A 56,476-nucleotide genomic window follows, 5' to 3' on the forward strand; every position below is an offset into this window, starting at 1 on the left:
TATCCCAAAGCCTGGGGCAGGTTACTCACGTGTTACTCACCCGTTCGCCGCTCGAGTACCCCGAAGGGCCTTTCCGCTCGACTTGCATGTGTTAAGCACGCCGCCAGCGTTCGTCCTGAGCCAGGATCAAACTCTCCAACAAAAACTTGAAGAAAATCCCAGCAACAAACCAAAATTTGCTGCCAAATTCAAGCCCAAGCCAACCCACCAAACAGCAGGCCAACCCAGACCAAAACGGCACTGGCTTTCCAAACACCCTGTTGAGTTCTCAAAGAACAACCACACACCATCAGAACCCCACACCAGGGCCCCTCCAGAGGCAACCGCTCTAAACTACCCGGACTATTCCGTGATCGTCAACCTGAACATTCAGGCGACAAACCCGTCTTAGCCGGCCCACAATCACGCACGCCAGCTCGGCGGTCGCTACTGTTGTGAGAATCGACAGACCGGCCGACATCCGCTTCGCGGCTATCCGCCCGGCTCCTGCCGGCTTCAGTACTCTACCCGGTCGGCTTCGTGATTGCAACTCCGTCTCCGGAAGTGCCTCACACCGCCCGCGCCCCAGCCCCGCTCGGCGGTATCGCCACGGTCCTGGTGCCCGCTCTCTGCCGGTTTGCCCGGCTTCCCGCGTGCAAAGAGAAAGTTACGCGGTCGTCCCGCAGAAGGCAAATCAAGATCCATCACTGGCGCCACCAGGCGGGGCAACCTCCGGCAGCCACCCACTCAACCGCGTGCGGAAGACCGGAACCGCTCATCCGTGGGAGAGTGTCTGCATGGCCCAGCTGACAGCGACCCCGGTGCTGGCCAAGGACACGCTACTCGGACTACTCCTGCCGTTCTGGCAACTCGTCATCGGCGCCGTCGTTCTCGTCGTCCTGATCCTGTCGATCGGCCGGCTGGCTCGTCGGGGACCGTCCCGAATGACGACGGCGCTCCTGGTCACGGCCGCCGCCATCGTCGGCCTCGCAACCATCGGTGTGCTGCTTCAGGGCTGAGGACGCCCCGCAACGGACGGTGGCCGCGACGACGAGCCGTTCACCGCCTACAGATGCAGATCCGCCGGCAACACCGCCGCTCAGCGCACTCGGTCGGGCTCAGGAAAGCTGGAGACGACGGTTGGCCAGGCTCGGCAATTCGGCCCGAACCGTCCGTAGCCGTTCCAGGTCGAGGTCGACAATCGCGAGCCCGGAGCCATCCGGTACCTGGGCGAGCACCGTCCCCCAGGGATCTATCACCATGCTGCGCCCGAAGCAGGTACGGCTCGGCTCGTGATCCCCCGTCTGGGCGGCAGCCGCAACGAAGCACTGGTTCTCGATCGCCCGGGCACGCAACAGCACCTCCCAGTGGTCCCGCCCCGTGTGCAGCATGAAAGCTGCCGGGACAAGGAGTAGGTCTGCCTCGCCGTCCGTGACGAGCTGGCGATAGAGCTCGGGGAAGCGAAGGTCGTAGCAGATCGACAGCCCGACCCGAATGCCCTCCACGTCAACCACGACCGGCTGCGAGCCAGCGGCGACCGTGGCTGACTCCAGATACGACACCCGGCCGGGGATCTCCACGTCGTACAGGTGGATCTTGCGGTAGGTGGCCGCGAGCGCCCCGGAATGATCGAACACCAGGCAGGTGTTGTACGAATGCTCCGGATCCGGGCCCCGCTCGTGAATCGAGCCGACGACAACCCAGAGGCCGAGCCGCTGCGCGGCGTCGGCGAAGAACCGCCCGACCTCCCCGTCCACCGGCTCCGCGACCGGCTGCCCGGCAACCGGACCGAGATAGTCGACGTACTCGGGGAGGATCGCGAGATCAGCACCACCGGCTGCCGCCCGCTCAAGCAGGGCCTCGGCGGCTGCCAGATTCGTCTCTCGGTCATCTCGAGCGTTCAACTGGCAGACCGCGACTCGCATGGACCCAGGTTACGGGCAGCGGGGTCAGCGGAACAGAAGCAGGACCACGGGCACGTCAGAATGGGCAACAGCAGAGCGCCTTGGGGCATCGAGGGCGTGGGTAGCTCCCCAGGGGCGAGTCAGCCCGATCAGGCGGACTTCTCCTCGCGCTCCCGCCGCGTCCGGCGGCTGGTGAACTCACGCGGAACGATCGTCGGGTTGACGTTCTCCAGCACCACTTCACGATTGATCAAAACGCGGGCCGCGTCGGGGTTACTGGGCACCTCGTACATCACGGAGAGCAGAACCTCCTCCATGATCGCGCGGAGGCCGCGGGCGCCGGTGCCACGGAGCATCGCCTGGTCGGCGATCGCCTCCAGGGCCGACTGCTCGAACTCCAGCTCGACGCCGTCCAACTCGAAGAGGCGCTGGTACTGCCGGACGAGCGCATTACGCGGCTCGGTGAGGATCTGCACCAGGGCCTCACGGTCGAGGCTGCGAACGTTGGTGATCACCGGGAGCCGACCGATGAACTCGGGGATCAGGCCGAACTTCAGCATGTCCTCCGGCATCACCTGGCTGAAGGTGTCATCGGTCGAACGCTCCGAGACCGCCCGCAGCCGGGCACCGAAACCCGTGCCACCGTGACCCGTACGCGCCTCAATGATCTGGTCGAGGCCCGCGAAGGCACCGCCGCAGATGAAGAGCACGTTGGTGGTGTCGATCTGGATGAACTCCTGATGCGGATGCTTGCGGCCGCCCTGGGGCGGAACGTTCGCGACCGTCCCCTCCAGCATCTTGAGCAGCGCCTGCTGCACACCCTCACCGGACACGTCGCGAGTAATCGACGGATTCTCTGACTTGCGCGCGATCTTGTCGACCTCGTCGATATAGATGATCCCGGTCTCGGCGCGCTTGATGTCGTAGTCAGCGGCCTGGATCAGCTTCAGGAGGATGTTCTCGACGTCCTCCCCGACGTATCCGGCCTCGGTCAGGGCTGTAGCGTCCGCGATGGCGAACGGCACGTTGAGCATCCGGGCCAGGGTCTGCGCCAGGTGGGTCTTGCCGCACCCGGTGGGGCCAAGCAGCAGAATGTTGGACTTGGCCAACTCGACGCTGTCCGCGCTGGGCGCGCCGGCCGCCTCGGCCTGAATTCGCTTGTAGTGGTTGTAGACCGCGACGGCGAGAGCCTTCTTGGCCTGAGCCTGACCCACGACGTAATTATCGAGGAACTGACAGATCTCCATCGGCTTGGGAAGCTCTTCCCACTTCACTTCGCCCGACTCGGCCAGCTCTTCCTCGATGATCTCGTTACAGAGATCGATACACTCGTCGCAGATGTAGACGCCAGGACCAGCGATAAGCTTCTTGACCTGCTTCTGCGATTTCCCACAGAAGGAGCACTTCAGTAGGTCGCCGCCGTCACCGATCCGTGCCACCTACAGTCTCCCTGCGCTCGTCGGCCAGCGATCCGGCCATGGCCCCCGGACACCGCGCGCCGCCCATCTCAGCTACCCACCGGCTCGACCGGCGAAGCGGTACAGACCCGACGTTACCCGCTGACGCGAGTTTCTCCGACCCCTAAAACGGGTGTGTCAGAGGTCGGTCGAGGCTCCCCTCGGCCGACCTCTGACCTGATCCGGCTCAGTTGGCGGCGTTGGCGGCCAGCAAGCCCTTCTTACGGCTGGTGAGGATAGTGTCGACCAACCCGTACTCGCGGGACTCCTCGGCCGTCATAATCTTGTCCCGGTCGATATCCTTACGGACCTTCTCCACCGGCTGGTTGCAGTGCCGCGAGAGCATCTCTTCCAGCTGGGTACGCATCCGCAGAATCTCCCGGGCCTGGATCTCGATATCCGAGCCCTGCCCGTAGCCCCCCTCCGTGGCAGGCTGGTGGATGATGATCCGCGAATTCGGCAGCGCCATCCGCTTACCGGGCGTGCCGGCCGAGAGCAGCACCGCCGCTGCACTGGCCGCCTGCCCCAGGCAGACCGTCTGAATATCCGGCCGGACGTACTGCATGGTGTCGTAGATCGCCGTCATGGCCGTGAACGAGCCACCCGGCGAGTTGATGTACATGATGATGTCGCGGTCCGGGTCCGTGCCCTCCAGCGTGAGCAGCTGGGCCATCACATCGTTGGCCGACGCGTCATCCACCTGGACCCCGAGGAAGATGATCCGATCCTCGAAGAGCTTGTTGTACGGGTTGGACTCCTTCACCCCGTACGACGTGCGCTCGACGAATGACGGCAGGACATAGCGGTTGTGTGCGGCCGCGAACTGCGGCGGCAGGCTCAGGTCGGTCATCGTCAGCTCCTCGCTCAGCTCAGGGTCCCGGCGCCTTCCGGAACCTGAGCGGCCCCGGTGATCACCTTGTCGATGAAGCCGTACTCCATGGCCTCCTGGGCGGTGAACCAACGGTCACGGTCCGAGTCCGCCTCGATCTGCGCCTGGCTCTGGCCGGTGTGGAAGGCGACCCGCTCCTGGAACATCCGCTTGGTGTAGAGCATCTGCTCCGCCTGGATAGCGATGTCCGAGGCGGTGCCGCCCATGCCACCCGACGGCTGGTGCATCATGATCCGGGCGTGCGGCAGGGCGTACCGCTTGCCCTTGGTGCCCGCGCAGAGCAGCAGCTGACCCATTGAGGCCGCCATACCCATCGCCACGGTGGACACGTCGTTGTCGATGAACTGCATCGTGTCGTAGATCGCCATGCCCGAGTAGACCGAGCCGCCCGGCGAGTTGATCCAGAGGTTGATGTCGCGGTCCGGGTCCTCCGCGGCGAGCAGCAGCAGCTGCGCGCAGATGCGGTTGGCGACCTGGTCGGTCACCTCGCTGCCCAGAAAGATGATTCGTTCCTTGAGCAACCGGTTGTAGACCGAGTCGTCGAGGTTGCCAATGTTGTCGCCACCGCGGGCGTCGATCGCCCGGGGCGGCGTCGGCGGGATGTGCATGTCGGTCATGGCAGCCCTTCGCTCTCCGTACCGTCCTACCCGACACTAACGGCTCGACCGAATGGCAGAACCCCGGTCGGGACACTGTTCGCTCTCAGCGCAGCCCCGGTCGGGCGTACCCGAAAACGGGTTTCGGCCGTCGCCCCCGCCAACGGCAGGGACGGCGGCCGAAACCTACGATCATTCCGCGTGGGCGTGCGCGGCCTCGTTCTCGGCGCGCAGGGCGTCGAGGCTGACCGCCTCGCCGGCAGCATCCTTGATCGTGATGCGATCCATGATCGAGGCCAGGGCCTTGCCCCGCCGGACATCACCGTAGACCGCGCCGGCGGCACCAGAGCGGACCAGCTGGTCGTAGAACTGCTGCGGGGCCACCCCGGCGCGCTGCGCCCGGTGCACGATCTCGTGGCCGAACTCGTCGTCGGAGACCTGAATCTCCTCTGCGTCGGCGACGGTGTCCAGCAGAAGCTGGATCTTCACGCCCTGGGTGGCCGCCTCGGTCAGCTCGGTGTTGATCTGCTCCTCGGTCTTCTCCTCGGACGCGAGGTACTCCTCCATCGAGGCGCCGATCCGCTCGAGCTGATCCACCATCGCCGCCTTGCGGCTCTCGACCTCCTCGCGGACAACGCCCTCCGGCGCCGGCACCTCGGCCGTCTCGACAATCTGCTCGAGGGCCTTGTCCCGGGCGGCGTAGATCTGCTCGACCTGCTTGCTCCGGGTCACCCGCTCGCGTACGTCGTCGCGAAGCTCCGCGATGGTGTCGAACTCGCTCGCCAGCTCGGCGAACTCGTCGTCCAGCTCCGGCAGCTCCTTCTCCTTGACCGTACGGACGGTCACCGAGACCTCGGCGTCGCGGCCGGCGTAGTCCCCGCCGACAAGCTGCGTGGTGAAGGTGGTGCTCGCGTCGGCGGCCAGGCCGACGACGGCCTCGTCCAGGCCCGGCAGGAGCTGCTTGCTGCCGACCTCGTGCGAGAGGTTGGTCGCCGAGCCGCCCGGGACCTCCTCGCCGTCAACGGTCGCGTTCAGGTCGATCTGCACGAAGTCACCCTCGGCGGCAGCCCGCTCGACGGTCTTCAGCGTCGCGAACCGCTCCCGCAGGCTCTGCACCTGCTCATCGATCTCGCTGTCATCGATCTTCAGCTCATCAACGGTCACCTCGACCGTCGACAGGTCGGGGAGGTTGAGCTCCGGCCGGATGTCCACCTCGGCGGTGAAGTTGAGCGAGTCGCCGTCCGCGAACTCGGTGATCTCGACCTCGGGACGGCCAAGCGTCTTCAGGTCGTGCTCACGCACCGCCGAGAGGATGTTCTGCGGGATGGCCTCCTGGACCGCCTCGTTGAGCACGGTGCCCCGGCCGACCCGCTGATCGATCACGGCGGCCGGAACCTTCCCCCGACGGAAGCCGGGAACCTGGACCTGCTGGCCGATCTCCCGGTACGCCTTCTTGAGGCTCGGCTCGAGCTCGACGAACGGCACCTCGATGGCGAGCCGCACGCGCGTCGGGCTCAGAGTCTCGACGGTGCTCTTCACAGGCGTACTCCTTGACGGATCTTGGTGGTCTGGGCGCTGTCTACAGCCCATCGAGTGTAGGCGAGCCGGTACGGCCTGCAGGCAGGGCCCGGGAACCACACGTAGAACGGCGGCGCCCGGGTCAACCCGGCCGCGATCGACAGTCGGGGTGGCGGGATTTGAACCCACGGCCCCTCGCTCCCAAAGCGAGTGCGCTACCAAGCTGCGCCACACCCCGTGGCGGGAAGCAGTCTATGCCGTCCACACCCACGCACAGTTCCCCGGGGCCATATCTGACCGCGTGTCCCGCCGTCGAGTCGACCGGCGGAGCCCACCGACCGGCTCGGGATAGCCGCCGTGGCGATCCGCCGAGTCGCGCCACACCGCCCGGGAGCAGCGCTGCTCCGAGCACGCCCTCGCCCGCGCCCGAGGTCCGTTCCCGACCACAGCCCTGGGCGGGCTGCGCGGAGATCGGCGGCATTGGGTACGCTGTCGGCGCGCCTCCACACGGGGGCCGTCGCGGGCGTAGCTCAATGGCAGAGCTTCAGTCTTCCAAACTGACGGTGCGGGTTCGATTCCCGTCGCCCGCTCCACCGCTTCCGGCCCAGGTCAACGGCGTCATCGCCGAACCTTGGCCGTTCTCGTTCTAGCCCGTCGCCGTGCTCCCACAGCTGGCCTCGGCATCAGGGCCACTACCGTCCATCGCGGTCGAGAGGGCTTGCGCCGCGAGTCGGCAGTCGTGACAACGACAGTAACCGGCCCGGACGAAGGTGCCCATCGGCAGCCGGGCATGGCCAAACGGCCGACGTCACGAACGCGGATAGACGATGCCGGACGACTTACCACTGCCGAATCACTCTCAAGAGAATCAAGGGTGAGCGCTGAGCACAGCCCCTCCGGTAGGTATCAATCTGCCGTCATGGGGTGGGATCGGTTAGCCAGTTCGTCAACCGCACAAGCTGATCACGCAGTTCAAAAGGCCCACTGACCTGGACATGGTCAACACGGCTATCTCCGCGCATCAGCCTTACGTATCCGGTCGGCCAGATTTCGGCCACGCCGGACGTCTCACCCAGCCGGAGCGTCACGCTCGCCAGAGGATCCACCGGGGTCAGCAGATCGTCCTGATCTGCGCCCCACGCCTGTTGCTCGACTCCGCGCAAGTCCCAGCCTCGCTTGAGGGATCTACACACATCGACAATGGCAGGCAGGTCGAGAGGGTCCATGCTTGCACCGTACGGCGAGCGTCCGCGCGAGCCTGAGACGTCTGACGAGCGGTCCGTGACGATCGCGGGGGGGGGTCGGGGGGCGGGCGCCGTCGAGGTCGGGGCGATCGGCTGCCGCGCCGCAGTTTGCCACCGGGTATGTGGGTCCGACCGGCTGCTGACCACCAGCATCAGTCGTCGCCGTTCGAGCGCGGCCGGCCGGAGCGGTGAAGCTACGAGACGTCGAACAGGCGCAACATCGTACTCGGCGAAGTCGGCGTAGTCCTTGCCGTTGAAGGTCGCCAGCGGCAGCCGGTCGACCAGGCAGCAGGCCGCGATCCAGGAGTCGTTCGTCGGACGGTCCACTTGGTCAACCCTGCGAGCGTGACGAACGTCACGCTCAGGTAGTTCGGGCCTACCAATCGCCGGGATGGCCGCTGGCGCGTTCCCGTACCCCGCCGGCGCTACCTCCCAAGAAGTCAAGAGGTAGGAAGCGCTGTGGTTCGCGCTGGCGGTGTGGGCGACGGCCATGCCACTCGCCGTCGCCCACACCGCCGGCGCGCCGTCGTGGATTGCCGGGCTCGGTTGGGGACTGCTCGCCGTCCTGTTCGGCTCCCTCGTGCCGTACGGCATCATCTATTTCGGGGTGCGCCGCGGCACACTCACCGATCACCACATCGGCGTACGCGAGCAGCGCCACAAGCCACTGGGCTATGGGCTGCTCTCGGTACTCACCGTGTCGCGGGTCCGGCTCCGCGACCACACCACCAGCCAGGTCGTCGCCGGAGCCGTCGTGGGTGCACTGGTCGCGGTCCCCACGTCCTCGTGCCCTCGTAATCCGGCCCGGACGTAATTCAGCCGGGCCGGACTACAGTGCGACCTCGAACGAGGGGCGAACCGGCCGGTCAAACGGTGATGATGACCTTTCCCCGGGCGTGGCCTTCCTCCAGGTAGCTAATCGCCTCGGGCACCTCACTCAGGGGGAAGGTCCGATCGAGGACCGGGGTGACCTTTCCCGATTCGAAGAGATCGCAGAGCGCTGCCAGGTCGTCCCGTTTGGGACTCGCCACGAAGAACACCAGGCGCTGCCGTACGAACAGTGACAGGGCGAGCCCACGAAGTACGCGAGCCAGCGGGCCGAGCAGCCCGTCGCCCGAACCACTGTTCAAGATGAGCGTTCCCCGTGGGGTGAGCATGCGTCTGCAGGCAAGGAGCGAGTGGTTACCGACGTTGTCGAGGAGCACGTCGTAGCGTCGTCCACTGCGGGTGAACTCCGCTTTGGTGTAGTCGATGACGTGGTCGGCACCCAGATCGCGGACCAGCTCGACGTTCCGGCTGCTGCAGACCCCGGTCACTTCGGCTCCCAGCGCCTTGCCGATCTGCACGGCGAAGGTGCCCACGCCGCCCGCCGCGCCGTTAACCAGGAGCCGCTGACCGGGCTGCAGCCGCCCGTGGTGGCGTAGCGCCTGATAGGCGGTGAGGGCGGCCACCGGCACCGAAGCAGCCTGTTCCAGGGTCAGGCTGGTCGGCTTTTTCAGCACTCCAGCGTCGTGGCGCATCGTGACGTACTCGGCGAGCGCCCCTTGCTTCAGGGCGAACACCTCGTCTCCTACCTGGAACGTGGTGACGTTGCTACCCACCGCTTCGACCTGCCCGGCCAGGTCGTGCCCGAGTGTGTTCGCCTTGGGGCGGGTCAGCCCACCCTGCGCCCGGGTGATGTACGGGCTGCCGCGCATCATGTGCCAGTCCACCGGGTTGACCGAGGCTGCCCGTACCCGGACCAGCACCTCGTCGTCACCGACGGTGGGCATCTCGAGCTCCTCAAGGGTGAGGACCTCGGACGAGCCGTACGCGTAGAAACGGATTCCTTTCATCGGTTCCCTCTCATTCCACGCTGCGTAGTATGTGTTCGATCGATGCCGTACGGGTTCGTAGTTCGGCGAGGTCAACGGCGCTTCGTTGCTGGGCGTCGAGAGTGTTCTCGGCGAGCTTCTCGAACCGGTGTACGAGCTGACGCAGGTCGTCTGCTCGGGCGGCCGCCCGCTTCTCTTTTCGGCCCTCGAAGAGCCCGACGATGACCAGGGCGACCAGGAAGGCCGCCACGATGACCACGACCAGCAGGAAGACAGTCGTTGGCCAGGACATTTCCCCTCCAAGCGGGTCCATTACGTTGACTCCTTGGGTGCGGGACCCTTTCCCGGATCCGGCATGGTGAGGGTCTGGGCCGCCTCGGCTATCGCCGATGCGGTTAGGTGTAGATCGAAGTCGGTGACTTCGTAGTACTTCATGGCTTTGCCATCCTCGGAGAGCTCAAGCCGGCCGGTGATCAGGCCTGCCGCCTCCAGCCGCCGCAGATGCATGTGCAGGAGTGGACGACTCACCCCGAGCTCGCGGGCCAGCTGGCTCACATAGTCACGACGGCCGGCCAAGGTCGCGACGATGCGTAGTCGAATCGGGTTGGCCAGCGCCGCCAGCATCTCGACCAGGTCGTCTCCGGTCGGTCCGCTCACTGCCACAAGATCCCTTCATGTGTCATCTTTTTCTTACACGTGAAACCCTAGCAGTCACCACCCCCGTCGGCAATGCTCAATGCGGTTGAGGACGATCACCACAACTGGTGCCAGATCCGCCGCTCCTCGTCGGTGAGGGGCTGATCTGGGACGAGCCGCTCCGGGTGACCTGGCGGTGGCTGCTCAACGAACGGACCCAGTCCCGGCAGCACAAACCGGCGGCCCCCACCGACCGGGGAATGACTGTCGGCGGGAATGGAACCGCCTTCCGGCCCAGCACTGCCCGCGGGCCCCGCGTCACCCCACCGGGCCCGACCGCCCCGCAGAATCTCCCGGGGATCCATTCCAACGACCGACGCCCCGAACAGGCTCAGGCCGAACGCCACCTCGGAGGCGATTCGCCGGAGCCAGCCCATCAGCTCGCCACACCCGCAGCTGGAGCGGCGCGATCAACACTCTGTTCGGTCGCACCGGTCAACAGCCGACCGCAGTTCCCGTACGCAGGAAGCTGCGCAAGGTCCGCCGCAGCCAGCCCAACCACTGATGCGTACGTCAAGGGGCTCCTCGGGTCCGGCGCCAAGCTGAGCCGACCGATTCTCCCGAGCCACACTCAACGCCGACTCAAGTCAGCAGAAGGAAGGCCCTTCCCGTCAGCTGTTGGTGATCCAGCTCCAGAACGAAACCACCCACTCGGTCTGCTTGAGCCACCCGAAGCCAAGACTGACGAGAAAGACGGCCGTCACCAGGTGCGCGCCGCGGGCACCCCGCCGCACCCGGCCCAGACGCTGCTCCAGCACCACCCGGCCAACCAACCGGGCGAGGGCGAACAATCCGACCGCCACCAGCAGGCTCAACAGAAAGATCAACAATGGCGCGGCGAGGTTGCCGCCACCCGAGATCGCCCAGATCCCCCAACAGACGAACGCGAAGAGCGCTCCGCCGGCACTCCACTCCCGGCCCGGGCGGAGCTGCGCGAGGTGCCAGCTCACCGGTCGACGCGAAGCCCGCGCCTCCGGCCAGCCCGCCCCGACCTCCTCCTGCTCGACCACCGGGAACGGCGTGGTCCGACGGGCACCGGTCTGCCCGACCGAGGCCACCCCCCGCTGGAAGGCATCCGGCTGCGGCGGCACCCCGGCATCCGGCTGCGACGGCACCCCGCCTCCCCACTGCGGCGGCACCCCGACGCCTGGCTGCGGCGGCACCTCGACGGTCCGCTCGGCCCACGGTTGCGTCTGATCGGCCATGTCGTCCCTCCCCTGGACCAGGCGGGGACCGGCGGGCCCCGTCTGGCTATCGAGGGTAGCCAGAACACAAATATGTCTCCGCTACGGACCACCGGGCCTGCCGACCTGGCACAGTGCGCTAGACACGAAGACATGAACTTCGTACCGAACTTCGGTGTCGCCCGTACCGAGGATCTCGAAGAGTTGGGCGAGCTGATCGGCAGCCTCTTCCACAGCAGCTTGGACGCCGAGTCACAGGTTGTCCAGCAGAGCCTCCTGGAGCCCGAACGCACCCTGGTCGTCCGCGACAACACCGAGCTGGTGGCGACCGCCACCGCCTTCACCCGCGAACTGACCGTACCGGGGGCGCACCTGCCCGCAGCGCACGTCAGCATGGTCGCGGTGGCGCCGACACACCGCCGCCGTGGCCTGCTCACCGAGTTGATGCGACGGCAGCTCCGCGACGTCCGCGACGTCGGCACCGAGCCGGTCGCGCTGCTGTGGGCCAGCGAGGGGCGGATCTACCCACGCTTCGGCTACGGCCTGGCCTGCCAGCAGTTGGTGGTGGTGGAGTGCGAGACCACCGAGCTACGCCTGCCCGATCCCACCGCCGCTGAAGGTCAGCTCCGCCTGACCAAACCGGCGCACTGCCGGGCCGAGCTGGCCCGGGTGTACGACCAGGTTCGGCCGGACCGGCCCGGCTGGTCCAACCGCAGCGAGGTGTGGTGGAACTATGTTCTCGCCGATCCGGCCGCCCGCCGGGAGGGGGCCACCGAACGTCGAGCTCTGCTGCACGAGGGCCCCGAGGGCGTCAACGGGTACGCGCTCTTCCGCACCCGCCACGCCTGGGACGCGGTCGGGCCGAAGGCCATCACCATCGTTGACGAGGTGGTGAGCAGCAACCCGGCCGCCAATCTGGCGATGTGGCGTCTGCTGCTCGCCCTCGACCTGACCCGCCGGCTCACGCTACGCGGCGTGCCGTTGGACGACCCGCTGCTACGGCTGCTCAACGAGCCACGCCGGCTCGACGCGCGGCTGACCGACGCCCTCTGGCTGCGGGTGGTGGATCTGCCGGCGGCCCTCTCCGCCCGACGGTACGCGACCTCGGTTGACGTGGTGCTGGAGGTCACCGACGAACTGCTGTCGGAGAACGCTGGCCGGTGGCGGCTGACCGGCGGGCTGGACGGGGCCAGCTGCGTACCCAGCACCGGGGCGGCCGACCTGGCCTGCGACATCCGGGCCCTCGGCGAGCTGTACCTGGGCGGGACCGGACTGGGCGAACTGGCGGCTGCCGGTCGGGTTCGGGAACTGCGACCCGGCGCCCTGGCCGCCGCCGGGCCAGCCTTCGGTTGGCACCGGGCTCCCGCTGCCATGGAGATCTTCTGACGCCGCGGGGTACGGTCGGTTGATGGGTGACGTGGAGCGACGACGGCGACGGCACCGGCAACCCGCTGACCGCGCCGCCGAGAGCCCGAGCCCGGCCCGGACAGCGGTCGGAGGGCAGAGCGGCGGCCGGCCGCGCCGAGGCGGCACCGAGGAGAACGAACGCGGACTGCGGGGCCTGGTCGGCGCTGGCTCGTCGCAGGTGAGCGTGACCGCGGCGATGCGGGCCCGGGACGCCACCCGACCGACGGAGCAAGACCTGGCGGAGGCGGAGGCCCGGGTAGTCCTGGTCCGTCGGAACTGGGTTCCGCGCGAGGACCTCCCCCGTCGGTGAACGGCCCGGCTCAGGGCAGGTCCGGCAGCTTCCGGGTGCGCTCGTAGTCGGCCACCTGGTCGATGCGGCGGACGTGACGTTGCTTTTCGGAGAACGGGGTGGTCAGGAACGCCTCGACGATGGCGGTGGCCTCATCGAGGGTGTGCTGCCGCCCGCCGATCGCGACGATGTTCGCGTTGTTGTGTTCCCGGGCCAGGTGTGCGGTATCGATACTCCAAGCCAGCGCGGCCCGGACACCGTCGATCTTGTTCGCGGCGATCTGCTCGCCGTTGCCGGAGCCCCCGATAACCACGCCGAGGCTCCCCCGGTCGGCAACCACCCGGTCGCCGGTGTGTAGGCAGAACGTCGGGTAGTCGTCGTCCGGGTCGTAGGCGTGGGGGCCGACGTCAACCACGTCGTACCCCTCCTTGGCCAGGTGGTTGGCCAGGTGCGCCTTCAGCTCGAAACCGGCGTGGTCGGATCCCAGGTAGACACGCATACCGGGCAGTCTGACAGGGCTTGTCTCCGACCGACGCTCGCGGGTCGGTCGGAGACAACTTCCGCACAGTCCGGGAGGACCTCAGATTGCCCGGGAAAGCGCCAGGGCGCGCCCGGGAAGACGCCCGGGGGCCCGGGTGGGCGTGTCTACCCTCCGCGCTGTCCGGACAGCAACTCGGCGACGACCAGTCCGCCCCGGGCCTTTGGGGTGAACCAGGTGCTCTTGCGGGGCATCTTCTCCCGCGCCAGGTTCACCGCGACGAAGTCGTCCACGGTCACCGGTGCGACGAGAACGGCCAGCTCGGCACGGCCGGCGTCGACCTCACCGGTGAGCCAGCTCGCCGGGTAGTCGCCGCCGACGTAGGTGATCCGCTTGTCGCCCGGGTCCAGCCCCAGCGCGTCCCGCAGCAGCAGCCGCTCGACCAGGGCATGGTCCAGGTTCTCCAGGCGTCCCGCGCCGACCTGGGGCAGGCGTACGGCGTACGCCGCATCGGGGAGCCGAAGGTGGATGGTGCCGCCGGCGGCCGGGACCTCGACGGGGCCGTCGATCGGCTCGACCTGGGCGCCGGCGGCGCGAAGTCGGTCGATCAGCTCATCCGAGCTGGTGGTGAGCTCGTCAACCAACCGGTTGTACGGGGCAATGGCGACCGAGGCCGGCGTGGTGACCACGGCCAGGAAGCGCGGTAGCCCGCCGGTCTGGGCCGCGAGACTGCGGTGGTTGCCGTCGGCGACGACCAACTCGCCGCCGCCGGCCAGAGCGGTCAGCTCGTCCTGCTGCTCGCCCGGACCGACCAGCCAGATGGCGTGCGTCCGCCCGGCCTGGTCGGTGTCGGTCGCGGCCGGCACCCCGGCCCGGTCAGCCGCCGCCGCGAGGGCGGTGTGTAGCTCGTCACCCCGGCCGGTCTGAAGCAGGAGCACCGGCGACAGCAGATGCCCCAACGCCTCGGCCAGGGCCACCCGCTCGCGAACCTTGGCGATGAAGACATCCTCGTTGCGGATGACCAAACCCGGCTCGGCGGCGCTGGTGGAGATCTGGTCGGTATCAACCATGACGAACAGCCCGTACCCGGGCTCCTCCTGCGGGGCGCTGATCCGATAGAGGACCACCACCTGCTCGGCGGGGGTGTAGCTGCCCGCCGCCTTCGCCTCGGCGAGCCGGGCTACCGCCTCCGGGAGCGCTTCGAGAAAGGCCTTCCCCCGGCTCTCCGGGGCCCGATGCGGCATCTCGATACCGAGGGCGCTGTGCGGATTCACCTCAATGATCGAGGTGATCTCCGCGTCGTCGGCGAACTCGTCGTAGTTCTGCGCACCGGTGCCGCCAGTGGTGATCCAGGCCCGGGCGATGGGATGGGCGACCGTCATGCCCGCTGACGCTACCGGTACCGCTCACCTCTGGTGTCCGGGCCCACCCGCTGCGCATCGAAGCACCGCCGGCACTGGCGGTGCTGCGGGCGCCGGCCATCCACCCGGCGACGCCCGGGGCCCGCCTCACCCTCAGTCGAAGATGGGGCCGAGCTCGCGGGAGCGCTTGAGTTCGAAGAACCCCGGCGTGCCGGCGACCAGCAGAACGCCGTCCCACAGCCGGCCGGCGGCCTCGCCCCGGGGAGCCGGGGTGACGACCGGGCCGAAGAAGGCAACCGGGTTCCCGTCCGGGCCCGGCGCGTGGATGACGGGGGTTCCGACATCGGTGCCGACCGGCCGCATACCCGCCTCGTGGCTGGCACGCAGCGCTCCGTCGTAGTCGGTGCTGTCGGCGGCCTTGGCCAGCTCCGGATCCAGTCCGGCGTCGGTCAGGGCAGCGGTGAACAGCTCCCCGGTGAGCTGCTCGGACTGCAGATGGATCCGGTTACCGAACGCGGTGTACAGGTCCCGCAGCGCCCCGGTGCCGTACCGCTGCTCGGCAGCGACACAGACCCGAACCGGACCCCATCCCGACTTCATCAGCGCCTGGTACTCCGCGGGCAGGTCCCGGCCCTCGTTGAGCACAGACAGGCTCATCACGTGGAAGCGGATGTCCACGGCCCGGACCCGCTCGACCTCCAGCAGCCAACGAGAGGTTATCCACGCCCACGGGCAGATCGGGTCGAACCACAGGTCGACGGTGACACGCTCACTCACAGTGAAGTCCCTTCACGACAGGTGCGCCGGTTTTCGGCGCCTGCACCGATCCTCGCCGCAAGTGCCCAGGTACAACACGGAATGAGACCGTGACCTGGCCCACCCGCCGACCCGGGTGCGTGTAAGACTCGACTCGCGCGACCGCTACGAGCGGTTGCCCGACGACGCCGCGGTTGGTGTGCGGCGAGACAAGAGATGGAGACGAACAGTGCCGGGAGTGCGCAACCTGACGCAGGCGGAGGCCGCCGAGCGAAGCCGGCTACTCGAGGTGACCGGGTATGACATCAACCTGGATCTGTCGAGCGCCGTGCAGGCCGAGGGCCACACGTTCCGGTCCCGGACCGAGGTCCGGTTCCGGTGTAGTGAGCCGGGTGCGAGCACCTTCATCGAGGTCGCCGCGCATTCGGTACGGTCGGCTACCCTGAACGGCACCCCGCTGGAGCTGGGTGACTGGTCGGCGGAGGCCGGGCTCACCCTGCCCGACCTGGCTGCCGAGAACACACTCGTGGTGGACGCGGAGTTCGCGTACTCCAACAGTGGTCAGGGGCTACACCGCACGGTGGATCCGGTCGACGGCGAGACCTACCTGTACAGCCAGTTCGAGACGGCGGACGCGCAACGGGTCTACGCGGCCTTCGACCAGCCCGACCTGAAGAGTGTCTACACCTGGCACGCCACCGTGCCGGAGCACTGGAAGGTCGTCTCCAACATGCCGGTGGAGCGGGAGGAGCCGGCCGGCGAGGGCCGCAAGACGGTCCACTTCGTGGAGTCGGTGCGGATGAGCACCTACATCACCGCGCTCTGCGCCGGGCCCTACCACGAGGTGCGAGACAGCCACGACGGCATCGACCTGGGCGTCTTCGTTCGCGCGTCGATGGCACAGTACCTGGACGCCGACGATCTCTTCCTGATCACGAAGCAGGGCTTCGACTTCTTCCACGCCAAGTTCGACATTCGGTACCCGCTGCCCAAGTACGACCAGCTCTGGGTGCCGGACTTCAACGCGGGCGCGATGGAGAACTTCGGCTGTGTCACGCACGCCGAGTCGGCGTACATCTTCCGGTCCCAGGTCACCGACTTCGAGTACGAGCAGCGCGCCAACACGATCCTGCACGAGCTGGCGCACATGTGGTTCGGCGACCTGGTCACCATGCGTTGGTGGAACGACCTCTGGCTGAACGAGTCGTTCGCCGAGTGGGCCAGCCACTGGTGCAACACCCACGCGACCCGGTTCTCCGAGGCGTGGACCACCTTCCTCTCCGTCCGGAAGAACTGGGGTTACCGACAGGACCAGCTCTCCTCCACCCACCCGGTCTACTGCGAGATGCCGGACCTGGAGGCGGTCGAGGTCAACTTCGACGGGATCACGTACGCCAAGGGCGCGAGCGTGCTCAAGCAGCTCGTCGCGTACGTGGGCGAGGAGCCGTTCGTGGCCGGGCTCCGGTCGTACTTCCGCAAGCACGCCTGGGGTAACGCCACCTTCGACGACCTGCTCTCCGAGCTGGAGGCGGCCTCCGGGCGGGAGCTGCGCAAGTTCGCCGCCCAGTGGCTGGAGACCGCCCAGGTGAACACGCTGCGCCCGGAGGTGACGATCGGCGCCGACGGCAGCTACCAGCGGGTCGTGGTCCGCCAGGAGGCGCCGGCCGACCACCCGACCCTGCGTACCCACCGGATCGGGGTCGGCCTCTACGACCGCACCGATGGCCGGCTGGTCCGCCGCGAGCGGTTGGAGGTCGACGTCGTCGGCGAGACGACGGAGCTGGCCGAGCTGGCCGGGGTTCCCGCCGCGGATGTGCTGCTGCTCAACGACGACGACCTGACCTACACCAAGCTGCGGCTCGACGAGCGGTCGATGGCCACCGTGGTGCAGCACATCACCGGCTTCGAGTCGTCGCTGGCGCGGGCGCTGTGCTGGACTGCCGCGTGGGACATGATCCGGGACGCCGAGCTGGCCGCCCGGGACTATGTGGCGCTGGTGCTCGCCGGCCTCCCCGCCGAGACCGACATCAACCTGGTCACCGCCACCCTGCGGCAGGTCACCACCGCCCTCACCTTCTACGCCGACCCGACGTGGGCACCGAGCGGCTGGGCCGACCTGGCCCGGACCGCGAAGACCGCCCTCGCCGCCGCCGAGCCGGGCAGCGGCTTCCAGCTCGCCTGGGCTCGGGCGTACGCCTCCGCCGGTCGGTCGGCTGAGGACCTGGCGACGTTGCGGGGCTGGCTGGAGAGGAACGGAGTCCCGTCCGGCCTGCGCATGGACACCGAGCTGCGGTGGGCGGTGCTTACCGCGCTGGTGACCAACGGCGCGGCCGGCCCCGACGACATCGAGGCGGAGCTCGCCACCGACCGCACCGCCAGCGGCGAGCGGGAGGCCGCGTACGCACACGCGCTCGTGCCGACGCCGGAGAACAAGGCGGCCGTCTGGGCCCGGTTGACCGGTCCGGAGCCGCTGCCGAACTGGCGGCACCGCGCGCTGTTGCGGGGCTTCGCCCACCCGACGCAGGTCGAGCTGGTCCGCCCCTACCGGGAGCGGTACTTCGCCACCATCGCGCAGGTCTGGGCCAGCCGGGACAGTGAGCCGGCGCAGGAGTTCGCCCTGTTGGCGTACCCGGCGTACCTCGTTGAGGAGGAGACCGTGGCGGCGACCGACGGGTGGCTGGCCGGCGAGGGCCAACCGGCACCGCTACGGCGGCTGGTCGCCGAGGGCCGCGACGGCGTCGTCCGGGCCCTCAAGGCCCGGGCGCGGGACGCCCGAAGCGGCTGACAGGCAACGGCCCGGGGTCGGTGCGGGGCGAACGCTCCGCACCGACCCCGGGCCGAGTGCTTGCCGGGTGTTAGCAGCCCTTACCGGCGTGGCTGGCCAGCTGGTCGAGGCCGGTGACGATGCCGCCGGTCAGGTCGCCGCCCCCGAAGGCCGCCGCCATCGACAGCGCCGCGAGCCGCGCGTACGTGTCCGGGATGCGCTTGCGGGCGTGCTGGCCGGTGACGATCTCCAGCTGCCGCTGGTTCGGCGAGACCGCGATCAGGACCGACCGGTCGGGGTCGGCGAGCTGGCGGTGCAGCCGCTCGGCATCTTCCCGGACCGGCTCGTCGAGGCCACCGACGAAAATCGAGAAGGTCAGCCCGGTGCTCTGGTCGGCCAGGCGCATGGCCTCGTCAACGCGGAGCAGCTGACGGGTCGAGAACGGGCCGTCCAGCTCCGGCGGGGCCGCCGTCTCGGTCGACGACTGCAGCTCACCAACGGTCACTTGCGCCTCCGGTTCCACCGGCCGGCGCCTTCTGGCCGGCCTGCTCCTGCTTACGGCCCGACAGCGCAGGCGCCTGGGCGCCGGCGGCCAGTGCGGTGCCCGCCGAGTCGGCCAGCTCCTCCGGACTACTCAGGAACCAGACCGGAGTGAAGTCGAAAGGCCGGCCGGGCCGGTAGCGCTTGCCACCGCCACCAACGCCGCGGCTGCTGGCGGCGTATGCCACACCAGCGATTACCAGCGCTGCTACCGCCGGGATTCCGACGAAGACCAGCAACGTATCGGTTACAGACAATCCCAACGCCCCCAGGCGAAAGAGAGACCAGGAATCCGGGTCGGGTGGACGGTCATGTGGACGATTCCCCGACTCCGCTTGTGGTATTCACGTTAGCGGAGTCAACCGCCCGCCAGATTGCGGGGTGGCGATCCCACCCCCCACTGAGCTGCTCCAGCTGGGCCGCAGCGGCGAGCAGCCCCGCGTCGTTGCCCTGCCGGCCGCTGAGGAGGACCCCGACCGGCAGCCCGTCGGCGGTGGCACCCACCGGGAGCGACACCGAGGGGTCACCCGTGACATTGAAAATGGCACAAAACGGCGAGAAACGCCGTTGACAGTCGAAATCGTCTGCTGGGTCACGAACATCGGTAAACCAGCCCACTGGTGCCTGCGGTGCGGCGAGGGTGGGGCAGAGCAGCAGATCACAGCCGGCGGTCCGGCGTATCCCGAGCCGGACCTGCGCCTGGAGCTCACCGAGCGCGGCGGTGAGGCTGGCAGCGGAGATCGCCGCCCCGCGGTCCCGCAGCAACCGGGTCAACGGCAGGAGCTGACTCTCTCGCTCGGGCGGCACCGGGGCGAGCGCGAGCACGTACCAGACGGTCTCGAACAGCGGCCACGCCGTCGGCGTCAACGGCGGTGGCACCTCGACCACCTCATGACCAGCGGCGGTGAGCAGGGCAGCGGCCTGGTCCACGGCGGCGACGCAGTCCGGGTGGATCGGCTCGTCGGCGAGCATCGGGGTGGTGAAACGGCCGATCCGCAGCCGGCCCGGGGTGGCGGTCCGGGCCGCCGCGAGCCAACCCCCGGCCGGTGGTGGCGGTGCCAGGTAGGGCTCGCCGGGGACCGGCTGAGCCAACACGTCGAGCAACGCGGCCACGTCGGCCACGGTCCGCCCGATCGGGCCGCTGGTCGGCAGGCCGTACGCACCGAAGCCGATCGGACCGCCGGAGACCACCCCGCGGCTGGGTTTGTAGCCGACCAACCCGCACATCGAGGCCGGGATACGCAGCGAGCCGCCGCCGTCGGAGCCCTGGGCCACCGGAAGGAGACCGGCCGCCACCGCGGCCGCCGCACCACCGCTGGAGCCACCGGCCGTGTAGGCGAGATCCCACGGGTTACGGGCCGGCGGGGCGACCCGCCCTTCGGAGTAGAGCGAGCAGCCCAGCTCGGAGGTGGTGGTCTTGCCGAGGCTGACCAGGCCGGCGGCCCGGATGAATCGGACCACGTCCGCGTCGATCGGCGGTACGAAGTCGGCGAAGGCTGCGGAGCCGAAGGTCGTGCGCACGCCGGCGGTGAGGGTCAGATCCTTGATCGCCGTGGGCACGCCGTGCAACGGCCCTCGCGCCGCGACCGGAACGGCGTCAGCCGCGTCGGCGGCGGCGAGGGCCGCCTCCGGGGTCACGGTGACGAACGCGCCGACGGTGTCACCGAGCGCCGCCACCCGGGTCAGATGGTGTTCGACCAACTCCCGGCTGGTCCGCTCGCCGCTGGCGATCGCGGCTGCCTGCTCCAGTGCGGTCAGATCGTGCGGCTCGGTCATGCCGTTATCCTGCCCGCTGTCCGATCGGGCCGCCGCCCCGACAGGCCGTACGGGTCAGCTGCGGTGGGTTCGCCCGGGCCCCCGGGGGAGAGAAAGCGCAGCGCGTTGCCGCCGAGCAGGCCGGCGCGTTGATCCGGGGTGAGGAAATCAGAGCGGCGCACGACCGCACCGACCGGCCGTTCCCCCAGCGGATACGGATAGTCGCTGCCGAGCAGCACCTGGTCAACGCCGATCGTGTCGACCAACAGCCGCAGCGCCGCCGGTTCAAACACCACCGAGTCGACGAAGAACCGGTCCACGTACGAGCTGGGGGGCTGGGCCGAGGCGCCGCGGACCAGGTTGCCGCGCCGGTGCCAGGCGTTGTCCGCTCGGCCCAGCCAGAACGGGAAGCTGCCACCGCCGTGCGCGAAGCAGATCCGCAACGTCTCCGGCACCCGATCGAAGACCCCGCCGAGGATCATCGCCAGCACCGACAGGTGGGTCTCGGCCGGCATCCCGGTCAGCCACCGCGCCATCCACCGATCCAGCCGTGGCCCGCCGGGCATGTCCCACGGGTGGACGAAGACCGGCGCGCCGACCTCGGCGCAGTGGGCGAGGAACTCGACGATGCCGCTGTCGTCCAGGTCGAGGTCGCCGACGTGGTTGCCGATCTCCACCCCGGCGTGCCCGGCGGCGAGGCAACGGTCCAGCTCGGCGCTGGCGACCTCTGGGTCCTGCAACGGCACCTGGCAGAACGGAGCCAGCCGGCCGTCCCCGGCGGCCGTGATCTCCAGCATGCGGTCGTTGAAGATCCGCGCCACCCTGACCGCCTGGGTGGCGGGGCGGTCGTAGCAGAAGAAGACGGGCGTCGGCGAGACCACCTGCACGTCGACACCGTCGGCGGCCATGTCCGCCAATCGGAGCGCCGGGTCCCAGCACTCCGCGCCGACCGGGCGGAACTCCAGCTCGCCGACCATGATCATCGCAGCGCGCTCGGAGTCGACCCGCAGCCAGGGCCAGCCAGAACCGCCGCAGGCCGCAGCGAGGTCCGGCCAACCCCGCGGTACGGCGTGCGAGTGCACATCAATAACGGGGGTACCCATCAGCCCTTGCCCGGATGCAGCGTGCCGCACTGGTCGCAGGTCCGCGCCGCCTCGTCGGCGTAGAAGGTGGCGAAGACCGGGGGCAGGTCGGCGGCGATGTCCCGGACCTGCAACTCCACCTCGTGCACCTTGTTGGTGCACTCGGGGCAGTACCACTGGAACCGTTCCAGGGTGCCCTCCTCGCGGACCCGCTCGATCACCAAACCGATCGAGCCGGCCTCCGGTCGCTGCGGCGAGTGCGGAACTCCACGCGGCAGCATCCACATCTGCCCCTCGCGGATGTGCACTGTCTGTGGCCCGTCCGGGAGCATCAGGTTGACGTGCATGCCCCCTTTGACCTGGTAGAAAAACTCCTCGTACGGTTCGACGTGATAGTCGGTGCGCTGGTTCGGCCCGCCGACGACCATGACGATGAAGTCAGAGCTGCCGGGGAGCAGTTCCTTGTTGCCCACCGGCGGCTTCAGCAGGTGCTGGTTGTCCACGATCCAACCGGGGAAGCTGAACGGCTCAGCGATCTCGCTCACAACGGGCCTCCTTCGGGGCGCAGGGCGACAGCCTGCATTTCGATCAACAGGTGCGGGTGCGGTAGCTGGTGGACCGCCACGGTGGTCCGGGTCGGCCCGCTCGCGTCGAAGAACTCCGCCCACACCTCGTTGTAGCCACCGAAATCGTTCATGTTGACCAGGTAGCTGGTCACCTGCACCAGGTCGGCCAACCCCGCACCGACCGGGTGGAGCAGATCCCGGATGTTCTCGATCACCGCCCGGGTCTGGGCCCGGATATCGAGGTCGGCGGTGCCGAACTCGTCAACGGCGACACCCGCGAAGGTATTGTCCGGGCGGCGGGAGGAGGTGCCGGAGACGAAGATGAGGCCACCGGCGACCTTGAGGTGCGGGAACGCCCCACGCGGCACGGCCTTCCCGGCCACGACCCGGGCGGCTGCCCGCCCGCCGGGCTCCGACACCGGTGGTGCCCCGCCGGGCCCCGGTGCCGGTGGTGCCCCGCCGATCACGCCGCTGCCCGCAGCGACGCGGTGCCAAGCTTCTCCACCACCGCGCGGACGTGCGCGCCGGGTCGCAGCGCGACGGCGGCCGTCGCGGCGCCGGCCAGGAAGACCCAGCCCGGGTGGAGCCGAACCCCGCGCTGGCCGGTGAGCCGGACCCCCTCGTCGAAGGCGCGGCGCGGGTCGCCGAGGATTGCCGCGGTCGACCCCACCTGGGTGACCTGCCCATCGATCTCCAGCAGCACGCCAAGGTTGTCCAGGCCGTCCGGAACCGGGCACCACGGCCCCACCACGAAGGCCCCCGCCGACGTGTTGTCGGCGATGACGTCCGGCAGGGAGAAGGTGAAGTTCGCGTACCGGGAGTCGATCAGCTCGATGGCCGGGGCGACCGCCCGGACCGCGGTGGCGAACTCCGCGACCGGCTCGCCCGGCTCGGGCTGCCGGTCCAACAGGAAGGCCACCTCTGGCTCCACCCGGGGATGGATGAAGTCTCCGACGGAGACAGTTCCGCCGTCGGCGACCCGCATCCGGTCGGTGAGCCGGCCCCAGATCACCTCGTCCACCCCGACCTGGGCCATCTTCGCCTTACTGGTCAACCCCATCTTGACGCCCACCAGCTGTTCACCCCGGTCCAGCCGGCGCCGCACCAACTCGGCCTGCACCGCGTACGCGGCATCGACGTCGAGCCCGGTCTCGGCGGCGAGTTGGTCGATCGCCGCACCCCGGTCGGCCGCCGCGACCAGTTGGCCGGCGATCCCGGCGATATCTGCTCCGATCACGTCTCCTCCTTGCCGGCCAGGTCCAGCGCCACATCCACGATCATGTCCTCCTGGCCGCCCACCATCTGGCGCCGGCCCAGCTCGACCAGGATCGAGCGGACGTCCACGCCATAGCGTTCGGAAGCCCGCTCGGCGTGCCGCAGGAAGCTGGAGTAGACGCCGGCGTAGCCCAGCGAGAGCGTCTCCCGGTCCACCCGCACCGGTCGGTCCTGCAACGGCCGGACCACGTCCTCGGCCGCGTCCATCAACGCGAAGACATCGCAGCCGTGCTCCCAGCCGTGCAACTCGGCGACCGCGACGAAGACCTCCAGCGGCGCGTTGCCCGCCCCCGCGCCCTGCCCGGCGAGGGAGGCGTCGACCCGAACGGTTCGGCCGGCCGGCGCATCCAGCGGGCCATCCCCAAGGACCCGGCCGTGCTCCACCGCGACCACGCTGTTCGCCACCCCGAGCGAGAGGTTGTGGTGGGCATGGATACCGATCTGCGTCTCCGGTTCGAGCACCTGACGGTAGGCGTCGACTCGCTCGGCCAAGTCGGACATCAGCAGCCGGCCGCCGGAGTCGGTGACGTAGACGCAGTGCGCCCCGTACGACTCCATGAGCTTGGCCTGCTCCGCCAGGGCGGCCGGGTCGTTCATGTGGGCCATCATCAGGAACCCGGAGACGTCCATCCCGTTCTCCCGGGCCCAGCCGATGTGCTGGGCGGAGATGTCGGCCTCGGTGCAGTGGGTGGCGATCCGAACGCTGGTCACGCCGAGGGCCCGCGCCGCCTTCAGGTCGGCGATGGTGCCGATCCCGGGGACCAGCAGCGTGGTCAGCCGCGCCGTGGTCAGCACCTCGGCCGCCGCCGCGATCCACTCCGCGTCGCTCGCCGCACCATGCCCGTAGTTGACACTCGACCCGGCCAGCCCGTCGCCGTGCGCCACCTCGATCGCCGCGATTCCGGCGGCGTCCAGGGCGGCGGCGATCGTCCGCACCTGGTCAACGGTGTAGCGGTGGGCGATGGCGTGCATCCCGTCCCGCAGCGTCACATCCTGGAGGTAGAGCTGGGTCATGCCGGCACCGCCCGCCGGGCGATCAGCCGCTCCGCGGTGCGCAGCGCGGCCGAGGTCATGATGTCCAGGTTGCCCGCGTACGTCGGCAGGTAGTGCCCGGCACCGGAGACCTCCAGGAACGCCGAGACCTGCAGGCCGGTGAGGCGCCGACCGAGCGCCGGTAGGTAGCTGTCCACCCGGTCGAACTGCACATCCTGTTTCAGGCGGTAGCCAGGGACATACTCCTGTACGGCGCGGACCATGTCGGCGATGGCGGTGGCGATCGCGGCTCGGTCCGCGTCGGTGTCCGGGCAGAGGCAGTACACGGTGTCCCGCATCAGCAGCGGCGGATCAGCCGGGTTGAGCACGATGATGGCCTTGCCCAACTCGGCGCCGCCAACCACCTCGATCGCCCGGGCAGTGGTCTCGGTGAACTCGTCGATGTTGGCCCGGGTGCCCGGCCCGGCCGACTTCGCGGCGATTGAGGCGACGATCTCCCCGTACGCGACCGGGGTGACCTGGCCAACAGCGGCGACGATCGGCACGGTCGCCTGCCCGCCACAGGTGACCATGTTTACGTTGGCCTCCTGCAGGTGTTCGTCCAGATTGACCGGCGGCACCACGTACGGCCCGACCGCGGCGGGGGTCAGGTCGACCACGGTCCGACCGTGGGCGCGCAGCACGGCGTCGTGGTGTCGGTGCGCCCCAGCCGAGGTGGCGTCGAAGACCAGCGCCACATCGGCGAACTCGGGCAGCGCCACGAGCCCCGCCACCCCCTCGGCGGTGGTGGTGACGCCGAGTCGCCGGGCCCGAGCCAGCCCGTCGGAGTCCGGGTCGATGCCCGCCATGGCGACCATTCGCAGGCTGTCGCTAAGCCGCAAAATTTTGATCATCAAGTCGGTCCCGATATTCCCGGAACCGAGCACTGCCACCCCGACGCTCACTCCTCGACCTCCTTCGTGAAGCAGGTACGTACCGATCCGAGGCCGGAAATCCGCGCCTCATATGCGGCGCCGGGCGTCACCGGCACCAACGGGCCAAGCGCCCCGGAGAGCACCACGTCGCCCGCCCGCAGCGGATCATCGGAGCGGGCGAGGGTCCGCGCCAGCCAGGCCAGCGCGTGCAGCGGGTTGCCGAGGCAGGCCGCCGCGGCACCGACCGAGACCGGCTCCCCGGCCTGCTCCAGCACCATGCCGGCGAGGCGCAGGTCCACGTCGGCGAGCCGGCGGGGCGTGGTACCCAGCACGAACAGCCCGCTGGAGGCGTTGTCCGCGATGGTGTCCACGATGGTGATGTCCCAGCCGGCGATCCGGGAGTCGACAATCTCGATCGCCGGTAGCAGGTGATCGACCGCCCGGATCAGGTCGACGGTGGTGATCCGCTCGTCCGGCAGGTCCGCGCCGAGCACGAACGCGATCTCGGCCTCCACCCGGGGCTGGAGCAGCCGGCCAGGCGGCACCTCCGCCCCGTCGGGCACCGCTGTGTCCTCGGTCAGCACCCCGAAGTCCGGCTGGTAGACGCCGAGGCTCTCCTGCACGGCTGCAGAGGTCAGGCCAATCTTGGCGCCAACTCTCCGGCGCCCCTGCCGCCGCCACTGGCGCACCTGCGCCTGTTGCACGAGGTACGCCGAGTCAATGTCCCCCTCGGGGATGAGCCGCCCACGCAGCGGAGGGCAGGGTTTGCCGCTCTCCCGAGCCTCGGTGAGCTCCCGGGCGGCGGTCTCGTAGTCGACGGTCATGTCAGGTCCACACAGACGTTGGTGAGCTCGGAATAGAAACCCAGCGAATGAATGCCGCCCTCCCGGCCGACGCCGGAGGCCTTCACCCCGCCGAACGGGGTACGCAGGTCGCGCAGATACCAGGTGTTGACCCAGACGATCCCCGCGTCCAACCGGGCACCGGCCCGGTGGGCCCGACCCACGTCCCGGGTCCACACCGCCGCCGCCAGGCCGTACTCGGTGCCGTTTGCCAGCGCGTACGCCTCCTCCTCGTCGTCGAAGGGCGCCACGTGCACGACCGGGCCGAAGATCTCCTCCCGGTTGGTCCGCGCATCGGGGCCGAGCCCGGCGAGCACCGTCGGCTGGATGTACGCACCGCCGTCGCGGGCGTCGCCGAAGCGGGGCGTACTCCCGCCAGCGAGGACCTCCGCCCCGTCCGCGCGGGCCAGCTCGTAGTGGCCGAGCACCTTCTCCCGGTGGGCCGACGAGATCAGCGGCATGTTCACCGTGGCCTCGTCGGCGGGCCACCCGTACGGCAACTCGGCGGCCTGCTCGGCCAGCCGGGCGGTGAACTCCGCGAAGACCGGACGCTGCACATAGATGCGTTCGGTGCAGAGGCAGACCTGGCCACCGTTGGTGAAGCTGGACCGCACCGAGCCGGCCACCGCCGCCGACAGATCGGCGTCGGCGAAGACCAGCCCGGCGTTCTTGCCGCCCAGCTCGAAGGAGACCGCCTTCACCCCGTCGGCGGCGGCCCGCATGATGGCCCCGCCGGTGGTCGACTCGCCGGTGAAGGTGATCGCGTCGACATCGGGGTGCCGGGTGAGGAACTCCCCCGCCGAGCCGGGCCCGAAGCCGTGCACGACGTTGAAGACCCCCTCGGGCACGCCGGCGGCGGCCATCACCTCGGCGAGCAGGGTCGCCGAGGCAGGTGTCTCCTCGCTGGGCTTGACCACCACCGCGTTGCCACAGGCCAACGCGGGCGCGACCTTCCAGGTGAGCAGGAGCAGCGGCAGGTTCCACGGGACGATCACAGCGACCACGCCGACCGGCTTGCGCAGCGCGTAGTTCAGCGCCTGGCCACCGGAGGGGGTGCGGGTGCTGAACGACTCGGTCGGTGCGGTCGCGGCAATCTCGGCGAAGGCACGGAAGTTGGCCGCGCCGCGCGGGATGTCCAGCGTCCGGGCCTGCGAAATCGGCTTGCCGGTGTCGGCCACCTCGGCGGTGACCAGGTCATCGAAGCGGCGCTCCAACTCGTCGGCGACCCGGAGCAGCACCTCGGCGCGCTCTCGTTCGCTGAGCCGGCCCCACGGGCCACGCAGCGCCGCGCGGGCGGCGGCCACCGCGTCGTCCACTCCGGCCTGATCCGCCGCAACGACCTCGAAGAGCGGCTCCCCGGTGACCGGACTGTGCTTGGTGAAGCGGCGACCAGCGTCAACAAACTCGCCAGCGATGAAGTTGGGCAGCAGGGCCGGCCCGTCCGGTGCCCGGCCCGTCATCTGGCGCGAATCCCACCGGGTCATCCGCGCCTCCCCCGGCGGAACGCAGCCCCAACCACGCCGGCCAGCAGGGCCGCTGCGCCCCCGGCCGCCACCCCCAGCAGCTGGTGCTGGCGACGGACCCGGCGGCGCACCTGCGCGTACGGGGTGGTCGAGAAGGAGACCAGCTCGTACCGGGAGACGTACCGGCCGGGCAACGCCCGCTCCAGCGTCTGCTCCACCCGTCGGCTGAGCTGGAACAGCGGCGAGGCGACCCGGTCGCGCATCTCGACGAAGTTGGCCAGCGCCATCTGGGCGATCGCCTCGGCGTTGGCCTGCCGGCGGCACTGGAACAGCGGTAGCGCGGCGGACCAGTCGTCGGCGCACTCGTCGAGGCAGCGGTCCAGCTCCACCACGTCTTCGAAGGCGCAGTTGGCGCCCTGACCATAGAACGGCACGATGGCGTGCGCCGCGTCGCCGAGTAACCCGACTCTCCCGTTCACCTGCCAGGGATCACAGCGGACGGTGCCGAGCACTCCGACCGGATTGTGTAGATAGTCGTCCACCAGGTTCGGCGCGAGTGGGAGCAGGTCCGGGTAGTGCTGCGCGAAGTGTCGCTCGATCGCCGCCGGACTGCCCAGTGAGGCGAAGCTCGCGGTGCCGTGGGTGGGCCAGAAGAGCGTACAGGTGAAGGAGCGGTCCGGGTTCGGCAACGCGATCATCATCGAGGTGCCCCGCGGCCAGATGTGCAGTGCCTCCGGGCCGAGCGCGAAGGCCCCACCCAACGGCGGAATGGTCAGCTCCTTGTAGCCGTAGTCGAGAAAGTCCAGGCTCTCCCGCACCAGGCCGTGGCCGAGTAGCTGGCCACGGACCGCCGAACCGGCCCCGTCTGCGCCCAAGACCACCGATGCGGTGGCGACGACCTTCCCCGGCGGGGTTTCGAAGGTCATCTCTCCGGTGATCGGGTCGAGGTCGACCAACCGGTGGTCGAAGGCGACCCGCACGCCCGGCAGCGCGGCAGCCGCGGTCAGCAGGGCGTTGTTCAGCGCCCCCCGACTGATCGAGTTGATCGCCCGGTCCCCGGCCGCGCTGTACCCCTGAAACTGCGGCTCGCCGTCCACCGGATGAATCATCCGGCCCCGCATCGGCAACGCGTCGGCCATCACCCGGGCGTCCAGGCCGATCCGGCGCAACGCGTCCAGCCCTCGTTCGGAGAGCGCCAGGTTGATGGAGCGACCCCGCTCAACCCGGCCGGTCCGGGGGTCGGGACGGCGTTCGTAGAGGGCGACCGGATAGCCCCGCCGGGCCAGGAAGGCGGCGAGCAGGCAGCCGGAGAGTCCGGCACCGACGACGGCGACCTCAGCGTGCTCTGTGCTCATCAGTGCACCTCCACCGTAGCGGCCAACGCGTTGGCCACCCGCCAGCAATCGTGGTACGTCGAGTAAAGCGGCACCGGTGCGAACCGGACAACATCTGGCTCCCGAGCGTCTGCGACAACCCCATGCTCCAACCGCAGCCGCTTCGCCAAGTCAGCGGCGCTCCCGGTGCCGATCCGCACCGACAGCTGTGCACCCCGGCGGGCCGGGTCACGCGGAGTTACCACTGCCAGGGGCCGCCCCGGGGTGACCTGGTCCAGCAGCCACTCCAGGTAGCCGGTGAGCCGGACACTGCGCTCCCGCAACGCCGTCATGCCGACCGAGTCGAAGAGTTCCAACGACGTGCGTACCGGCCCCATCGCGAAGATCGGTGGGTTGGAGACCTGCCAGGCCTCCGCCGTCGCCGGCGGTCGGGCAACCGGCGACATCTCGAACCGGGTGGCCGCCTCGGTGCTCCACCAGCCCTCGAACCGGGGCAGCGTCGGATCGGCGAGGTGGCGCTCGTGGACGAATACCCCGGAGAGCCCGCCCGGCCCGGAGTTCAGGTACTTGTAGGAGCACCACGCCGCGAAGTCGACATCCCAGTCGTGCAGGGCCAGTGGCACGTTTCCCGCGGCGTGCGCCAGATCCCAGCCGACCACCGCGCCGGCCGACCGACCGGCGGCGGTGATCTCCGGGATCTCCATCAGCTCGCCGGTCAGGTAGTTGACGCCGCCGAGCAGCACCAACGCGATCGTGTCCCCCTCCGCCGCAAGCAGGTCACGCACGTCGGCCGTACGCAGCGTGTCCTCGCCGGGACGGGGGGCCAGGCGCAGCACCGTGGTATCCGGGTCGAGGCCGTGGAACCGGGCCTGGCTACGGACGGCGTAACTGTCCGAGGGAAAGGCGCTGTCCTCGATGACGATCCGGGTACGGGTGCCAGTCGGCCGGTAGAAGCTCACCATCAGCAGGTGCAGGTTGACGGTGAGGGAGTTCATCACCACCACCTCTGCCGGCCGGGCACCGACCAGCCGGGCGGTCGGTGCGGTCAGCAACTCGTGGTAGGGCAGCCACGGTCGGTCGGCCGCCAGATGTCCCTCCACCCCGAGACAGCGCCAAGCCTCCAAATCGGCGAACAACTCGTCCCGGGTTGCCCGGGGCTGCAGGCCCAGCGAGTTCCCGGCCAGGTATGCCGCCTGTTGGTAACGACCGCCGTCGGCGGGCGGGACATGGAACAGGTGCCGATGGCCGGGGTCAGCGGTGTCCAGCCGGTTCGCCGCCTTCTCCTCCTGGCTCAGCTCTTCCTTGTGCATGCGTTCGCTCCGCTCCCCGCTCACATCTCGGTCCGGGCCGACCACAGCTCCGGGAAGACCACCCGGGCCATGCTCCGCTGCAGCCAGGCAAGTCCGGCGGAGCCACCACTGCCGACCTTGGCGCCCATCGACCGCTGCACCGCCTTGATGTGGTGCCAGCGCCAGTCGCCGAACCCCTCGGCCACCTCGGTCAACGCCTCGCCGAGCAGCCGAAGCTGGTCGTCCGGGCTGGCGGCGTAGATTCGCACCCAGGCCGCCTCCACCGCCGGATGCGGCTGGTGCTCCTCGGCCGTGTCGCGGCCAAGAAGCTCCCGGGGAAGATCGTGGCCCTGCCGGGCGAGCAGGGCGAGCACGTCGTCCCAGACGCTGGGGGCGTTCAGGGCAGCGGTCAGTTCAGCGTGTACCTCGACTTGCCGACGGAACGGACGGATCAGGGCGGGATCGCGGAGACCGAGCAGGAGCTCCAGGTGGCGATACATCGCCGACTGGAAGCCGGAGCCCTCGCCGAGGAGATTGCGGAACCGGTTGAAGTCGGCGGGGGTCATCCAGCGCAGGCTCCGCCAAGCCGCGTTCAAGCCGTCCAGGTGCAGGGCAGCGCGACGCAGCGGGGCCAGGGCGTCCCGAATCCGGTCCGCCCGCAGCAGCCGCTGGGTCTCGCGCAGTTCGTGACAGGTCAGATTGAAGTACAGCTCCATGATCTGGCTGGTCACGAGGAAGGACATCTCGCCCGGATCACTGCTCAGCGGCGTCTGCAACCGGTGCAGAGTGCTGGCCTGGACGTAGGCGTCGTACGGAATCCGCCCAGTGAACTCCAGGGTCGGCTCACCGCCGTTGCGGGCTGCTCGGGTGGCGCGTTGCCGCGGGGTTACCGGCCGTACCTCCGCCGCGGTGGCCGCCCGTAGTTCTGTTCGTTCCACCAGTCCGCTCCCTCCGCTCGAGCCGGCCATCCGGCCGTACTGCGGTAGCGGTCATGATGCCGCGACGGGTCTCGCCAGTGGAATGCCGAGACAACGGCTATCACGGCAGTTCACCTACCAAACAGAAGGCGATATCCCAGATTCGGTTGGAGAACGTAAGGTTTCCCAGTGTGGACGAGATGGACTGGGCCCTGCTCCGCGAACTACAGGCCGACGCTCGACTGTCGTACAGCGAACTGTCCCGACGGGTGCACCTTTCCCCACCGGCGGTAGCCGAGCGGGTACGTCGGCTCGAGGAGGCCGGTGTCATCACCGGCTATCACGCACACGTGGACCCGGCCCGAGCCGGGCGAACGGTGGTCGCGCTGATCCGCATGTCCTGCTACGGGACCCGCTGCATTCTCAACAGCCCGGAGACCACGGCCTGGCCGGAGGTCATGCAGATCCATCGGATCACCGGCGACGCGTGCAGCATGCTGACCGTCACCGCCGGCTCGATCGAGGAGTTCGAGGCGGTAATTGATCGGCTCGCTCCGTACGGCCAACCGTCCAGCACGATGGTGCTCTCCACCCCGCTCGGCTGGCGTCCGATCACTCCCCCCGGCTCCGGCGACAGCGAACCGTCCCCGTCTCGCCGCCGCCGCTGACCGCGCGCGAGGGGTTCACCCGGAAGGCCGCTGACCGCCCGCGAGGGTTTGCCCGGAAGCCAGCGGGAAAGCAGGCCGCGGTACCCGGGGAGGGTCCGGTGGTCGGCACCGGGAGGGGGAATCATGCGGGGTCATCGCGTACTCGCCATGCTGGCTTTGGTGGCGGCGTTCGTCCTGTTCGGGGGTGCACCTGCCAGCGCCGGCGAGCACACCTTCATCGAGGTCACGCCGAACCCGGCGCAGGCCGGCACCCGCGTTGACCTCCGGGCCAGCTGCGACAAGGACAACAACCGTCAGGCGACGGCGCACTCGGATGCCTTCGATGGTCAGGTCTTCCTCCGGCCCGACAACGGCTTCCTCACCGGCCACGCCACCATCCCGGGGAACAAGGCGGCCGGTGACTACCGGGTCGACCTACGCTGCGAAAACAACAAGACCGCCAGCACGACACTGACAGTACTCAACATGTCCCAGCCGACGAAGGGACCGGCGACCGGTGGCGGCGGCACCGCCGTCGGTCGCACCGGCTCCTACCTACTGGCCGGGGGCGTGGTGGCGGTGGCACTGGCCGTCGGCTTCGGCTTCTTCGGTAGCCGCCGTACCGGGAACGGTTCCTGACCGACCGCCACCATGGCCCGAGCAGACAGACGTACTCGACAGCGGGCGGTCCGGGCCGGCACCCGGCGCGCGGTGTCGGCCGCTGCCCGGCTGGCCGCCGGGACCGCCCGCCGGCTACGCCGAGCCGCCGGGCAGGCGTCCGCGGCGAGCGTCGTCACCACCGACCCGGCCACCGAGCCGCTACCCCCGCGTCCGCGCCGGCGATGGGTGTCGGCCCGGCGGCGGCTGGGGTTGTCCCACAGCCCCGGGATACCCGTACTGGCCATCGGGACCCTGATGATGCTGATCATCGCCATGCTAGGGGTGGAACAGGTGACCGGCATCAGCGTCCTCCCGGAGCGGTTCACCGCCGGTCTGCGACCGCCGCCGAAGAAGTTTCCGGTGCTACCGGCGAGTGATCCGGTCGCCGTGGAGATAGCTGCCATCGATGTCACGGCCCCGGTGCACAACGTCGGGCTGGCGTCGGACGGCACCATCGCGGCGCCGGACGCCGCTCGTGCCCAGGAGGCGGGCTGGTACGACCAGGGCCCCACACCCGGGCAGTACGGTCCGGCGGTCCTCGTCGGGCACGTGGACACCGACACGGGGCCGGCGGTCTTTCAGGAGCTACGTAACCTCCGCGCCGGCGACCGGGTCGAGGTGGATCGGACCGATGGACAGGTCGCGGTCTTCGAGGTCAACTCGGTGGAGCGGTTCGCCAAGGAACGATTCCCGACCGACCAGGTGTTCGGGGACTTCGACCGACCAAACCTGCGGCTGGTGACCTGCGGTGGCCAGTGGGTTGGCGGCCAGACCGGCTACGCCGACAACGTGGTGGTCTTCGCCTCCCTGGTCGAGGCGCGGAGCGGCTGAGCAACCGGGCGAGGCCGCTCAGGCGGCTTCGGACTCGCGCAGGTCGAGCCAGTCGATCCAACGGGGGTCGGGAGGTCTGTGGCCGAGTACCCGCCACGCGATACCTTTCGGTGCCGTCGGTGGGGCAGGGAGCCGCCAGCCCAATTCGGCCGGGGTCTTGTCGCCCTTGGTGTGGTTGCACCGGGCGCACGCCGCCACCACGTTCTCCCAGGAGTGCCGACCACCGCGGCTCCGCGGGAGGACGTGATCGATGGTCTCCGCCGGGCCCCGGCAGTAGGCGCACCGCCACCCGTCCCGCGCGAAGATCGCCCGCCGGGACAGCCCGACGTGGGCCCGAAAAGGCACCCGGACGAAGTGGGTGAGCCGCACGACCGAGGGCACCGGCAGCGAGTCGCGGGCGCTGTGCAGGACACCGTCACCATCGGCGACGCAGACTGCCTTGGCGGTGAGCACCAAGATGGCGGCACGTCGGATAGACACGACACACAGGGGCTCGTAGGTGGCGTTGAGGACCAGCGCGCCGGAGCCCACCGTGGGTCGTATGTCAGGCATCGCGCTCACCCCTCCGGTTCAGCGCCCCTCGCTCGCACCACCGGACGGAAACGGGCGCAGCGACCCACCGGCCGGACGTCGACCCCAGATCATCGCCGTCCGTGCGCCAATCGTCCCTGATAAGGCTCGGGATTGCACGTGTTAATCGGGGGTACCCCGCCGGGGGCTGTCTGGCGCTTTCCGGCCCGGACCCACCGGCCGCGTTTCGCCGTCGTCGGCGGGCCGCGCGCGGCGACCGGAGCCGGCTGCGGTACGAAGGCAGGGTGGATGTCTCCATCGTTCCGGCCGCGACCGCCGACTCCCTCGCCACCGACGAGCCCAGCGCGATTTGTCTCGAGGAGCCTCTCTGCGCCGTTCTCCACGACCTGACCGGCGCCGTGTGGTTCGCCGAGGGCAGCTACTGGATCTTGATCAAGCCACTCCGTATCGCCCTGATTCTGGTGCTGGCCCTGGTGGCCCGCTGGCTGATCAGCCGGACCATCAAACGCCTCGTCCGCAGCACCAGCAGTGCGGGCATGCCGACGATGCTGCGACCGTTGCGGGAGCGGATCCCCACCACGGCCGCCGAGCCGGGTGAGTTCGTGCCGGAGCGGCGCCGACAGCGCGCCGAGGCGATCGGCTCGGTGTTGCGCAGCCTCTCCACGGCGTTCATCTTCGGCATCGCGTTGCTTATGGTGCTCAAGGAGTTCAGCTTCGAACTGGCGCCGCTACTCGCCAGCGCCGGCATCGTCGGGGTGGCCTTGGGCTTCGGCGCGCAGAGTCTGGTGAAGGACCTGATCGCCGGGCTGTTCATGCTGATCGAGGATCAGTACGGCGTCGGGGACACGGTCGACTTCGGGGAGGCGACCGGCTTTGTGGAGTCGGTCGGCCTGCGGGTGACGACGGTACGCGACGCGCGCGGAGTTCTCTGGTACATCCGCAACGGAGAAATCATCCGGGTCGGCAACAAGAGTCAGGGCTGGGCGCTGGTCGTGGTGGACCTGCCGATCGGCTTCGCCAGCACCGAGGAGGCGACAGCGGTGCTACGGGACGCAGCCGCATCGGTCGCGGTGGACCCGGAGCTGGCGGCGGAGATCATCGAGCCACCCGAGGTACTGGGCGTCGAGCAGATGACGATGGACGGCGCGGTGATCCGTACCGTGGTGAAGACAACGGCGGACGGTCAGTTCGCGGTCGGCCGGGAACTACGTCGCCGGCTGGCCGGTGCACTGGAGAACTCCGGCTTCACCGATAAGATCGCCGCGGCTCGGTTCCCGGGCCTACCGGCGCAGGCATCCCGGGTGGGCGAGGGCAGCGGCACGCCGTGACCGAAGCGGCGACTTCCGTCGACCGCCCCTTCGACTATCCTCTTTTCGTTCAGTCGGCGATCCGACGATCAACCATTTCGCCCTGGCTGGTTGTCGGTGATTCCGGCAGAATCCGATACAGCTCCCCGGCAGCGGAGGAATTTCCTCGCTGATCGACGAATCGGACGATACTTCCCGACTCGGCCACTCAGGAGGCCCGGTCCGGGAACGATGGAGGCGATGGTGCCCAACGGCCAACCTTCTCCAGCCCGTCCGGCCACCTTCAGTGAGGTGTTCGCCCAGCGCGAGTACCGATTTATTCTGACGGCCGGAGTCCTCGCCTGGGTTGGTGACTACCTCGCGAAGGCTGCGGTGACCCTCCTGGTCTACCGGGAGACCGAGTCGGTAGCGCTCTCCGCGGCGGCCTTCGCCATCAGCTACCTGCCCTGGCTGATCGGCGGTCCGCTGCTCGCGACCGTCGCCGAACGGTATCCCCACCGCGCCGTGATGGTCACCTGCGACCTGATCCGGATGGCGCTGCTGCTGGTCATCGCGCTGCCCGGGATGCCGACTCCGCTGATCCTGGCGCTCCTCTTCACCGCCACCCTCGCCAACCCGCCGAGTCAGGCCGCCCGGTCGGCACTGCTGCCACGGATCCTGACCGGTGACCGTCTCGTGGTCGGGTTGTCGATCAACGCCAGCGTCGGCCAGGCCGCGCAGGTTGTTGGCTACCTGTCCGGCGCGGCGATCGCGGCGGCCAGCCCCACCCTCGCCCTGCTGGTCACCGCAGCGACCTATGCCGTATCCGCCACGCTGATCCGCCTCGGGGTGATCGCCCGACCAACGGCGATGAAGGCTGCATACCGCAGCCACCTGCTGCGGGAGACCGGCGAGGGATTCCGCATCGTCTTCGGCCAACCCGTGTTACGCGCCATCGCGATCCTCGTGTTCAGCGCCATGCTCTTCTCCATCGTCCCGGAAGGGTTGGCGGCGGCGTGGGCGGGCCGACACTCCGACGACATGGACCAGGGCCTCGCCCAGGCGGTCATCATGGCCGCCGTCCCGGTCGGGTACATCCTCGGGGGCCTGATCGTCGGCCGCCTGGTCGCGCCGGCCCGGCGGATCGCGCTGATGCGCCCGCTGGCAGTGCTCGCTCCGCTGCTCCTGGTTCCCACCCTGCTCGACCCGTCGCCACTGGTGGTGGCGCTGTTGGCCGCCGGGTGCGGATTCGCCGTCGCCGGGCTGCTGCCAACGGCCAACGGCCTGTTCGTACGAGCCCTGCCGGATGGCTTCCGGGCTCGCGCCTTCGGTGTCATGGCCTCCGGCATGCAGGTGATCCAGGGTCTGGCGGTTCTGGTCACCGGGCTGCTCGCCGACCGGTTCTCCATCCCGCTCGTGGTCGGCCTCTGGAGCAGCGCCGGGGTGCTACTGATGACCGCTGCGGTGCTGTCGTGGCCGAGTCAGGCGAGGGTTGACGCCGCGATCGAGGCGGCTTCGCGAGCTGACGCACCCGATCCGGCGCCGCCCGTCCCCCGGCCGAGACCAGACCGCCCTGAGGACCAGCCGGTCGACAGCCCGGGCGAGGACCAGCGGGACGCCCGGAAACGGCATCGCAACAGGGTGTCCTGACCGGGCCCGAGGCAGGCCGGGAGGTGATCCGGCCCACGTCCAGCCAGCGGCGGACAGCCACCGAAACCTGGCAGGATGGAGCCGTGCATCCCGCAGGCGAATCGGGCAGCCCCGCCCCCTCAACGAGTTTCTTCGATGCGGTCGGCGGCGAGCCCACCTTCCGTAAGCTGGTGGACGAGTTCTATGCCGGCATTGCTGACGACCCGCTACTGCGTCCGATGTATCCAGAGGAGGACCTGGGGCCGGCCGCGGAGCGGCTCACCCTGTTCCTGATGCAGTACTGGGGCGGGCCGAACACCTACTCCGCCCAGCGGGGGCACCCGCGACTGCGGATGCGGCACGCACCGTTTCGGATCGGGGCGGCGGAACGGGACGCCTGGCTGCGACACATGCGGCAGGCGGTGGACCGGCTGGACCTGCCACCGGAACTCGCCGCCGCGCTCTGGAGCTACCTGGAGCGGGCTGCGTACTTCATGGTGAACGCGCTGGAGGACCCGGCCACGCCAGCGTGACCGGCAGACTCGGCGGGTCAGAGCAGGGCACCTTCGTCGTGCAGCCAGTCAACGAAGCTGGTGGCTACCGCCGCCCCACAGTCGATCATTTCGACCAGGAGCGCGTCGTGCACGCCAGCGGCGAACGGCACCTGCAACTCGGCATAGATCGGGAGCTGGCCGCGCTCGGACGGATCTCCGATGTACGCCTTACAGAAGCGCCGGGTGTGGTTCCACTCGTTGACCACGCGGTAGGCCCGATCCTCCCAATCCGGCGGAACGGTCGCATGCGGCCGAACGCGCAACACCAGGATCTCGTCGTCCGGGCCCTCGAGCGCGACCAGGACCGCGTGCCGCTCCCACATCGCCAGCAGGTTTCCGTCGCCGTCGGCCAGGTAGCGCACGTCGAGCCGGTCCAGCGCGGCGCTGATCCGGCTGAGCGTGACCGGCGCGACCGTAGCGGCTGCGTCCACGACCGGAGAATGATCGACTCCGGTAAAACTATCGCCCGGTTGTCGGGGAGCCGGCGGGCCAACCCGGACCGTGTCCTCCACTGTGACCCTGCTCCGGCTGTCCGGCTCGCCGCCGTCAGCAGGACCGGGGCGCCACGACCACCACGGCATCGCTCACCCACCTCACTCCCCAGCGGATCCAGCCCCTAACGCTGCGTTGGATCCGAGGATGGACGGTACCCGGACAGCCGGGAAGAAGCACCCCCCTAATGAGCTCCCCAGGACAGAAGGACGATGGGGGATCACCCGGACTGCCGACCAAGGATAGGCCGAACGGTTAGATTTGTCACCCTCTGCAACCATACTGCCCCGTAGGGCCCAACCAGGCCGACCCATTGGCCGACCGCCCGGACCTGCACTCCACCGGGCGCCTCCGGCGCACCGAGGAAGCCCATCCGCACCAGGCCCTGGACCAACCGCTGGGGCACCTCGACCGGGGTGGCGGGAGAGTCGTTCGGAGTGACGACCACCGGCACATGATCCAGGAGAGCATCACGCAACACCCGCTCGCCGAGCGCCCTACCCCCCACTCCACGCCCGGCGGCATCCCGAAGGGCCACCGCCGCGGCTTCGGCCACCCGCCGCAACTCGGCCGCAGGGAGCGTCTCCACCCGCCGGCTGGCGGGCGGCGGCAGCGGCCAGCGCCACTGCGCGTCCCGGCGGGCGGGCAGCGCCGAACCACCCGCGGTCAGCTCCGCCAACAGCTCGCCGGCGGCAACGGTGGCGTCACCGGGGCCACCGCCGGCCACAGTGTGGACCACCAGCACCCCCCACGGCAACCGCGCCCAGAGGGCGGTCCGCTCCGACCGACTGGCGGGCCGCAACCGCACCAACGCCCCCCGGTCCAGCCGGACCAGCCGGGCCAGGAACGCGCCCGCGTCGACAACCCCGGTCAGCCCATGGCCCACCCCGCCGGGCACCGGGGGCGGGTAACCACCCCGGCCCCCGGTGTCCGGGCCGGTCACGCCGCCCCCTCCTGGATGAGGTAAGTGCGCAGGAAGGCCCGCTCCTCAGCGGAGAGGCGGCGCGGCAGCTGTCGGCTCAGATCAAACGGCACCAGCACCGACCGGGCCCGACTGACCAGTAGGTCACCGTCGTACATCTCGTAGTCGACGGTAGCGGAGGCGGCGCGAATCTCCGACACCCAGAGCTCGATCCGGACGGTTGGGGCCGATTCCGCTGTGGCCCGCCCGAGCGCGTAGTCGACCGGCCTCAGGTAGTCGACCTCGTGCCGCCGAATCACCACACCGTCAGCGAACGAGCCGACGCCCCAGGCCCGGCCCCCGGCGAACATCAGGGCCACCCGCGCCTCCTCGTAGAGGGTGAGGAAGCGCGAGTTGTTGATGTGCCCGTACGCGTCCAGGTCGGACCAGCGCAGCGTGCAGTGGTAGACGAACCGATCTGCCATGTGTCAGTCGCGGGTGAGCTTGCGGTAGGTGACCCGGTGCGGCCGGGCCGCCTCGGCGCCGAGACGCTCGACCTTGTTCTTCTCGTACGCTTCGAAGTTGCCCTCGAACCAGAACCACTTCGCCGGGTTCTGGTCGTCTCCCTCCCAGGCCAGGATGTGGGTGGCGACCCGGTCCAGGAACATCCGGTCGTGGGAGATGACCACGGCGCAGCCGGGGAAGTCCAGCAACGCGTTCTCCAGGCTGGAGAGGGTCTCCACGTCCAGGTCGTTGGTCGGCTCGTCCAGCAGGATCACGTTGCCGCCGATCTTGAGCGTCAACGCTAGGTTGAGTCGGTTGCGCTCGCCTCCGGAAAGGACCTTGGTCGGCTTCTGCTGGTCCGGCCCCTTGAAACCGAAGGCAGCGATGTACGCCCGCGACGGCATCTCGACCTTGCCCACCATCAGGTGGTCCAGGCCGTCGGAGACGACCTCCCAGACGGTCTTGTCCCCGGTCAGACCCGCCCGAGTCTGGTCCACGTATGACAGGGAGACGGTGTCACCGACCTTCACGCTGCCCGCCGTCGGCTGCTCCAGCCCGACGATGGTCTTGAACAGGGTCGTCTTCCCGACGCCGTTCGGGCCGATGATGCCGACGATGCCGTTGCGCGGCAGGGAGAAGCTCAGGTCGTCGATCAGCACCCGGTCGCCGAAGGCCTTGGTGAGGTTCTGCGCCTCGATCACGGAGCTACCCAGACGCGGGCCCGGCGGGATCTGAATCTCCTCGAAGTCCAGCTTGCGGGTCTTGTCCGCCTCGGCGGCCATCTCGTCGTACCGGTCGAGACGGGCCTTGGACTTGGTCTGGCGCGCCTTGGCGTTCGAGCGGACCCACTCCAACTCGTCGGCGAGCCGCTTCTTCATCTTGGCGTCCCGTCGGCCCTCGACCGCCAGCCGGGCCGCCTTCTTCTCCAGGTAGGTGGAGTAGTTGCCCTCGTAGCCGACGGCCCGACCCCGGTCCAGCTCCAGGATCCAGCCGGCCACGTTGTCCAGGAAGTAGCGGTCGTGCGTGATCGCGATGACAGTGCCGGCGTACTTGGCCAGATGCTGCTCCAGCCACTGCACGCTCTCCGCGTCGAGGTGGTTGGTGGGCTCGTCGAGCAGGAGCAGGTCGGGCGTCTCCAGCAGCAGCTTGCAGAGCGCGACCCGACGCCGCTCACCACCGGAGAGCTGGGTCACGTCGGCGTCCGGCGGCGGGCAGCGCAACGCGTCCATGGCCAGTTCGAGCTTGGAGTCGATGTCCCACGCGTCGGCGTGATCCAGCTCCTCCTGGAGGCGGCCCATCTCCGCCATCAACTCGTCGGAGTAGTCGGTGGCCATCTGCTCGGCGATCTTGTTGAACCGCTCCAGCTTGGCCTTGGTCTCCGCGACCGCCTCCTCGACGTTGCCGAGGACCGTCTTCGCGTCGTTCAGCGGCGGCTCCTGGGCCAGCATGCCGACGGTATAGCCGGGCATCAGCCGGGCCTCACCGTTACTCGGCCGGTCCAGCCCCGCCATGATCTTCAGCAGGCTGGACTTACCGGCGCCGTTCGGGCCGACCACACCGATCTTGGCACCCGGCAGGAAGCTCAGCGTCACGTTGTCGAGCACGACCTTGTCGCCATGCGCCTTGCGCGCCTTTTCCAGGACGTAGATGTACTGGGCCACGGTGCGGGCTACCCTCCATCGGTCAACGGGTGTGGTCTACACGGGCGGGGCCGGCCGCGGATGCGGAGCCGAGGTCGCCCGTCGACGGGCCGATCACGCCGGCCCGTCGTCAATCCTGACAGGTCACCCCGCCTGCGCCCACATCACCCCGCCGGGCCGGCGCCCGACCCGGCAGACCAACAGAATTGTCTACAAGATCACGTTTGGGGTTCGGTGCCGCCAAGTGGGTGCGCTAAGTCCGGCACGGTACACCAGACGCCGCGGCTACGCTCAGTACGCTCGTCGCGGTGGATTCGTCAGCACCCGGAGGTGGCCCAACGTGACCGTCCGCAGCTCCTTTGTCGTAGTGGCCAATCGACTGCCCGTTGACGAGGTGAGCACACCCGAGGGACGGCAGTGGCGACGTAGCCCGGGTGGGCTCGTGACCGCACTGCATCCTGTTCTCGCCGAGCACCACGGCACCTGGGTCGGCTGGGCCGGCGGTAAGGGGGCTGCACCGGAGCCGTTCGACCTGGAGGGCATCCGGCTGCATCCGGTGCCGTTGAGCACGGAGGAGTTGGAGCGCTACTACGAGGGGCAGTCCAACGCCATGATCTGGCCGCTGTACCACGACGCGGTCGAGACCCCGGTCTACAAGCGCCGTTGGCGGGAGACGTACCGACTGGTGAACGCCCGCTTCGCGGAGGCGGCATCGGATGTCGCGGCGGAGGGCGCCACGGTCTGGGTGCAGGACTACCAGCTCCAGTTGGTGCCGGCGATGCTCCGCGAGCTCCGCCCCGACCTACGGATCGGCTTCTTCCTGCACATCCCGTTCCCGCCGATCGAGTTGTTCATGCAGATGCCGTTCCGCACCGAGATCCTCCGCGGGCTACTCGGCTCCGATCTGGTGGGCTTCCAGCAGCGGCTGGCGGCGCAGAACTTCGTCCGACTGGCCCGGCACCTGCTCGGGCTGCGCTACGAGGGACAGATGATCCAGGTCGACGGCCGGCGGGTGAAGGCGGGCGCGTTCCCCATCTCCATCGACACGCAGGAGATGGAGCGACTCGCGGTGGATCCGGCGATCCGAGCGCGGGCGCAGGAGATCCGCGAGGAGCTGGGGAACCCACGCACGATCATCCTGGGGGTCGACCGGCTCGACTACACCAAGGGCATCGAGTTACGACTCAAGGCCTTCCGCGAGCTGCTCTCTGACGGAAAGTTGACAGTTCCGGACGCGGTTATGGTGCAGGTGGCGACGCCCAGCCGGGAACGGGTGGAGCACTACCAGGCACTTCGCGTCAAGGTAGAGCGCGAGGTTGGTCGGATAAATGGCGAATTTGGCCGAGTTGGGGTGCCGGCGGTGCACTATCTGCACCAGTCGTACAGTCGCACCGAACTGGCCGCGATGTACGTCGCCGCCGACGTGATGATGGTGACCCCGCTGCGAGACGGAATGAATCTGGTGGCCAAGGAGTACGTAGCAGCGCGCGCCGACCGGGGTGGCGCGCTCGTGCTGAGTGAATTCGCCGGCGCGGCCACCGAGCTGCGCCAATCGTTCCTGTGTAACCCGCACGACCCGGACGCGGTCAAGGAGGCCCTGCTGCGGGCCGTGCACGTGGAGAAGCCGGAGGCCCGCCGCCGCATGCGGACAATGCAACGTCATCTACGCACCCACGACGTGGGGCACTGGGCGAAGTCCTTCCTCACCGAACTCGGCGTACCGGGACCGGATGCCTCGTGAGCACCGGCACCACACTCGGCAACCCGGTCGGTGGCAACCTGGCGCAGGAGCTGCGCACCGTGATCGGTCGCATCGCCCGCGTCCCCCAGCTGCTGATCGCCTGTGACTACGACGGCACCCTCGCCCCGATCGTCGAGGACCCGAGCCGGGCCGTACCGCTGCCGGAGGCCGCGGCGGCGGTGCGTGCGCTCGCCTCGCTACCGCAGACCAACGTGGCGGTCGTCTCCGGGCGAGCACTGCGTGACCTGGCCGCCCTGTCCCGGCTGCCCAGCGAGGTCCATCTCGTCGGCAGCCACGGCTCCGAGTTCGACATCGGCTTCGTCGAACGGCTCTCCCCCGAGCTGGTCGCCGTCCGCACCCGGCTCCGCGACGCGCTGCGCGAGATTGTCGCCGCCCATCCCGGGGTTCGGCTGGAGCGCAAGCCGGCCAGTGTCGCCGTACACACCCGCGGGGTTGACCCGCAGGTCGCCGCCGCAGCCGTCGAGGCCGTCCGCAACGGCCCCGCGACCTGGGACGACGTCACCGTCACCCAGGGCAAGGAGGTCATCGAGCTGTCGGTGGTCGCCACCCACAAAGGCACCGCCGTTGACCAGCTGCGCACCCAGCTCTCCGCCAGCGCGGTGCTGTTCATCGGCGATGATGTCACCGACGAGAACGCCTTCGGCAACCTGCACGGGCCAGATGTCGGCATCAAAATCGGGCCCGGCGAGACCAAGGCGCAGTATCGGGTAGCCGACCCGATCGAGGCCGCCCGCGCCCTCGGCCTGCTCCTGGAGACCCGACGGAACTGGCTCTTCGGCGAGCGGGCGGTGCCGATCGAGCGGCACTCGATGCTGGCCAACGGCCGGACGGTCGCGCTCGTCACCCCCGAAGCCAAGGTCACCTGGCTGTGCAACCCCAAGCCCGACTCGGCTGCGATCTTCGCCGACCTGGTCGGCGGCAGCCCCGCCGGCTACTTCAGCGTCGTGCCGGAGCGCGGTGGTATCCCGCTCGGCCAGCGCTACCGCTCCAACACGATGACCGTGGAGACCCGGTGGTCCGGCCTGACCGTGACCGACTGGCTGGACACCCCGGACACCGAGACCACACCGGACGGGCCGGCGATCGTCAGTGCCGACTCGGCCCTAGTCCGGGTGCTCACCGGACGCGGCCGGGCACAGCTGGAGTTCGCCCCCCGGCCCGAGTTCGGCCAGGTCGCCGTCCAGCTCCAACCGCTCGATGACGGGCTGCTGGTGCTCGGCTCCAACCACCCGATCGCGCTCTACTCCCCCGGCGTCACCTGGGAGGTGGGCAGCGACGGCGTGTACGAGACGGCGAAGGCCGTCGTTGACCTCTCCGCCGCGGGCGGGCCGGTCGTGCTGGAGATGCGCTTCGGCACCCACAGCCTGGAACACCACCGGCAGCCGATTCACGAGCGGCAGGCCGCGGCGGAGCAGCCCTGGAAGGACTGGGTGGCCACGCTGCGGCTGCCGACCACCGGCCGGGATCTGGTCGCCCGCAGCGCGCTCACCCTCCGCGGGCTGTGCCACCAGCCGAGCGGTTCCATCCTGGCCGCCGCGACCACCTCCCTGCCCGAGGAGCTGGGCGGCGTCCGCAACTGGGACTACCGCTACTGCTGGCTCCGCGACGCGGCGCTGACCGCCCGCGCGCTGGTCGACCTCGGCTCCACCGAGGAGGCCGAGGCGCTGCTGCGCTGGATCGACGGAGTCGTCGACCGCACCGGCGGGCACCCCGAACGGCTACACCCGCTCTACACAGTTGACGGTTACGAGTTGGGCGCCGAGGCCGTCATCGACACCTTGCCCGGCTACGCCGGCTCCCGGCCCGTCCGGGTCGGCAACCTCGCCAACCACCAGCTCCAACTCGACGTCTTCGGCCCGATCGCCGACCTGATCGCGGCCGTGGCCGACGCGCGCGGCTCCGTCCGGGACGACGAATGGCGGGTCCTGGAAAACATGGTGGAGGCGGTCCGCCGCCGCTGGCACGAGCCGGACCACGGCATCTGGGAGGCGCGCCTGGCGCCCCGACACCACATCTTCTCGAAGGTGATGTGCTGGCTGACCGTCGACCGGGCGCTGCACGTGGTCCGCAAGCACGGCGGCGAGGAGCAGGCCGCGTGGGTGGAGCTACGCGACCGGATCGGCGCCAACGTGCTCGAGTTCGGCTGGCACGAGCAGGCCGAGGCGTACAGCGTCGCGTACGGGCACGAGGACAGTGACGCCTCCTCGCTCTGGATCGGCCTCTCCGGCCTGCTCCCCGGGGACGACCCCCGCTTCGTCTCCACCGTCCTCAAGATCGAGGCAGATCTGCGCAGCGGCCCGGTGGTCTACCGCTATCACTGGGAGGACGGCCTACCCGGCCGGGAGGGCGGCTTCCACATCTGCACCTCGTGGTTGATCGAGGCGTACCTGCGTACGGGCCGCCGTGGCGACGCGGAGGAGTTGTTCACCCAAATGATCGACACCGCCGGACCGACCGGGCTGCTGCCCGAGCAGTACGACCCGCTGACCGAGCGCGGGCTGGGCAACCATCCTCAGGCCTACAGCCACCTCGGCGTGATCCGCTGCGCCCTCCTGTTGGACAACATGCTCAAGCAGTGAGCCCCGGCGGCCGACGCGCGCCGCGTCGGCCGCCTCTCCTCGTGATGGCGGCCCGCACCGGGCGGCCACCACGAGCACCGGGCGGCCACCGCCGGCGTTGGGCCGCCACCACCAGTACCGGGCCGCCCTCAGGAGTCCAGCGCCCCGACCACGTCGCCGACGACCACGACCGCCGGGGGACGGAGGCCCGCCGCAGCCACGTCGGCCGCCACCACGCCGAGCGTGGAACGGATCGTGCGCTGGGCGCCGGTCGTACCCTCCTGTACGACCACAGCCGGGGTCTGGGCCGGACGACCGTGGGCGACCAACGTCGCGGAGATCGCCGCCAGATTCTTCAGTCCCATCAGAATCACCAACGTGCCACGCAGCCCGGCGAGGTGCTCCCACCGCACCATGGAGGCGGACGAGTCCGGCGGAACGTGCCCGGAGACCACGGTGAACTCATGCGCGACCGCCCGATGGGTCACCGGGACACCGGCGCCGGCCGCCGCGGCGACGGCGCTGGTGACCCCGGGTACCACCGTCACCGGCACGCCCGCCGCGGCGCAGGCCAGCAACTCCTCGCCACCGCGACCGAAGACGTACGGGTCGCCCCCCTTGAGCCGGACCACGGCCTTGCCGGCCAGGGCCCGGTCCACCAGGATCCGGTTGATCTCCTCCTGGGCACGGGCCGGGCCGTAGGGAATCTTGGTGGCGTCCACCAGCTCGACCTCGGGACCCAACTCGTCCAGGAGCAGCCCGGGCACGAGCCGGTCGGTGACCACCACCTCCGCCTCGGTGAGCAGCCGCCGCCCCTTGACAGTGATCAGCTCCGGGTCACCCGGTCCCGCGCCGACCAGGGCGACCTGCCCGCCGCGGCGGTTCGGACGCACCGGCCCCAGGGCACCGACAGCATCGGCCGGCGGCGGGGCCAGCCGACTCGGCCCGGCGGCGAGCAGCTCCCGGACCGCGTCCCGGACAGCCATCGCCCGGCGGGGGTCACCACCGCCGAGAACCGCCACCGTCACCGGGCCCTGCCGGGTCACCGCCGGCGTCCACGCGGTGGCGGCGGCGCGATCATCGGCCCGGACACAGAAGATCCGCCGCTCATCGGCCACCGCGCTGATCGCGGCGGCGGCGCTCGGGTCGTCTACCGCGACCTGCACCAGCCAGGCGTCGTCGAGGTCGTCCGCGGCGAACCGCCGCCGCTGCCAGCGCAGCCGCCCGGCGTCGGCGTGGGCGCGCAACGCCGGGGTCAGCTCCGGCGCGACCAGGAGGACGTCCGCGCCCGCGTCGAGCAACGCCGGCACCCGGCGGGTGGCCACGGCTCCCCCACCGACCAGGACCACCCGCCGGCCGGCCAGCCGCAGACCGAGCGGGTACGGATTGCCGCTCATGCCGCCGCTTTCCCAGGTTGGACGGTTGGTGGCCTCACTTCTGTGCCACCCCCGCCGAGTCGAAGGTGGCGACCTCGTGCAGCACCCGGACGGCGCCCGCGACCACCGGTAGGGCCAGCAGCGCCCCGGTGCCCTCGCCGAGGCGCAGCCCAAGGTCGACCAGGGGGGTCAGCCCCAGTCGGCGCAGTGCCACCGTGGCTCCCGGCTCGACCGAACGGTGGCCGGCCACCATCGCACCGGTGGCAGCCGGGGCGAAGGCCGCGGCGGCCAGCGCGGCCGAGTCGGCGATGACGCCGTCGAGTAGCACCGGCACCCGTCGGGCGGCGGCGCCCAGGATCAGCCCGACGAGGGCCGCGTGTTCCAGGCCACCGACCGCGGCCAGCACGCCCAGCGGGTCCCTCGGATCCGGCTCATGCCGGCGCAGCGCCGCCCGGACCACCTCGATCTTGCGCTGGTGCGTCGGATCGTCCACTCCGGTGCCCCGACCGGTCACCGTGGCGGGGTCAGCCTCGGCGAAGACTGCGATCAGCGCGGCGGCCGGCGTGGTGTTGCCGATGCCCATATCCCCGGTGAGCAGGATGGCGGCTCCGGCATCGATGAGTTCACCGGCGACCTGAATGCCCGTCTCCACCGCGGCCCGGGCCTCAACCCGGGTGAGAGCGGCGGTGACGGCCAGATCCCGGGTACCGCGCCGGACGTTCGCCTCGACCAGCCGGGGTCCGGCGCCGCCGGCCGGGTCCGATCCGGGCGGTGCGGCCGCGATGGGCGTCGGCGGCGTGGCGACCCCGACGTCCACGACGGTGACCCCGGCGCCGGCCTGCCGGGCGAAGGCGTTGACCACCGCCCCACCGGCGAGGAAGTTGCCGATCATCTGCCCGGTGACCTCCTGCGGCCAGGGCGTCACACCCTGGGCGTGCACACCGTGGTCTCCGGCGAAGATGGCCACCGCGGCCGGCTCGGGCAGCGGCGGCGGGCAGGTACCGGCCAGGCCGGCGAGACGAATGGAGAGGTCTTCCAACACCCCGAGGGAGCCCGCGGGTTTGGTCAGCCGGCTCTGCAGGTCCGCGGCGGCCGCCATCGCCTGCTCGTCGAGCGGCCCGATCGCCGCCCTCGTCGTCTCCAGCATCATCCCTCCAGAATCTCTGCCAGCACGGTGGTAAACGCGTCGGTCGTCGCCGGATCGCGGACCGCGATCCGCAGCCAGTCCGGACCCAGCCCGGGAAAGGTGTCGCCGCGGCGTACCGCCCAGCCTCGCTCCCGCAGGGCGCGGCGTACCGCATGGGCGCCCGGACGGTGGACGAGGACGAAGGCGCTCGCCGGCCGGCCGACGACGCGTACCCCCGGTAGGGCCGCCAGGCGGGCGAGGAGGTGGTCACGGTCGGCGGCGAGCTCGGCCGCGATCTGGCGTTCAGCTCGCACCGCTTCGGGGCCGGCGCAGGCTGTTGCGGCAGCGAGGGCCGGGGTGGAGACCGGCCAGAGCGGCTGCACGGCGGCCAGGCGGTCCAGCAGCTCCGCTGCACCGAGCAGGTAGCCGACGCGCAGCCCGGCCAGCCCCCACGTCTTAGTGAGGCTCCGCACAACCAGCAGGCCGGGCAGATCGGACCGGGCAGCCAGCGACTCCGGCTCGCCGGCGACGCCGGGCGCGAGGGTGGTGTCGGCGAACGCCTCGTCCACGACGAGAACCCGGCCGGGCCGGGCGAGCGCAGCCACGTCAACGGCCGGGTGTAACACCGAGGTCGGGTTCATGGGGTTACCGATCAGGACCAGGTCGGCCTCCGCCGGGACCCGGGCGGGGTCGAGTCGGAACCCGTCGCCGGGGTCGAGCAGCACCCGCTCGACCCGGTGCCCGGCTGCGCGCAGGGCCGCCTCCGGCTCGGTGAACTGCGGGTGCACCACCACCGGGCGGCGGATCCCGCGCAGCGCCTGGGCGATCAGCACGAAGGCCTCGGCCGCACCAGCGGTGAGCAGCACCTGCTCCGGTGGTCGGCCGTGCCGGGCGGCGACGGCGACCCGCGCCGCAGCGGAGTCCGGGTACCGGGCCAGGTCACCGAGGGCAGCGGTGATCGGGTCGGCCAGCCAGTCCGGCATCGGAGCCTGGCGCACGTTCACCGCGAGGTCGATCAGCCCGGGTACGGCCTCGACATCTCCATGGTGAGCGAGGTCGAACTCCGGTGCCGCCGAGGCGTCCGGTGGGTTGTCCACCGGAGCATCCGGCAGGTTGTCCGGCGGCGCGGCCCCTCCCCCGCTCCACTGCGTAAGCATGACCGCGATCCTGCCGGGAAGGGGGCGCGTGGCACAGCGCATCGCGACGTGGGCCGCGTCACGGGCGACGGGTTAATGAATATTTCTCTAGTACGAATCGGAAATGTCATAACTTGGCCCTGTGAGCAACCGTCCCCTTGCTGCCGCCGGTCGTCTCGTCCCACTTCTCCGCGCCGGGCTCATCGCCGGCATCGTCATCGCCGCCCTGGCCTACCCGATCGCCGCCGCAGCCGGCCTCGGCACCAAGGTCACGGCGCACGCGATGGAACACAAAACCAAGATCCTCAAAACGGCCCTGCCGGCCGAGACCTCGTACCTGTACGCGCCGGACGGCAAGACCGTCCTGACGATGTTCTACGAGGAGTACCGGCAGTACACAAAGCTCACCGACATGTCGCCGAACATCCAGCAGGCCATCGTCGCCGCCGAGGACGCCCGCTTCTACCAGCACAGCGGCGTAGATCCCAAGGGCATCGCCCGTGCCTTCGTGGCCAACGCCCGCTCCAACGGCATCTCCCAGGGCGCCTCCACCCTCACCATGCAGTACGTCCGGATGGCCCTACGGGACAGCGCCACGACCCCGAAGGAGGTGCAGGAGGCGACCCAGCAGACCAGCCTGCGCAAGATCCGGGAGATGCGGCTGGCCATGGACCTGGAGAAGGAGCTGACCAAGGAGCAAATCCTGGAGCGGTACCTCAACTCCGCGTACTTCGGGCACCGCGCCTACGGCATCTACGCCGCCAGCGAGATCTACTTCTCCAAGACCCCGAAGGACCTCTCCGTGATCGAGGCCGCCACCCTCGCCGGACTGGTCAAGTCGCCATCCCGGTTCGACCCGGCCAGCTCCGACCAGAAGGAGGCGACCGCCCGCCGCAACTACATCCTGGACCGGATGACCGCACTCGGCTACCTCTCGCCGAACGCCGCCACCAGCGCCAAGTCCGAACCGATCGAGCTGACCCTGAGCTACCCGTCCAACGACTGCGCGTCGGTGCCGCAGGAGTGGAACAGCTGGGGATTCATCTGCGACTACGTGAAGAACTGGTGGAGCGCACAGCCCGCGTTCGGCGAAAACCGCCTGGAGCGGATGGACAAGCTGCGCCGGGGCGGGTACCGGATCGTGCTCAGTGTGGACCCGAAGATCCAGGAGGCGGCCGAGGAGAACGTCGGCACGAAGGGAAACACCGGCAGTCCCTTCGCCAACGGCATCGTGCTCACCGAGCCCGGTACCGGGCGACTCAAGGCGATGGCGGTGAACCGGACCTACTCCCTGAACCTGGACCAAAACCCACTCAGCGGAAACCCGGAGGCCGGCCCGAAGGTCAAGGCCAACTACCCGAACACGGTTACCCCCCTGCTCGGCGGCGGAGACCTCCCCGGCTACCAGGCGGGATCGACCTTCAAGATGTTTCCGATGCTCGCCGCCCTCGACGCGGGGATGACCCTGAACACCACCTTCAACGCGCCGCACCGGTACCGGTCGGAGGTCTACAACGGCTGGGCCCCGTCGAACGCGAGCGGCGCCATGTCCGGCATGCAGACCATGTGGTCCGGCTTCGGCAAATCGGTCAACACATACTTCGTCTGGCTTGAGGAGCAGGTCGGGGCAGAACGGGCGGTACGCCTCGCCGAACAGCTGGGACTGCGCTGGCGCACCGATGTGGACCGGCACCACGCCGCGCCGGCGAACGCGAATACCTGGGGCGCCTTCACCCTGGGGGTCTCCGACGCCACCCCGCTGGAGATGGCGAACGCCTACGGCGCCGTCGCCGCCGAGGGCCGATACTGCGAGGCGATCCCGGTGCAGGCGATCTACAACCGGGATGGCACCCCGGCGATCTACCGGACGGCCGGCGGAATCGAGCGGGAGGTCGCCAAGCCCCGCTGTCGTCAGGTGGTCAGCGCCGACGCCGCCCGGGCCGCCACCGACGCCGCCCGGTGCCCCACCGGCGACACCCCAGCTCGGGGCGGCTGCGGCGGCTGGTCAACGGCGGACAGCGTCCGCGGCACCGTGGGCCGCCCGGTAGCCGGCAAGACCGGTACCACCGACAGCACCCGGTCGGCCTGGTTTGTCGGGTTCACTCCCGAACTGGCCGCGGCCAGCTTCATCTCCGACCCGGACAACCCCTTCAACGCCGTCGGTGACGGTCAGTCGCAGATTCCCATCCAGGCGGTCGCGAACACCCTGCGCGACGCGCTTGAGGACAAACCGACCCGCGACTTCACACCCCCCTCGGACGCGATCGTCGGTTGACCAGGCAGGGGGCAGCAACCACCGGTGATCGCACCGATCAACCCCGCCACGCCTACGGGTAACCTCATGGCCGTGTACCGGTTCCTGCTGACGCCACGCTGGCTGGGCGCGCTCGCGCTGACCCTGGTCGCGGCGGTGATCATGGTCTTGCTCGCCGACTGGCAACTGGCTCGCTACCACGACCGCACCGCGATCAACGAACGGATCGACGCCGGCCAGCGGATGGACCCGGTGCCGCTACCCGAGGCGGTAGCCGCCCCCACCGGGGACACCGGCACCGTCGGGCCCGCCCCCACCACCGAACGGACCTGGACGAAGGTCAACGTCACCGGGCGGTACGACACCGCGAACGTGATCCTGGTCCGGGGGCGATCGGTGGACCGTACGGTCGGCTTCGAGGTGCTGACCCCGCTGATGCTGACCGACGGCACTGCCGTGCTGGTCAACCGGGGCTGGATCCCGCCCGCACCGGGCGGGGACGCCACCGTCCAGCCGACCGTGCCCGCGGCCCCCGCCGGCACGGTGACCGTGACCGGCCGGATCCGCGCCGGCGAGGGCGGTTCACTCCCGGTCACCCGCCGCGACGGCAAACTGGAGACCCGCCGCGTCAGCCTGCCCAAGCTGGCCGGGGAGCTGCCGTACCCGATCTACGGCGGATACGTGCTGCTCGATCAGCAGACCCCAACCGCCGACCCGACCTTCAAGGCGGTACCGGTCGGCTACACGAACAACTGGCAGAACTACGGGTACGTCGTCCAGTGGTGGATCTTCGCCGGGATGACGCTGCTGGGCTTCGGCTACTTCGCCCGGCGGGAGGCCCAGCGACGGGCCGGGGTGGTACGTGAACGTCCCCTGGACCGGACGGCCGAAGCAGCCTCCACCTGATCATTGCGCGCGGCGTCCGCGCCGCCACACCGGCACCACTGGCGGGCGGCGCGGCTGGGCGTCAGACCGAGACGGGCTCCTCGATGCGCATGCCCCGGGCGCGCACCCCGTCAGCGACCCGGGCGAGCGTCGAATCGAGTGCGACCAGCGCGGCAGAGAGCTGACCGAGCCGCTCCTTGAGTGACTCATCGGACCACGCGGAGACGTCAACGTCCCCCAAAGCACTGACGGCGGCCTCCAGGCGGGCCATCACCTCGTTCGTACTCATGTACGAAGGCTATACCAACCGGGTGACCGACACGCCGGAAACGCCCAGCCAGACCAGGACGTTATGGTTCCGACACTCGGAACAGCTGGGACGCGCCCGCAGGGCTATCCACCCGCCGCCGGCGCGTCCACCCGCAGAGCCACTCCGGGGCGCGGAGCTCCGTCCCCGCAGGAGTGTTGAGCCCCTGTGGGGGCTCAACACTGCGCTGGGCTCAACCCTGCTGGGGCTCAGTCCGACCAGCGGTGGCGACGTTACGCAGCAACAGCGCCTCGGCCAGGCACACCCGGGCGAACTCCCCCAGGTGCAGGCTCTCGTTCGGGCCGTGCGCCCGAGCGTACGGATCTTCCACACCGGTCACCAGGATCGCGGCCCGCGGGAACATCTCCTGGAACGTGGCGATGAACGGGATCGAACCGCCGACCCCGATGTCCACCGGGTCGGTGCCGTCCCAGGCGGCACGGAACGCGGAGCGAGCCGCGTCGAACATCGGGCCGGAGGCGTCGATGCGGCACGGATCGCCGTCGTGCTCCAGGGTGACCGACACCTGCGCACCCCACGGAGCGTGCTTGCTCAGGTGCGCACGAAGCGCCGCGTACGCTCGCTTGGGGTCATCAGCCGGCGCCAGCCGCAGACTCAGCTTGGCCTTCGCGGCCGGGACCAGGGCGTTCGGCGCCTCCCCGGTGGCTGGCGCGTCGATGCCGAGTACCGCCAGGGCCGGCTTGGTCCAGAGCCGGTCAGTGATCCGATCGGTGCCGATGAGCTGCACGCCCTCCGCCAGCCCTGCCTCGGCGCGGAAGCGGTCCTCCGGATAGTCCACCGCCGCACCGCCGCGGCTGACCAGCCCGTCCACGGCCACGTTCCCGGCCTCGTCGTGCAGGGTGGCGAGCAGCCGCGACAGCGCGGTCAGCCCATCCGGTACCGGGCCGCCGTACATTCCGCTGTGCACGGCGTGATCCAGCGTGCGGACCTCGACGAAGCAGTTCACGACCCCGCGCAGCGAGGTGGTCAGCGCCGGCACGCCGATGTCCCAGTTGGTGGAGTCGGCGATCACGATGACATCCGAGGTGAGCTCGTCCCGGTTCTCGGCGAGCAGCCCGGCCAGCGAGTCGGAGCCGTACTCCTCCTCCCCCTCGATGAACAGCACGACACCCACCGGCAGCGAGTCACCGAACGCCCGCAGCGCCGCGATGTGCGCCATGATGCCCGCCTTGTCGTCGGCGGCGCCGCGGCCGTAGAGGCGGCCGTCCCGCTCCACCGGCTCAAACGGGTCCGACTCCCACAGCGACCGGTCACCGACCGGCTGCACGTCGTGGTGGGCGTAGAGCAGCACGGTCGGGGCGCCGGGCGGCGCCGCCTTCGTCCCGATCACGGCCGGCTGCCCACCGGAGCGGGCCAGCCGTACCTCAAGGCCGCAGTCCCGCATCAACTCCGCGACCGCGGTCGCGGAACGCTCCACGTGGGTGTGGTCGAAGCCGTCGAACGCGATACTCGGGATCCGGACGAGACGCTCGAGGTCCGCCCGGACGCCGGGCAGCTCCCGCTCGAGCGCGGCCCGCAGATCAGACTCGGACATGATCGGTGTTGTCATGACCGGCATCGTATGCCGGCCTTACCGACCGGCCTCGCCGCAGGTAGTACCGGGCCCGGTCGTGCGGCAGCACCGGCGCGCCGTCAACCACCAGGTCCGCCCGGTTGCAGGTCCCGTCGGCGGCGAAGTGGGCCCGCTCGCCCGCGTGCCAGCGGCGCAGCTCCGGCAGGATCCCCGGGCCGTCCCGGGTCACCGCCCGGGTGAGCCGCAGCTGCGCCGGGGCGGTGACGAAGATGGCGAGGCTCAACTCCGGCGCCACCGCGGCACGCGCCGCGCTCACCCCCTCCAGCAGCAGGACCGGCGATGCCGGCACCGGCACCGGGCGGGGCAGGAACGACCGCCGGACCCAGCTGAACCGCCGGTACTCCCCAGCCCGTCCCGCCCGCGCCGGTGCCAGCACCCACTCCTCCAGCCGGGGCCAGAAGGTGAGCTGGTCGGCCCAGCCGTCGAGTAGGTCGTCGGTGTGTATCACCACCGGGCGGGCCCGGCCGGGCCCGGCGGCGAGCGCAGCGGCGAGCCGCGCCGTGAACCAGCTCTTACCCGCGCCGCTCGGTCCGTCCACGGCCACCAGCCGGGTCTTCCCCAACCGTGCCGGCGCCGCACACACCCGCTCCGCCAGCCGGGCGTAGGACTCCATCACCGCTACCGCCACGGCCTGACCGTATCCGGCGGCGGAGCCGCGCCACCTCGGTCCGTCGCCCGTTCGGGCGGTCGTAGCGCTGACCGACGCCGTTCGACCGCGCGTCGCCGGGCGCGGGCGGCATGATCGGCTGGTGTCCCACAGCGTGATGAGTCCAGGCGTTGATGCCCTGTTGGAGCAGGCCCGCGCCGGGGTGCGCCGGCTGACCCCGCACCAGGCCGTCGAGGCGATCCGCGTCGGGGCGTTGCTGATCGACACCCGCACCGAACGGCAGCGGGTGGAGCAGGGTGAACTGCCCGGTGCGATCGTCATCGAGCGGGCGGTGCTGGAGTGGCGGCTGGACCCGGCCAGTACCTGGCGGATCCCGGAGGCCACCCGGTACGACCGGGAGGTCGTGGTGGTGTGCCGGGAGGGCTACAGCTCCAGCCTGGCCGTGGCGGGCCTACGCGCGCTGGGCCTACGTCGCGCCACCGACGTCATCGGAGGGGTGCAGGCCTGGCGGGAGGCGGGACTCCCGCTCTCCGAGCGCCCCGCCGACGTCCGTCACTGACTCCGGGACTGCTCCCCGTCCGGCAGCCGGATCCCCGTCCGGCAACCGAATCCCCGTCAGGCAACCGGACCCCGTCCGGCGGCCGGGTCCCCGTCGGGTGCACCCGGCGGGATGAACGGCAGGCCCGACGGCGGTCCGGTCTCGATCAGCCGCCACAGTGCGGCGGTGTCCAGGTGCTCCTCGACCAGATCCCCAAGCAGGTCCAGGGAACGTTCGCGGGCGCCGGCGAAGGAGGTGTCCGGGGCCGCCCGGAACCCGGGTCGGCCCGCCTGCCGGGCCACCTCGGTCAAGAAGCGGCGACGGAACCCGTCCGACTCGAACGCGCCATGCCAGTGGGTGCCGTATACCGCCCCGGCGACCGCGCCCTCACCGGTGCTGTCGGCGTACGCGAAGAGCGGGGCGAGGTCGGGATCGGCGGCCGAGACGTACCCGTGGTGGATCTCGTAGCCGCGGACCGGGACGCCATCCCACCCGGTGCCGGCCGACTGCCGGACCGTCTTGACCGGGTCGAAGGTGACCTCGACCGGCAGCAGCCCCAGGCCGGGTACGCTGCCCTGCCCGCTCTCCACCGGATCGTGAATGCCGCGGCCGAGCATCTGGAAGCCGCCGCAGATGCCGAGCAGGGGCCGCCCGGCGGCGGCGTGGGCGAGCACGGCATCCGCGAGGCCGGTCTGGCGCAGCCAGGCCAGGTCCGCCACCGTCGCCTTGGAACCGGGCAACACGACCAGGTCGGCGGCGGCGAGCTCGGCGGGCTCGACGGTGAGGCGCACCCGCACCCCCGGCTCGGTGGCGAGCGCCTCAACATCGGTGGCGTTACTGATCCGGGGCAGCCGGACCACGGCCACGTCCAGCCAGTCGCTGCCACGGGGCGCGGCCGGACGGCCGAGTACCCGCCCGTACGCCAGCGAGTCCTCCGCGTCGAGCCAGAGGTCAAGCGACCAGGGCAACACCCCGTAGGTGGGCCTTCCGGTGACCTGGCGCAGCATGTCCAGGCCCGGCGCCAGCAGGCCCGAGTCGCCGCGGAACTTGTTGATGACGAATCCGGCGACCAACGCCTGGTCGGCCGGCTCCAGCAGGGCCACCGTGCCGAACATGGAGGCGAACACCCCACCACGATCGATGTCCCCGACCACGATCGCGGGCAGGTCGGCGTGCCGCGCCAGCCCCATGTTGACGTAGTCCCCGGCCCGTAGGTTGATCTCCGCCGGGCTACCCGCTCCCTCGCAGATCACCACGTCGTAGGCCGCTCGCAGCTGCGCCAGGGCTGCGTAGGCGGTCTCGGCGAGACGGGGACGAAGCTGCCGGAACGTACCGGTGGTGAGGGTGTCGAC

General features: G+C 70.0%; 56 protein-coding genes, 2 tRNA genes and 1 rRNA gene (1 of these 59 cut by a window edge). 17 read left to right on the forward strand and 42 right to left on the reverse strand.

What is annotated here, in order from left to right; genetic code table 11:
- Positions 1–142, reverse strand: a 16S ribosomal RNA gene (locus K228_RS0113555); the annotation flags it as partial.
- 634 nt (positions 143–776) lie between these two features.
- Between K228_RS0113555 and K228_RS0113560 the strand changes: the two genes are divergently transcribed.
- Entirely contained in the window at positions 777–998 is a 222-nt protein-coding gene (locus K228_RS0113560; RefSeq protein WP_025618925.1) for a hypothetical protein, read from the forward strand.
- Positions 999–1,097: 99 nt separating this feature from the next.
- On the opposite strand, the gene K228_RS0113565 is transcribed toward K228_RS0113560, so the two are convergent.
- The 6 genes from K228_RS0113565 to K228_RS0113590 form a co-directional block, all read right to left on the reverse strand.
- Positions 1,098–1,904 (reverse strand): carbon-nitrogen hydrolase family protein, encoded by an 807-nt coding sequence (locus K228_RS0113565; protein ID WP_025618926.1) that lies wholly within the window; start codon positions 1,902–1,904, stop codon positions 1,098–1,100.
- A 128-nt stretch (positions 1,905–2,032) separates the two neighbouring features.
- Positions 2,033–3,322, reverse strand: a complete 1,290-nt coding sequence (clpX, locus tag K228_RS0113570; protein WP_018732816.1) for an ATP-dependent Clp protease ATP-binding subunit ClpX — start codon at positions 3,320–3,322, stop codon at positions 2,033–2,035.
- A 205-nt stretch (positions 3,323–3,527) separates the two neighbouring features.
- Positions 3,528–4,190, reverse strand: a complete 663-nt coding sequence (locus K228_RS0113575) for an ATP-dependent Clp protease proteolytic subunit (RefSeq protein WP_025618927.1) — start codon at positions 4,188–4,190, stop codon at positions 3,528–3,530.
- Between the two features lie 14 nt (positions 4,191–4,204).
- The gene (locus tag K228_RS0113580) at positions 4,205–4,846 is read right to left on the reverse strand and encodes an ATP-dependent Clp protease proteolytic subunit (protein WP_012014705.1); all 642 of its coding nucleotides are present in this window, start codon (positions 4,844–4,846) and stop codon (positions 4,205–4,207) included.
- Positions 4,847–5,017: 171 nt separating this feature from the next.
- The gene (tig, locus tag K228_RS0113585; protein WP_025618928.1) at positions 5,018–6,364 is read right to left on the reverse strand and encodes a trigger factor; all 1,347 of its coding nucleotides are present in this window, start codon (positions 6,362–6,364) and stop codon (positions 5,018–5,020) included.
- A 143-nt stretch (positions 6,365–6,507) separates the two neighbouring features.
- Positions 6,508–6,581, reverse strand: a tRNA-Pro gene (locus K228_RS0113590).
- 281 nt (positions 6,582–6,862) lie between these two features.
- Between K228_RS0113590 and K228_RS0113595 the strand changes: the two genes are divergently transcribed.
- Positions 6,863–6,936, forward strand: a tRNA-Gly gene (locus tag K228_RS0113595).
- Positions 6,937–7,260: 324 nt separating this feature from the next.
- On the opposite strand, the gene K228_RS29525 is transcribed toward K228_RS0113595, so the two are convergent.
- The gene (locus tag K228_RS29525; RefSeq protein WP_245603474.1) at positions 7,261–7,914 is read right to left on the reverse strand and encodes a PIN domain-containing protein; all 654 of its coding nucleotides are present in this window, start codon (positions 7,912–7,914) and stop codon (positions 7,261–7,263) included.
- A 163-nt stretch (positions 7,915–8,077) separates the two neighbouring features.
- Here K228_RS29525 and K228_RS0113605 point away from each other — a divergent pair, with 163 nt between their 5' ends.
- Positions 8,078–8,401, forward strand: coding sequence for a phosphatase PAP2 family protein (locus K228_RS0113605; RefSeq protein WP_025618929.1), 324 nt, complete (start codon positions 8,078–8,080; stop codon positions 8,399–8,401).
- 52 nt (positions 8,402–8,453) lie between these two features.
- On the opposite strand, the gene K228_RS0113610 is transcribed toward K228_RS0113605, so the two are convergent.
- The 5 genes from K228_RS0113610 to K228_RS0113630 all read right to left on the reverse strand — a co-directional run bounded on the left by K228_RS0113610 (position 8,454) and on the right by K228_RS0113630 (position 11,302).
- A complete protein-coding gene (locus K228_RS0113610; protein WP_025618930.1) occupies positions 8,454–9,422 on the reverse strand; it encodes an NAD(P)-dependent alcohol dehydrogenase in 969 nt (322 codons plus the stop codon).
- A gap of 10 nt (positions 9,423–9,432) precedes the next feature.
- The gene (locus tag K228_RS0113615) at positions 9,433–9,714 is read right to left on the reverse strand and encodes a hypothetical protein (protein ID WP_033660542.1); all 282 of its coding nucleotides are present in this window, start codon (positions 9,712–9,714) and stop codon (positions 9,433–9,435) included.
- The gene (locus K228_RS0113620) at positions 9,714–10,064 is read right to left on the reverse strand and encodes an ArsR/SmtB family transcription factor (protein ID WP_033776888.1); all 351 of its coding nucleotides are present in this window, start codon (positions 10,062–10,064) and stop codon (positions 9,714–9,716) included. Before K228_RS0113620 ends, K228_RS0113615 begins: the two co-directional genes overlap by 1 nt.
- An 89-nt stretch (positions 10,065–10,153) precedes the next feature.
- Complete coding sequence (locus K228_RS0113625) at positions 10,154–10,474, reverse strand: DUF6059 family protein (protein WP_025618932.1); 321 nt, start codon at positions 10,472–10,474, stop codon at positions 10,154–10,156.
- Positions 10,475–10,708: 234 nt separating this feature from the next.
- Positions 10,709–11,302 (reverse strand): hypothetical protein, encoded by a 594-nt coding sequence (locus K228_RS0113630; RefSeq protein ID WP_025618933.1) that lies wholly within the window; start codon positions 11,300–11,302, stop codon positions 10,709–10,711.
- A 132-nt stretch (positions 11,303–11,434) separates the two neighbouring features.
- Between K228_RS0113630 and K228_RS0113635 the strand changes: the two genes are divergently transcribed.
- Both K228_RS0113635 and K228_RS0113640 read left to right on the forward strand, forming a co-directional pair.
- Positions 11,435–12,667 (forward strand): GNAT family N-acetyltransferase, encoded by a 1,233-nt coding sequence (locus K228_RS0113635; RefSeq protein ID WP_025618934.1) that lies wholly within the window; start codon positions 11,435–11,437, stop codon positions 12,665–12,667.
- A gap of 22 nt (positions 12,668–12,689) precedes the next feature.
- Positions 12,690–12,998 (forward strand): hypothetical protein, encoded by a 309-nt coding sequence (locus K228_RS0113640; RefSeq protein ID WP_025618935.1) that lies wholly within the window; start codon positions 12,690–12,692, stop codon positions 12,996–12,998.
- Between the two features lie 10 nt (positions 12,999–13,008).
- On the opposite strand, the gene K228_RS0113645 is transcribed toward K228_RS0113640, so the two are convergent.
- The 3 genes from K228_RS0113645 to K228_RS0113655 form a co-directional block, all read right to left on the reverse strand.
- A complete protein-coding gene (locus K228_RS0113645) occupies positions 13,009–13,476 on the reverse strand; it encodes a ribose-5-phosphate isomerase (RefSeq protein WP_025618936.1) in 468 nt (155 codons plus the stop codon).
- Between the two features lie 146 nt (positions 13,477–13,622).
- On the reverse strand, positions 13,623–14,837 hold the full coding sequence (locus tag K228_RS0113650) for a DUF1015 family protein (RefSeq protein WP_025618937.1): 1,215 nt from the start codon (positions 14,835–14,837) through the stop codon (positions 13,623–13,625).
- A 132-nt stretch (positions 14,838–14,969) separates the two neighbouring features.
- Positions 14,970–15,593, reverse strand: a complete 624-nt coding sequence (locus K228_RS0113655) for a mycothiol-dependent nitroreductase Rv2466c family protein (protein ID WP_025618938.1) — start codon at positions 15,591–15,593, stop codon at positions 14,970–14,972.
- A gap of 217 nt (positions 15,594–15,810) precedes the next feature.
- On the opposite strand from K228_RS0113655, the gene pepN reads away from it, so the two are divergent.
- Complete coding sequence (gene pepN / locus K228_RS0113660) at positions 15,811–18,357, forward strand: aminopeptidase N (protein WP_025618939.1); 2,547 nt, start codon at positions 15,811–15,813, stop codon at positions 18,355–18,357.
- 70 nt (positions 18,358–18,427) lie between these two features.
- On the opposite strand, the gene K228_RS0113665 is transcribed toward pepN, so the two are convergent.
- The 14 genes from K228_RS0113665 to K228_RS0113730 are packed head-to-tail and all read right to left on the reverse strand — an operon-like array spanning position 18,428 to position 31,327.
- On the reverse strand, positions 18,428–18,841 hold the full coding sequence (locus K228_RS0113665; protein WP_025618940.1) for a DUF5130 family protein: 414 nt from the start codon (positions 18,839–18,841) through the stop codon (positions 18,428–18,430).
- Complete coding sequence (gene ctaJ, locus K228_RS0113670) at positions 18,828–19,133, reverse strand: aa3-type cytochrome oxidase subunit CtaJ (protein WP_483826420.1); 306 nt, start codon at positions 19,131–19,133, stop codon at positions 18,828–18,830. The genes K228_RS0113665 and ctaJ overlap by 14 nt, the downstream gene beginning before the upstream one ends.
- Positions 19,134–19,185: 52 nt before the next feature.
- Positions 19,186–20,652, reverse strand: a complete 1,467-nt coding sequence (locus K228_RS0113675; RefSeq protein WP_025618942.1) for an amidase — start codon at positions 20,650–20,652, stop codon at positions 19,186–19,188.
- Positions 20,649–21,734 (reverse strand): amidohydrolase family protein, encoded by a 1,086-nt coding sequence (locus K228_RS0113680; protein WP_025618943.1) that lies wholly within the window; start codon positions 21,732–21,734, stop codon positions 20,649–20,651. The genes K228_RS0113675 and K228_RS0113680 overlap by 4 nt, the downstream gene beginning before the upstream one ends.
- On the reverse strand, positions 21,734–22,258 hold the full coding sequence (locus K228_RS0113685) for a 3-hydroxyanthranilate 3,4-dioxygenase (RefSeq protein WP_025618944.1): 525 nt from the start codon (positions 22,256–22,258) through the stop codon (positions 21,734–21,736). Before K228_RS0113685 ends, K228_RS0113680 begins: the two co-directional genes overlap by 1 nt.
- Positions 22,255–22,698 (reverse strand): RidA family protein, encoded by a 444-nt coding sequence (locus K228_RS0113690; protein WP_025618945.1) that lies wholly within the window; start codon positions 22,696–22,698, stop codon positions 22,255–22,257. The genes K228_RS0113685 and K228_RS0113690 overlap by 4 nt, the downstream gene beginning before the upstream one ends.
- Before the next feature lie 44 nt (positions 22,699–22,742).
- On the reverse strand, positions 22,743–23,516 hold the full coding sequence (locus tag K228_RS0113695) for a 2-keto-4-pentenoate hydratase (RefSeq protein WP_025618946.1): 774 nt from the start codon (positions 23,514–23,516) through the stop codon (positions 22,743–22,745).
- Positions 23,513–24,568 carry a 4-hydroxy-2-oxovalerate aldolase gene (gene dmpG / locus K228_RS0113700; RefSeq protein ID WP_025618947.1) on the reverse strand — a complete coding sequence of 352 codons (1,056 nt, stop codon included), beginning with the start codon at positions 24,566–24,568 and terminating at the stop codon, positions 23,513–23,515. The genes K228_RS0113695 and dmpG overlap by 4 nt, the downstream gene beginning before the upstream one ends.
- Positions 24,565–25,491 (reverse strand): acetaldehyde dehydrogenase (acetylating), encoded by a 927-nt coding sequence (locus K228_RS0113705; protein WP_025618948.1) that lies wholly within the window; start codon positions 25,489–25,491, stop codon positions 24,565–24,567. Before K228_RS0113705 ends, dmpG begins: the two co-directional genes overlap by 4 nt.
- The gene (locus K228_RS0113710) at positions 25,488–26,285 is read right to left on the reverse strand and encodes a 2-keto-4-pentenoate hydratase (RefSeq protein WP_025618949.1); all 798 of its coding nucleotides are present in this window, start codon (positions 26,283–26,285) and stop codon (positions 25,488–25,490) included. The genes K228_RS0113705 and K228_RS0113710 overlap by 4 nt, the downstream gene beginning before the upstream one ends.
- Positions 26,282–27,763, reverse strand: a complete 1,482-nt coding sequence (locus K228_RS0113715) for a 2-hydroxymuconic semialdehyde dehydrogenase (RefSeq protein WP_025618950.1) — start codon at positions 27,761–27,763, stop codon at positions 26,282–26,284. The genes K228_RS0113710 and K228_RS0113715 overlap by 4 nt, the downstream gene beginning before the upstream one ends.
- A gap of 20 nt (positions 27,764–27,783) precedes the next feature.
- Positions 27,784–29,121 carry an FAD-dependent oxidoreductase gene (locus tag K228_RS0113720; protein ID WP_025618951.1) on the reverse strand — a complete coding sequence of 446 codons (1,338 nt, stop codon included), beginning with the start codon at positions 29,119–29,121 and terminating at the stop codon, positions 27,784–27,786.
- Positions 29,121–30,410, reverse strand: a complete 1,290-nt coding sequence (gene kynU / locus K228_RS0113725; RefSeq protein WP_025618952.1) for a kynureninase — start codon at positions 30,408–30,410, stop codon at positions 29,121–29,123. The genes K228_RS0113720 and kynU overlap by 1 nt, the downstream gene beginning before the upstream one ends.
- A gap of 20 nt (positions 30,411–30,430) precedes the next feature.
- A complete protein-coding gene (locus tag K228_RS0113730) occupies positions 30,431–31,327 on the reverse strand; it encodes a tryptophan 2,3-dioxygenase (protein WP_025618953.1) in 897 nt (298 codons plus the stop codon).
- 170 nt (positions 31,328–31,497) lie between these two features.
- Between K228_RS0113730 and K228_RS0113735 the strand changes: the two genes are divergently transcribed.
- The 3 genes from K228_RS0113735 (at position 31,498) to K228_RS0113745 (ending at position 33,444) form a co-directional block, all read left to right on the forward strand.
- Positions 31,498–31,974, forward strand: a complete 477-nt coding sequence (locus tag K228_RS0113735) for an Lrp/AsnC family transcriptional regulator (protein WP_025618954.1) — start codon at positions 31,498–31,500, stop codon at positions 31,972–31,974.
- Between the two features lie 147 nt (positions 31,975–32,121).
- Entirely contained in the window at positions 32,122–32,592 is a 471-nt protein-coding gene (locus K228_RS0113740; protein ID WP_025618955.1) for a hypothetical protein, read from the forward strand.
- A 12-nt stretch (positions 32,593–32,604) separates the two neighbouring features.
- On the forward strand, positions 32,605–33,444 hold the full coding sequence (locus K228_RS0113745) for a class F sortase (protein ID WP_025618956.1): 840 nt from the start codon (positions 32,605–32,607) through the stop codon (positions 33,442–33,444).
- 18 nt (positions 33,445–33,462) lie between these two features.
- Here the strand turns inward: K228_RS0113745 and K228_RS0113750 are convergent, their stop codons facing one another.
- A complete protein-coding gene (locus K228_RS0113750; RefSeq protein ID WP_025618957.1) occupies positions 33,463–33,996 on the reverse strand; it encodes an HNH endonuclease in 534 nt (177 codons plus the stop codon).
- Positions 33,997–34,259: 263 nt separating this feature from the next.
- Between K228_RS0113750 and K228_RS0113755 the strand changes: the two genes are divergently transcribed.
- From K228_RS0113755 to K228_RS0113765, 3 genes are all read left to right on the forward strand, one after another.
- A complete protein-coding gene (locus K228_RS0113755; protein WP_025618958.1) occupies positions 34,260–35,303 on the forward strand; it encodes a mechanosensitive ion channel family protein in 1,044 nt (347 codons plus the stop codon).
- Positions 35,304–35,522: 219 nt separating this feature from the next.
- A complete protein-coding gene (locus K228_RS0113760) occupies positions 35,523–36,911 on the forward strand; it encodes an MFS transporter (RefSeq protein ID WP_025618959.1) in 1,389 nt (462 codons plus the stop codon).
- A 23-nt stretch (positions 36,912–36,934) separates the two neighbouring features.
- Positions 36,935–37,423: a globin gene (locus K228_RS0113765; RefSeq protein ID WP_281171582.1), complete on the forward strand. Its 489-nt coding sequence runs from the start codon at positions 36,935–36,937 to the stop codon at positions 37,421–37,423.
- 17 nt (positions 37,424–37,440) lie between these two features.
- Here the strand turns inward: K228_RS0113765 and K228_RS0113770 are convergent, their stop codons facing one another.
- From K228_RS0113770 to ettA, 4 genes are all read right to left on the reverse strand, one after another.
- Positions 37,441–38,025 carry a type III secretion system chaperone family protein gene (locus K228_RS0113770; RefSeq protein WP_025618961.1) on the reverse strand — a complete coding sequence of 195 codons (585 nt, stop codon included), beginning with the start codon at positions 38,023–38,025 and terminating at the stop codon, positions 37,441–37,443.
- Positions 38,026–38,156: 131 nt separating this feature from the next.
- Entirely contained in the window at positions 38,157–38,879 is a 723-nt protein-coding gene (locus K228_RS0113775) for a DUF8185 domain-containing protein (protein WP_025618962.1), read from the reverse strand.
- A complete protein-coding gene (locus tag K228_RS0113780; RefSeq protein WP_025618963.1) occupies positions 38,876–39,322 on the reverse strand; it encodes an acyl-CoA thioesterase in 447 nt (148 codons plus the stop codon). Before K228_RS0113780 ends, K228_RS0113775 begins: the two co-directional genes overlap by 4 nt.
- 3 nt (positions 39,323–39,325) lie before the next feature.
- Positions 39,326–41,002: an energy-dependent translational throttle protein EttA gene (gene ettA / locus K228_RS0113785; protein ID WP_025618964.1), complete on the reverse strand. Its 1,677-nt coding sequence runs from the start codon at positions 41,000–41,002 to the stop codon at positions 39,326–39,328.
- A gap of 319 nt (positions 41,003–41,321) precedes the next feature.
- On the opposite strand from ettA, the gene K228_RS0113790 reads away from it, so the two are divergent.
- Together K228_RS0113790 and otsB are read left to right on the forward strand one after the other, a co-directional pair.
- The gene (locus K228_RS0113790) at positions 41,322–42,722 is read left to right on the forward strand and encodes an alpha,alpha-trehalose-phosphate synthase (UDP-forming) (protein WP_025618965.1); all 1,401 of its coding nucleotides are present in this window, start codon (positions 41,322–41,324) and stop codon (positions 42,720–42,722) included.
- Positions 42,719–45,322, forward strand: a complete 2,604-nt coding sequence (otsB, locus tag K228_RS0113795; protein WP_025618966.1) for a trehalose-phosphatase — start codon at positions 42,719–42,721, stop codon at positions 45,320–45,322. Before K228_RS0113790 ends, otsB begins: the two co-directional genes overlap by 4 nt.
- Before the next feature lie 128 nt (positions 45,323–45,450).
- Here the strand turns inward: otsB and cobA are convergent, their stop codons facing one another.
- The 3 genes from cobA to cobC are packed head-to-tail and all read right to left on the reverse strand — an operon-like array spanning position 45,451 to position 48,960.
- On the reverse strand, positions 45,451–46,698 hold the full coding sequence (gene cobA / locus K228_RS0113800) for a uroporphyrinogen-III C-methyltransferase (RefSeq protein WP_025618967.1): 1,248 nt from the start codon (positions 46,696–46,698) through the stop codon (positions 45,451–45,453).
- A 34-nt stretch (positions 46,699–46,732) separates the two neighbouring features.
- Positions 46,733–47,824, reverse strand: a complete 1,092-nt coding sequence (gene cobT / locus K228_RS0113805; RefSeq protein ID WP_025618968.1) for a nicotinate-nucleotide--dimethylbenzimidazole phosphoribosyltransferase — start codon at positions 47,822–47,824, stop codon at positions 46,733–46,735.
- Positions 47,824–48,960 (reverse strand): Rv2231c family histidinol phosphate aminotransferase CobC, encoded by a 1,137-nt coding sequence (gene cobC, locus K228_RS0113810; RefSeq protein WP_025618969.1) that lies wholly within the window; start codon positions 48,958–48,960, stop codon positions 47,824–47,826. The genes cobT and cobC overlap by 1 nt, the downstream gene beginning before the upstream one ends.
- Positions 48,961–49,081: 121 nt before the next feature.
- On the opposite strand from cobC, the gene K228_RS0113815 reads away from it, so the two are divergent.
- Positions 49,082–51,214, forward strand: a complete 2,133-nt coding sequence (locus K228_RS0113815) for a transglycosylase domain-containing protein (RefSeq protein WP_025618970.1) — start codon at positions 49,082–49,084, stop codon at positions 51,212–51,214.
- A gap of 66 nt (positions 51,215–51,280) precedes the next feature.
- Positions 51,281–52,099 (forward strand): SURF1 family cytochrome oxidase biogenesis protein, encoded by an 819-nt coding sequence (locus K228_RS0113820; RefSeq protein ID WP_025618971.1) that lies wholly within the window; start codon positions 51,281–51,283, stop codon positions 52,097–52,099.
- Between the two features lie 61 nt (positions 52,100–52,160).
- Here the strand turns inward: K228_RS0113820 and K228_RS0113825 are convergent, their stop codons facing one another.
- From K228_RS0113825 to K228_RS0113835, 3 genes are all read right to left on the reverse strand, one after another.
- A complete protein-coding gene (locus K228_RS0113825) occupies positions 52,161–52,367 on the reverse strand; it encodes a hypothetical protein (protein WP_025618972.1) in 207 nt (68 codons plus the stop codon).
- A gap of 211 nt (positions 52,368–52,578) precedes the next feature.
- Entirely contained in the window at positions 52,579–53,940 is a 1,362-nt protein-coding gene (locus K228_RS0113830; protein ID WP_033776890.1) for a dipeptidase, read from the reverse strand.
- Positions 53,927–54,607: a uridine kinase family protein gene (locus tag K228_RS0113835; protein ID WP_025618974.1), complete on the reverse strand. Its 681-nt coding sequence runs from the start codon at positions 54,605–54,607 to the stop codon at positions 53,927–53,929. The genes K228_RS0113830 and K228_RS0113835 overlap by 14 nt, the downstream gene beginning before the upstream one ends.
- Positions 54,608–54,743: 136 nt before the next feature.
- Here K228_RS0113835 and K228_RS0113840 point away from each other — a divergent pair, with 136 nt between their 5' ends.
- The gene (locus tag K228_RS0113840) at positions 54,744–55,145 is read left to right on the forward strand and encodes a rhodanese-like domain-containing protein (protein WP_029723569.1); all 402 of its coding nucleotides are present in this window, start codon (positions 54,744–54,746) and stop codon (positions 55,143–55,145) included.
- 56 nt (positions 55,146–55,201) lie between these two features.
- On the opposite strand, the gene K228_RS0113845 is transcribed toward K228_RS0113840, so the two are convergent.
- On the reverse strand, positions 55,202–56,476 hold the 3' portion of the coding sequence (locus K228_RS0113845; protein WP_025618976.1) for a cobyric acid synthase. It continues 297 nt past the right edge of the window; 1,275 of the gene's 1,572 nt are visible here — the last part of the coding sequence; its start codon lies off the right edge, out of view — the gene reads right to left on this strand; it ends in the stop codon at positions 55,202–55,204.

Source organism: Salinispora cortesiana, from assembly GCF_000484695.1.
GTDB classification, from domain to species: domain Bacteria; phylum Actinomycetota; class Actinomycetes; order Mycobacteriales; family Micromonosporaceae; genus Micromonospora; species Micromonospora cortesiana.

Excerpts from the sequence above, each read along its gene's own strand:
- K228_RS0113560 (WP_025618925.1), top strand. The coding sequence starts at position 777 with ATGGCCCAGCTGACAGCGACCCCGGTGCTGGCCAAGGACACGCTACTC.
- K228_RS0113565 (WP_025618926.1), bottom strand. The coding sequence starts at position 1,904 with ATGCGAGTCGCGGTCTGCCAGTTGAACGCTCGAGATGACCGAGAGACG.
- K228_RS0113575 (WP_025618927.1), bottom strand. The coding sequence starts at position 4,190 with ATGACCGACCTGAGCCTGCCGCCGCAGTTCGCGGCCGCACACAACCGC.
- K228_RS0113580 (WP_012014705.1), bottom strand. The coding sequence starts at position 4,846 with ATGACCGACATGCACATCCCGCCGACGCCGCCCCGGGCGATCGACGCC.
- K228_RS0113605 (WP_025618929.1), top strand. The coding sequence starts at position 8,078 with ATGCCACTCGCCGTCGCCCACACCGCCGGCGCGCCGTCGTGGATTGCC.
- K228_RS0113610 (WP_025618930.1), bottom strand. The coding sequence starts at position 9,422 with ATGAAAGGAATCCGTTTCTACGCGTACGGCTCGTCCGAGGTCCTCACC.
- K228_RS0113615 (WP_033660542.1), bottom strand. The coding sequence starts at position 9,714 with ATGGACCCGCTTGGAGGGGAAATGTCCTGGCCAACGACTGTCTTCCTG.
- K228_RS0113625 (WP_025618932.1), bottom strand. The coding sequence starts at position 10,474 with ATGGGCTGGCTCCGGCGAATCGCCTCCGAGGTGGCGTTCGGCCTGAGC.
- K228_RS0113630 (WP_025618933.1), bottom strand. The coding sequence starts at position 11,302 with ATGGCCGATCAGACGCAACCGTGGGCCGAGCGGACCGTCGAGGTGCCG.
- K228_RS0113635 (WP_025618934.1), top strand. The coding sequence starts at position 11,435 with ATGAACTTCGTACCGAACTTCGGTGTCGCCCGTACCGAGGATCTCGAA.
- K228_RS0113640 (WP_025618935.1), top strand. The coding sequence starts at position 12,690 with ATGGGTGACGTGGAGCGACGACGGCGACGGCACCGGCAACCCGCTGAC.
- K228_RS0113645 (WP_025618936.1), bottom strand. The coding sequence starts at position 13,476 with ATGCGTGTCTACCTGGGATCCGACCACGCCGGTTTCGAGCTGAAGGCG.
- K228_RS0113650 (WP_025618937.1), bottom strand. The coding sequence starts at position 14,837 with ATGACGGTCGCCCATCCCATCGCCCGGGCCTGGATCACCACTGGCGGC.
- K228_RS0113675 (WP_025618942.1), bottom strand. The coding sequence starts at position 20,652 with ATGACCGAGCCGCACGATCTGACCGCACTGGAGCAGGCAGCCGCGATC.
- K228_RS0113680 (WP_025618943.1), bottom strand. The coding sequence starts at position 21,734 with ATGGGTACCCCCGTTATTGATGTGCACTCGCACGCCGTACCGCGGGGT.
- dmpG (WP_025618947.1), bottom strand. The coding sequence starts at position 24,568 with ATGACCCAGCTCTACCTCCAGGATGTGACGCTGCGGGACGGGATGCAC.
- K228_RS0113710 (WP_025618949.1), bottom strand. The coding sequence starts at position 26,285 with ATGACCGTCGACTACGAGACCGCCGCCCGGGAGCTCACCGAGGCTCGG.
- K228_RS0113715 (WP_025618950.1), bottom strand. The coding sequence starts at position 27,763 with ATGACGGGCCGGGCACCGGACGGGCCGGCCCTGCTGCCCAACTTCATC.
- K228_RS0113720 (WP_025618951.1), bottom strand. The coding sequence starts at position 29,121 with ATGAGCACAGAGCACGCTGAGGTCGCCGTCGTCGGTGCCGGACTCTCC.
- kynU (WP_025618952.1), bottom strand. The coding sequence starts at position 30,410 with ATGCACAAGGAAGAGCTGAGCCAGGAGGAGAAGGCGGCGAACCGGCTG.
- K228_RS0113740 (WP_025618955.1), top strand. The coding sequence starts at position 32,122 with ATGCTGGCTTTGGTGGCGGCGTTCGTCCTGTTCGGGGGTGCACCTGCC.
- K228_RS0113745 (WP_025618956.1), top strand. The coding sequence starts at position 32,605 with ATGGCCCGAGCAGACAGACGTACTCGACAGCGGGCGGTCCGGGCCGGC.
- K228_RS0113750 (WP_025618957.1), bottom strand. The coding sequence starts at position 33,996 with ATGCCTGACATACGACCCACGGTGGGCTCCGGCGCGCTGGTCCTCAAC.
- K228_RS0113760 (WP_025618959.1), top strand. The coding sequence starts at position 35,523 with ATGGTGCCCAACGGCCAACCTTCTCCAGCCCGTCCGGCCACCTTCAGT.
- K228_RS0113770 (WP_025618961.1), bottom strand. The coding sequence starts at position 38,025 with ATGCCGTGGTGGTCGTGGCGCCCCGGTCCTGCTGACGGCGGCGAGCCG.
- K228_RS0113780 (WP_025618963.1), bottom strand. The coding sequence starts at position 39,322 with ATGGCAGATCGGTTCGTCTACCACTGCACGCTGCGCTGGTCCGACCTG.
- cobA (WP_025618967.1), bottom strand. The coding sequence starts at position 46,698 with ATGAGCGGCAATCCGTACCCGCTCGGTCTGCGGCTGGCCGGCCGGCGG.
- cobT (WP_025618968.1), bottom strand. The coding sequence starts at position 47,824 with ATGCTGGAGACGACGAGGGCGGCGATCGGGCCGCTCGACGAGCAGGCG.
- cobC (WP_025618969.1), bottom strand. The coding sequence starts at position 48,960 with ATGCTTACGCAGTGGAGCGGGGGAGGGGCCGCGCCGCCGGACAACCTG.
- K228_RS0113820 (WP_025618971.1), top strand. The coding sequence starts at position 51,281 with ATGGCCGTGTACCGGTTCCTGCTGACGCCACGCTGGCTGGGCGCGCTC.
- K228_RS0113825 (WP_025618972.1), bottom strand. The coding sequence starts at position 52,367 with ATGAGTACGAACGAGGTGATGGCCCGCCTGGAGGCCGCCGTCAGTGCT.
- K228_RS0113830 (WP_033776890.1), bottom strand. The coding sequence starts at position 53,940 with ATGTCCGAGTCTGATCTGCGGGCCGCGCTCGAGCGGGAGCTGCCCGGC.
- K228_RS0113840 (WP_029723569.1), top strand. The coding sequence starts at position 54,744 with ATGAGTCCAGGCGTTGATGCCCTGTTGGAGCAGGCCCGCGCCGGGGTG.